Origin of the sequence: Klebsiella sp. CN_Kp106 (assembly GCF_040064575.1) — a bacterium.
GTDB lineage: Bacteria > Pseudomonadota > Gammaproteobacteria > Enterobacterales > Enterobacteriaceae > Klebsiella > Klebsiella michiganensis.
Genome location: NZ_JBEAIG010000004.1, coordinates 57,672 through 114,615 on the forward strand (window position 1 = coordinate 57,672; position 56,944 = coordinate 114,615).

The 56,944-nt window shown below is 56.7% G+C and carries 53 protein-coding genes (2 of these 53 only partly in view); 16 read left to right on the forward strand and 37 right to left on the reverse strand.

What is annotated here, in order from left to right:
* The 9 genes from iscX to trmJ form a co-directional block, all read right to left on the reverse strand.
* Position 1, reverse strand: partial view of a Fe-S cluster assembly protein IscX gene (gene iscX, locus ABLU96_RS04010; protein ID WP_004104502.1) — a 1-nt sliver only. It extends 200 nt beyond the left edge of the window; just 1 of its 201 coding nucleotides falls inside the window; the start codon is cut by the window's left edge — 1 of its three bases falls inside, at position 1; the stop codon falls past the left edge of the window.
* A 1-nt stretch (position 2) separates the two neighbouring features.
* A complete protein-coding gene (gene fdx / locus ABLU96_RS04015) occupies positions 3-338 on the reverse strand; it encodes an ISC system 2Fe-2S type ferredoxin (RefSeq protein ID WP_004104503.1) in 336 nt (111 codons plus the stop codon).
* A 1-nt stretch (position 339) separates the two neighbouring features.
* Entirely contained in the window at positions 340-2,190 is a 1,851-nt protein-coding gene (gene hscA / locus ABLU96_RS04020) for a Fe-S protein assembly chaperone HscA (protein ID WP_025106596.1), read from the reverse strand.
* Positions 2,191-2,205: 15 nt separating this feature from the next.
* Positions 2,206-2,721 (reverse strand): co-chaperone HscB, encoded by a 516-nt coding sequence (hscB, locus tag ABLU96_RS04025; RefSeq protein ID WP_004104505.1) that lies wholly within the window; start codon positions 2,719-2,721, stop codon positions 2,206-2,208.
* 75 nt (positions 2,722-2,796) lie between these two features.
* Positions 2,797-3,120: an iron-sulfur cluster assembly protein IscA gene (iscA, locus tag ABLU96_RS04030; protein ID WP_004104506.1), complete on the reverse strand. Its 324-nt coding sequence runs from the start codon at positions 3,118-3,120 to the stop codon at positions 2,797-2,799.
* A 19-nt stretch (positions 3,121-3,139) separates the two neighbouring features.
* A complete protein-coding gene (gene iscU / locus ABLU96_RS04035; protein WP_002913991.1) occupies positions 3,140-3,526 on the reverse strand; it encodes a Fe-S cluster assembly scaffold IscU in 387 nt (128 codons plus the stop codon).
* Between the two features lie 26 nt (positions 3,527-3,552).
* A complete protein-coding gene (gene iscS / locus ABLU96_RS04040; protein WP_004134936.1) occupies positions 3,553-4,767 on the reverse strand; it encodes a cysteine desulfurase in 1,215 nt (404 codons plus the stop codon).
* Positions 4,768-4,943: 176 nt separating this feature from the next.
* Complete coding sequence (iscR, locus tag ABLU96_RS04045) at positions 4,944-5,435, reverse strand: Fe-S cluster assembly transcriptional regulator IscR (protein WP_004853217.1); 492 nt, start codon at positions 5,433-5,435, stop codon at positions 4,944-4,946.
* 237 nt (positions 5,436-5,672) lie between these two features.
* Complete coding sequence (trmJ, locus tag ABLU96_RS04050; protein ID WP_064404363.1) at positions 5,673-6,413, reverse strand: tRNA (cytosine(32)/uridine(32)-2'-O)-methyltransferase TrmJ; 741 nt, start codon at positions 6,411-6,413, stop codon at positions 5,673-5,675.
* A 120-nt stretch (positions 6,414-6,533) separates the two neighbouring features.
* Here trmJ and suhB point away from each other — a divergent pair, with 120 nt between their 5' ends.
* On the forward strand, positions 6,534-7,337 hold the full coding sequence (gene suhB, locus ABLU96_RS04055; protein WP_004853221.1) for an inositol-1-monophosphatase: 804 nt from the start codon (positions 6,534-6,536) through the stop codon (positions 7,335-7,337).
* 54 nt (positions 7,338-7,391) lie between these two features.
* On the opposite strand, the gene ABLU96_RS04060 is transcribed toward suhB, so the two are convergent.
* Positions 7,392-8,378, reverse strand: coding sequence for a nickel/cobalt transporter (locus ABLU96_RS04060; protein WP_064404361.1), 987 nt, complete (start codon positions 8,376-8,378; stop codon positions 7,392-7,394).
* Positions 8,369-9,007, reverse strand: coding sequence for a DUF1007 family protein (locus ABLU96_RS04065; protein ID WP_025106593.1), 639 nt, complete (start codon positions 9,005-9,007; stop codon positions 8,369-8,371). The genes ABLU96_RS04060 and ABLU96_RS04065 overlap by 10 nt, the downstream gene beginning before the upstream one ends.
* Before the next feature lie 124 nt (positions 9,008-9,131).
* Here ABLU96_RS04065 and csiE point away from each other — a divergent pair, with 124 nt between their 5' ends.
* Complete coding sequence (csiE, locus tag ABLU96_RS04070) at positions 9,132-10,409, forward strand: stationary phase inducible protein CsiE (RefSeq protein ID WP_032750899.1); 1,278 nt, start codon at positions 9,132-9,134, stop codon at positions 10,407-10,409.
* Here the strand turns inward: csiE and ABLU96_RS04075 are convergent.
* The 4 genes from ABLU96_RS04075 to ABLU96_RS04090 all read right to left on the reverse strand — a co-directional run bounded on the left by ABLU96_RS04075 (position 10,406) and on the right by ABLU96_RS04090 (position 17,235).
* The gene (locus tag ABLU96_RS04075) at positions 10,406-11,539 is read right to left on the reverse strand and encodes a 3-phenylpropionate MFS transporter (protein ID WP_004853228.1); all 1,134 of its coding nucleotides are present in this window, start codon (positions 11,537-11,539) and stop codon (positions 10,406-10,408) included. The genes csiE and ABLU96_RS04075 overlap by 4 nt on opposite strands.
* 77 nt (positions 11,540-11,616) lie before the next feature.
* The gene (locus ABLU96_RS04080) at positions 11,617-12,453 is read right to left on the reverse strand and encodes an aldose 1-epimerase (protein WP_064404359.1); all 837 of its coding nucleotides are present in this window, start codon (positions 12,451-12,453) and stop codon (positions 11,617-11,619) included.
* Positions 12,453-13,889: a sugar porter family MFS transporter gene (locus ABLU96_RS04085; RefSeq protein WP_025106590.1), complete on the reverse strand. Its 1,437-nt coding sequence runs from the start codon at positions 13,887-13,889 to the stop codon at positions 12,453-12,455. The genes ABLU96_RS04080 and ABLU96_RS04085 overlap by 1 nt, the downstream gene beginning before the upstream one ends.
* A 70-nt stretch (positions 13,890-13,959) precedes the next feature.
* Positions 13,960-17,235 (reverse strand): DUF5107 domain-containing protein, encoded by a 3,276-nt coding sequence (locus ABLU96_RS04090; protein ID WP_064407123.1) that lies wholly within the window; start codon positions 17,233-17,235, stop codon positions 13,960-13,962.
* A 112-nt stretch (positions 17,236-17,347) separates the two neighbouring features.
* Here ABLU96_RS04090 and ABLU96_RS04095 point away from each other — a divergent pair, with 112 nt between their 5' ends.
* Together ABLU96_RS04095 and ABLU96_RS04100 are read left to right on the forward strand one after the other, a co-directional pair.
* Positions 17,348-18,544, forward strand: coding sequence for an ROK family transcriptional regulator (locus tag ABLU96_RS04095; RefSeq protein WP_009654343.1), 1,197 nt, complete (start codon positions 17,348-17,350; stop codon positions 18,542-18,544).
* A 73-nt stretch (positions 18,545-18,617) separates the two neighbouring features.
* The gene (locus tag ABLU96_RS04100; RefSeq protein WP_025106587.1) at positions 18,618-19,040 is read left to right on the forward strand and encodes a DoxX family protein; all 423 of its coding nucleotides are present in this window, start codon (positions 18,618-18,620) and stop codon (positions 19,038-19,040) included.
* 55 nt (positions 19,041-19,095) lie between these two features.
* On the opposite strand, the gene glyA is transcribed toward ABLU96_RS04100, so the two are convergent.
* Positions 19,096-20,349 (reverse strand): serine hydroxymethyltransferase, encoded by a 1,254-nt coding sequence (gene glyA / locus ABLU96_RS04105; protein ID WP_009654385.1) that lies wholly within the window; start codon positions 20,347-20,349, stop codon positions 19,096-19,098.
* 325 nt (positions 20,350-20,674) lie between these two features.
* Between glyA and hmpA the strand changes: the two genes are divergently transcribed.
* Complete coding sequence (gene hmpA, locus ABLU96_RS04110; RefSeq protein ID WP_057173012.1) at positions 20,675-21,865, forward strand: NO-inducible flavohemoprotein; 1,191 nt, start codon at positions 20,675-20,677, stop codon at positions 21,863-21,865.
* Between the two features lie 58 nt (positions 21,866-21,923).
* On the opposite strand, the gene glnB is transcribed toward hmpA, so the two are convergent.
* From glnB to purL, 5 genes are all read right to left on the reverse strand, one after another.
* Positions 21,924-22,262 carry a nitrogen regulatory protein P-II gene (glnB, locus tag ABLU96_RS04115; protein WP_002914032.1) on the reverse strand — a complete coding sequence of 113 codons (339 nt, stop codon included), beginning with the start codon at positions 22,260-22,262 and terminating at the stop codon, positions 21,924-21,926.
* Between the two features lie 65 nt (positions 22,263-22,327).
* Positions 22,328-23,665, reverse strand: coding sequence for a two-component system response regulator GlrR (gene glrR / locus ABLU96_RS04120; protein WP_014230390.1), 1,338 nt, complete (start codon positions 23,663-23,665; stop codon positions 22,328-22,330).
* On the reverse strand, positions 23,652-24,356 hold the full coding sequence (qseG, locus tag ABLU96_RS04125) for a two-component system QseEF-associated lipoprotein QseG (RefSeq protein ID WP_032750903.1): 705 nt from the start codon (positions 24,354-24,356) through the stop codon (positions 23,652-23,654). Before qseG ends, glrR begins: the two co-directional genes overlap by 14 nt.
* A gap of 13 nt (positions 24,357-24,369) precedes the next feature.
* Positions 24,370-25,806 (reverse strand): HAMP domain-containing sensor histidine kinase, encoded by a 1,437-nt coding sequence (locus ABLU96_RS04130; RefSeq protein ID WP_086074088.1) that lies wholly within the window; start codon positions 25,804-25,806, stop codon positions 24,370-24,372.
* A 562-nt stretch (positions 25,807-26,368) separates the two neighbouring features.
* Positions 26,369-30,256 carry a phosphoribosylformylglycinamidine synthase gene (gene purL, locus ABLU96_RS04135; protein WP_064404355.1) on the reverse strand — a complete coding sequence of 1,296 codons (3,888 nt, stop codon included), beginning with the start codon at positions 30,254-30,256 and terminating at the stop codon, positions 26,369-26,371.
* Positions 30,257-30,429: 173 nt separating this feature from the next.
* Here purL and mltF point away from each other — a divergent pair, with 173 nt between their 5' ends.
* A complete protein-coding gene (gene mltF, locus ABLU96_RS04140) occupies positions 30,430-32,046 on the forward strand; it encodes a membrane-bound lytic murein transglycosylase MltF (protein WP_014839219.1) in 1,617 nt (538 codons plus the stop codon).
* Here the strand turns inward: mltF and tadA are convergent.
* Together tadA and yfhb are read right to left on the reverse strand one after the other, a co-directional pair.
* Positions 32,043-32,549 (reverse strand): tRNA adenosine(34) deaminase TadA, encoded by a 507-nt coding sequence (gene tadA / locus ABLU96_RS04145; protein WP_014230397.1) that lies wholly within the window; start codon positions 32,547-32,549, stop codon positions 32,043-32,045. The two genes, mltF and tadA, sit on opposite strands and share 4 nt — an antisense overlap.
* A gap of 58 nt (positions 32,550-32,607) precedes the next feature.
* Positions 32,608-33,243, reverse strand: a complete 636-nt coding sequence (yfhb, locus tag ABLU96_RS04150) for a phosphatidylglycerophosphatase C (protein ID WP_004853258.1) — start codon at positions 33,241-33,243, stop codon at positions 32,608-32,610.
* A 209-nt stretch (positions 33,244-33,452) separates the two neighbouring features.
* Between yfhb and ABLU96_RS04155 the strand changes: the two genes are divergently transcribed.
* Complete coding sequence (locus tag ABLU96_RS04155) at positions 33,453-34,301, forward strand: MurR/RpiR family transcriptional regulator (RefSeq protein WP_014230398.1); 849 nt, start codon at positions 33,453-33,455, stop codon at positions 34,299-34,301.
* Positions 34,302-34,467: 166 nt separating this feature from the next.
* On the forward strand, positions 34,468-34,728 hold the full coding sequence (locus ABLU96_RS04160) for a YfhL family 4Fe-4S dicluster ferredoxin (RefSeq protein ID WP_004114478.1): 261 nt from the start codon (positions 34,468-34,470) through the stop codon (positions 34,726-34,728).
* Between the two features lie 46 nt (positions 34,729-34,774).
* Here ABLU96_RS04160 and acpS read toward each other — a convergent pair whose 3' ends face one another.
* From acpS to rpoE, 11 genes are all read right to left on the reverse strand, one after another.
* Complete coding sequence (gene acpS / locus ABLU96_RS04165; RefSeq protein WP_014230399.1) at positions 34,775-35,155, reverse strand: holo-ACP synthase; 381 nt, start codon at positions 35,153-35,155, stop codon at positions 34,775-34,777.
* Positions 35,155-35,886 (reverse strand): pyridoxine 5'-phosphate synthase, encoded by a 732-nt coding sequence (gene pdxJ / locus ABLU96_RS04170; protein ID WP_014839220.1) that lies wholly within the window; start codon positions 35,884-35,886, stop codon positions 35,155-35,157. The genes acpS and pdxJ overlap by 1 nt, the downstream gene beginning before the upstream one ends.
* Before the next feature lie 11 nt (positions 35,887-35,897).
* Positions 35,898-36,635 carry a DNA repair protein RecO gene (recO, locus tag ABLU96_RS04175; RefSeq protein WP_004853269.1) on the reverse strand — a complete coding sequence of 246 codons (738 nt, stop codon included), beginning with the start codon at positions 36,633-36,635 and terminating at the stop codon, positions 35,898-35,900.
* A gap of 198 nt (positions 36,636-36,833) precedes the next feature.
* On the reverse strand, positions 36,834-37,739 hold the full coding sequence (gene era / locus ABLU96_RS04180) for a GTPase Era (protein WP_004104571.1): 906 nt from the start codon (positions 37,737-37,739) through the stop codon (positions 36,834-36,836).
* On the reverse strand, positions 37,736-38,416 hold the full coding sequence (gene rnc, locus ABLU96_RS04185) for a ribonuclease III (protein WP_004104573.1): 681 nt from the start codon (positions 38,414-38,416) through the stop codon (positions 37,736-37,738). The genes era and rnc overlap by 4 nt, the downstream gene beginning before the upstream one ends.
* 226 nt (positions 38,417-38,642) lie before the next feature.
* Positions 38,643-39,617: a signal peptidase I gene (gene lepB / locus ABLU96_RS04190; RefSeq protein ID WP_025106581.1), complete on the reverse strand. Its 975-nt coding sequence runs from the start codon at positions 39,615-39,617 to the stop codon at positions 38,643-38,645.
* 15 nt (positions 39,618-39,632) lie between these two features.
* The gene (gene lepA, locus ABLU96_RS04195; RefSeq protein WP_004853275.1) at positions 39,633-41,432 is read right to left on the reverse strand and encodes a translation elongation factor 4; all 1,800 of its coding nucleotides are present in this window, start codon (positions 41,430-41,432) and stop codon (positions 39,633-39,635) included.
* Between the two features lie 185 nt (positions 41,433-41,617).
* Positions 41,618-42,097 (reverse strand): SoxR-reducing system protein RseC, encoded by a 480-nt coding sequence (gene rseC, locus ABLU96_RS04200; RefSeq protein ID WP_049082392.1) that lies wholly within the window; start codon positions 42,095-42,097, stop codon positions 41,618-41,620.
* Entirely contained in the window at positions 42,094-43,050 is a 957-nt protein-coding gene (gene rseB / locus ABLU96_RS04205; protein WP_004853278.1) for a sigma-E factor regulatory protein RseB, read from the reverse strand. Before rseB ends, rseC begins: the two co-directional genes overlap by 4 nt.
* Positions 43,050-43,700: an anti-sigma-E factor RseA gene (rseA, locus tag ABLU96_RS04210; RefSeq protein WP_004853279.1), complete on the reverse strand. Its 651-nt coding sequence runs from the start codon at positions 43,698-43,700 to the stop codon at positions 43,050-43,052. Before rseA ends, rseB begins: the two co-directional genes overlap by 1 nt.
* Before the next feature lie 32 nt (positions 43,701-43,732).
* Positions 43,733-44,308 carry an RNA polymerase sigma factor RpoE gene (gene rpoE / locus ABLU96_RS04215; RefSeq protein WP_004104583.1) on the reverse strand — a complete coding sequence of 192 codons (576 nt, stop codon included), beginning with the start codon at positions 44,306-44,308 and terminating at the stop codon, positions 43,733-43,735.
* A gap of 424 nt (positions 44,309-44,732) precedes the next feature.
* Here rpoE and nadB point away from each other — a divergent pair, with 424 nt between their 5' ends.
* Positions 44,733-46,352 carry an L-aspartate oxidase gene (nadB, locus tag ABLU96_RS04220; RefSeq protein WP_004853280.1) on the forward strand — a complete coding sequence of 540 codons (1,620 nt, stop codon included), beginning with the start codon at positions 44,733-44,735 and terminating at the stop codon, positions 46,350-46,352.
* Here nadB and ABLU96_RS04225 read toward each other — a convergent pair.
* Complete coding sequence (locus tag ABLU96_RS04225) at positions 46,337-47,077, reverse strand: tRNA1(Val) (adenine(37)-N6)-methyltransferase (protein WP_032750910.1); 741 nt, start codon at positions 47,075-47,077, stop codon at positions 46,337-46,339. The two genes, nadB and ABLU96_RS04225, sit on opposite strands and share 16 nt — an antisense overlap.
* A 132-nt stretch (positions 47,078-47,209) precedes the next feature.
* Here ABLU96_RS04225 and srmB point away from each other — a divergent pair, with 132 nt between their 5' ends.
* Complete coding sequence (gene srmB / locus ABLU96_RS04230; protein WP_004853282.1) at positions 47,210-48,541, forward strand: ATP-dependent RNA helicase SrmB; 1,332 nt, start codon at positions 47,210-47,212, stop codon at positions 48,539-48,541.
* A 45-nt stretch (positions 48,542-48,586) separates the two neighbouring features.
* On the opposite strand, the gene grcA is transcribed toward srmB, so the two are convergent.
* Positions 48,587-48,970, reverse strand: a complete 384-nt coding sequence (gene grcA / locus ABLU96_RS04235; protein WP_004104596.1) for an autonomous glycyl radical cofactor GrcA — start codon at positions 48,968-48,970, stop codon at positions 48,587-48,589.
* A gap of 311 nt (positions 48,971-49,281) precedes the next feature.
* On the opposite strand from grcA, the gene ung reads away from it, so the two are divergent.
* Positions 49,282-49,971 carry a uracil-DNA glycosylase gene (gene ung, locus ABLU96_RS04240; RefSeq protein WP_014230405.1) on the forward strand — a complete coding sequence of 230 codons (690 nt, stop codon included), beginning with the start codon at positions 49,282-49,284 and terminating at the stop codon, positions 49,969-49,971.
* Between the two features lie 55 nt (positions 49,972-50,026).
* Here the strand turns inward: ung and ABLU96_RS04245 are convergent, their stop codons facing one another.
* Positions 50,027-51,100, reverse strand: coding sequence for a tRNA/rRNA methyltransferase (locus ABLU96_RS04245; RefSeq protein WP_004123719.1), 1,074 nt, complete (start codon positions 51,098-51,100; stop codon positions 50,027-50,029).
* A 203-nt stretch (positions 51,101-51,303) separates the two neighbouring features.
* On the opposite strand from ABLU96_RS04245, the gene trxC reads away from it, so the two are divergent.
* The 5 genes from trxC to ABLU96_RS04270 form a co-directional block, all read left to right on the forward strand.
* Complete coding sequence (trxC, locus tag ABLU96_RS04250; protein ID WP_064404354.1) at positions 51,304-51,729, forward strand: thioredoxin TrxC; 426 nt, start codon at positions 51,304-51,306, stop codon at positions 51,727-51,729.
* Positions 51,730-51,798: 69 nt separating this feature from the next.
* Positions 51,799-52,497, forward strand: a complete 699-nt coding sequence (locus tag ABLU96_RS04255) for a tRNA-uridine aminocarboxypropyltransferase (protein WP_064404352.1) — start codon at positions 51,799-51,801, stop codon at positions 52,495-52,497.
* Between the two features lie 35 nt (positions 52,498-52,532).
* Positions 52,533-55,211 carry a protein lysine acetyltransferase gene (pat, locus tag ABLU96_RS04260; protein ID WP_064404349.1) on the forward strand — a complete coding sequence of 893 codons (2,679 nt, stop codon included), beginning with the start codon at positions 52,533-52,535 and terminating at the stop codon, positions 55,209-55,211.
* 93 nt (positions 55,212-55,304) lie between these two features.
* Positions 55,305-56,660: a CDP-diacylglycerol--serine O-phosphatidyltransferase gene (pssA, locus tag ABLU96_RS04265; protein WP_014230410.1), complete on the forward strand. Its 1,356-nt coding sequence runs from the start codon at positions 55,305-55,307 to the stop codon at positions 56,658-56,660.
* Between the two features lie 39 nt (positions 56,661-56,699).
* Positions 56,700-56,944 carry the 5' portion of a YfiM family lipoprotein gene (locus ABLU96_RS04270; protein WP_014839230.1) on the forward strand. Its footprint extends 82 nt past the window's final position, so 245 of the gene's 327 nt are visible here — the first part of the coding sequence; its start codon is at positions 56,700-56,702; its stop codon lies beyond the right edge, outside the window.

A 56,944-nucleotide genomic window follows, 5' to 3' on the forward strand; every position in this document is an offset into this window, starting at 1 on the left:
TATTAATGCTCGCGTGCGTGGTTGATGGTGTAACGCGGAATTTCGATGACCAAATCTTCGTCAGTCACCCGCGCCTGGCAGCTCAGACGGCTGTCGGGCTCAAGCCCCCAGGCCTTATCCAGCATGTCGTCTTCATCTTCGGTACTTTCCGCCAGCGAGTCAAAGCCTTCACGCACGATGCAGTGGCAGGTGGTGCAGGCACAGGATTTTTCGCAGGCGTGTTCAATCTCAATACCGCTACGCAGCGCTGCATCAAGAATGGTCTCACCGGTCTCAGCTTCCACAACTACGCCATCCGGACACAGGTCCTGGTGGGGCAGAAAAACAATTTTTGGCATTTTAAACCTCGTCCACGGATTGGCCTTTCAGCGCGATACGGACCGATTGATCCATACGACGTGCGGCAAATTCCTGGGTTTGTGTGTCGATATTTTTAATCGCTTCTTTGATTGCATCGGCATCATCGCCTGCCGCTGCGGCGCGCACTTGCTCCGCGGCGTCATCGATAGCCTGACGCTCTGCGGCGCTTAACAGCGCGGCGTCGGCGGCCAGCGCGCTGACCAGACTTTCCAGTACGCGCGCGGCTTCAACTTTTTGCTCGGCCAGCATACGCGCCTGGACATCCTGTTCGGCGTAGCTCATCGAATCTTTAATCATGCTGGCGATCTCGCCATCGGTCAGACCGTAGGACGGTTTCACCTGGATAGAGGCCTCAACGCCGGTCGATTTCTCCATCGCCGTCACGCTCAGCAGGCCATCGGCATCCACCTGGAAGGTCACGCGAATATGCGCCCCGCCCGCCGGTAATGCCGGAATGCCGCGCAGCGCAAAGCGCGCCAGGGAGCGGCAGTCCTGCACCAGCTCGCGCTCGCCCTGCATAACGTGGATAGACATCGCCGTCTGACCATCTTTGAAGGTAGTGAACTCCTGCGCGCGCGCCACCGGAATGGTGGTGTTACGCGGGATAACCTTTTCCACCAGGCCACCCATGGTTTCCAGCCCCAGAGAGAGCGGAATGACATCAAGCAGCAGCAGCTCGCTGTCCGGCTTATTGCCCACCAGGATATCCGCCTGAATCGCCGCGCCGATGGCGACAACTTTATCCGGGTCGATAGAGGTCAGCGGCGTACGGCCAAAGAATTCGCCGACGCGTTCGCGCACCAGCGGCACGCGGGTCGAGCCGCCCACCATCACCACTTCCAGCACCTCTTGCGCCTCAACGCCGGCGTCTTTCAACGCGCGACGGCAGGCCAGCAAGGTGCGTTTGACCAGCGGCGCGATCAGGGCATTAAACTGGCTACGGGTCACCTCCCCCTGCCAGCCGCCGACGTTCACCTGCGCCGTCTCGGCATCGCTGAGGGCGATTTTCGCCGCGATCGCCGCGTCAAGCAGCTCGCGCTGCAGGCGGTTATCGCTGCGATCGTTCAGGCCAGCCTGCTCGCGCAGATAATCGGCCAGCAGATGATCGAAATCGTCGCCGCCGAGCGCGGAATCGCCGCCGGTGGCCAGGACTTCAAACACGCCGCGGCTCAAGCGCAGCACGGAGATATCAAAAGTACCGCCGCCGAGATCGTAAACCGCGATGACCCCTTCCTGACCGGAGTCCAGGCCGTAGGCTATCGCCGCCGCGGTCGGCTCGTTCAGCAGACGCAGCACGTGCAGGCCCGCCAGACGCGCCGCGTCTTTGGTTCCCTGCCGCTGAGCATCATCGAAGTAGGCCGGCACGGTAATCACCACGCCGTCGAGCTCGCCCGCCAGCGCCTCGGTGGCGCGTTCGGCCAGCGCTTTTAGAATGTCGGCAGATACGCGGATCGGATTGAGCAAACCTCCCGTAGTCTGAATCATCGGCAGGCCGTTTTCGCTGGCCTGCAGCTGATAAGGCAGATGTGGGTAGCGGGCCTCGATATCGGCCAGAGAGCGGCCCATCATGCGTTTGACGGAGCTGATGGTGTTGACCGGATCCAGAGCGGCGTTTTGTCGCGCGTCATAGCCCACCGTCAAACCCGAAGCCTGATAGTTCACCACCGACGGCAGCAAATAGCGCCCCTGATGGTCGGGCAGAGTTTCGGCCTGGCCGCTACGCACGGTAGCCACCAGTGAATTGGTGGTGCCCAGGTCGATACCCGCCGCCAGACGTCGCTGGTGCGGCGCGGCGCTCAGTCCGGGCTCACTAATTTGTAATAAGGCCATAATTGCTTCCGAAAATTAAAAATCGAGCAGTTTTTCTTCGAGTTGTTCCGCACTGCTTCGCAGTTTATCGAGAAAACGCAGCTTGCGCACGGTATCCGCCGCCGCCTCCCACGTCTCGTTATTCAGTTGTTCAACCATCAGCTGATGCCGGGTATCAAATTGCGCTTTGACCCGCTTGATAAAGCTTTCCAGCCGCGCTTCATCTTTCGCCTTGCCTATCTCATCGAGCTCTTCGCGCAGTTCCAGCTGTTCCATCAGGAACGCGGTATCGCGCACGGTATGCTGCTCGCTGGCGAGATCGAAACCGTGAAGTGAAAGGAGATATTCGGCGCGGGTCAGCGGATGACGAAGGGTTTGCCACGCCTGATTAATGGTGGCGGACTGCTGCACCGCGGCGAGCTGTTCGGCCGCGCTGCCGCTGGCGAACTTATCGGGATGATACTGGCGCTGTAGCTCCTGGTACCGGGCAGCCAGGGGTTCTAACGAAAGGGTATAGCTGGCCGGTAACCCGAAGAGGGTAAAATAGTCCATAGCAACCTCAGGGTTAACGAGATAAAGCAAACCCCACTTACGGACGTCCGCAGTGGGGTTTAGATTACATTGCGATTATACGTTAAAGCTTTCGCCGCAGCCGCACTCGTCTTTCACGTTCGGGTTGGTGAACTTAAACCCTTCGTTAAGACCTTCTTTGACGAAGTCCAGCTGCGTACCGTCGAGGAACTGCAAACTTTTGCCGTCGATCACGACCTTCACGCCTTTGTCTTCAAACACGGTGTCTTCTGCCGCCGGCTCGTCAACAAACTCCAGTACATAAGCCATACCCGAGCAGCCGGAAGTTCTGACTCCCAGGCGCAGACCAAACCCTTTACCGCGGTTGGCCAGAAAGGTGTTGACTCGCGCTGCTGCACTGTCGCTTAAAGTAATCGACATAACAAACCTCAACTCTTAATTATTTTGCTTCACGTTTGCTTTTGTAATCCGCAATCGCGGCTTTAATCGCGTCTTCCGCCAGAATAGAGCAGTGAATTTTCACCGGCGGCAGCTCAAGCTCGTCTGCGATATCGGTGTTTTTGATCGCCTGAGCTTCGTCCAGCGATTTCCCTTTCACCCACTCGGTCACCAGGGAGCTGGAAGCAATAGCGGAACCGCAGCCGTAGGTCTTGAAACGCGCGTCTTCAATGATACCTTCATTGTTGACTTTAATCTGCAACTTCATCACGTCGCCGCACGCCGGTGCGCCAACCATGCCGCTGCCGACGTTTTCGTCGCTATTGTCGAAGGAGCCGACGTTGCGCGGATTCTCGTAATGATCGATAACTTTTTCGCTGTAAGCCATGATGAATTCTCCTTATTGGTGCCGAATTAGTGATGTGACCATTCAATGCTGTTCAGATCCACGCCCTGCTTGAACATTTCCCACAGCGGAGAAAGTTCGCGCAGACGACCAATGGAGTTGCGAACCAGATTGATGGTGTAGTCAATCTCTTCTTCGGTAGTAAAACGACCTAAAGAGAAACGAATAGAGCTATGCGCCAGCTCGTCGGTCATCCCCAGCGCGCGCAGCACGTAGGACGGCTCGAGGCTTGCGGAAGTACAGGCGGAACCAGAAGAGACCGCCAGGTCTTTCAGCGCCATAATCAGCGACTCGCCTTCAACATAGTTAAAGCTGACGTTGAGAATGTTCGGCGCGCCCTGCTCGAGATCGCCGTTCAGGTAGACCTCTTCCATATCTTTTACGCCGTCCCACAGACGGTTACGCAGGCCGCGCAGGCGGGCCATTTCGCTTTCCATCTCTTCTTTCGCGATACGGTAAGCTTCACCCATACCGACGATCTGGTGGACAGGCAGCGTCCCGGAGCGCATGCCGCGCTCGTGACCGCCGCCGTGCATCTGCGCTTCGATACGAATACGCGGTTTACGACGCACGTACAGCGCGCCGATGCCTTTCGGGCCATAGATTTTGTGGCCGGAGAAGGACATCAGATCAACTTTCAGCTGGCTCAGGTCGATAGGCAGTTTGCCCACGCTCTGGGTCGCGTCAACGTGGTAAATGATACCGCGGGCGCGGCACATCTCGCCGATGGTAGCGATATCCTGCACCACGCCGATTTCGTTATTCACGTGCATAATGGAAACAAGGATGGTGTCATCACGCATCGCGGCTTCCAGCTCTTTTAAATCGATAATGCCGTTACGCTGCGGGGCGAGGTAGGTCACTTCAAACCCTTCGCGCTCCAGCTGACGGCAGGTGTCCAGCACGGCTTTATGTTCGGTTTTGCTGGTGATGATGTGCTTGCCTTTTTTCTGATAAAAGTTGGCTGCACCTTTAATCGCCAGGTTGTCGGATTCCGTCGCGCCGGAAGTAAAAACGATTTCGCGCGGGTCAGCGCCGACCAGCTCGGCAATCTGATTACGGGCGATATCTACCGCCTCTTCAGCCTGCCAGCCAAAACGGTGTGAACGCGAGGCCGGGTTACCAAAGGTCCCGTCCAGGGTCAGGAACTGCATCATTTTCTCGGCAACACGCGGGTCCACCGGCGTGGTTGCGGAGTAATCGAGATAGATCGGTAATTTCATTGCTCTATAAACTCCGTACATCGCTTCAATGCAAGGAATCAGGCAACCGGCTGGATGTACGACCGAGTACACAGGATGTCGGAACATCCTGGCCTGATTCGAAAATCTTTTTTATCTTTTTTACTCAGCTCGTTTCATCTTGCAGCCGATAGCTGCAAGATGAAACTGAACGAGAACTACGCGCGCAGTTTGACGTCGATGGCGTCCTGAGCGCGGGTGCTACGCTGGGATTCATGGTTGTGCTGACGGCCGGAGACATCAAGGATTTCCTGGTTATTCACCAGTTCGCCCAGCGTGATGTTATTCAGAAAACCGGTCAGTCGCTCGCTCAGATCGCGCCACAGCGCGTGAGTCAGACACTTATCGCCGCCCTGGCAGCCGCCTTTACCCTGACAACGGGTGGCGTCAACGGATTCGTCCACTGCGCTGATAACTTCGCCAACCGCGATGCTACCCGCTTCTTTACCTAACAGATAACCGCCGCCTGGACCACGTACGCTGGAAACCAGGCCATTTTTGCGCAGGCGAGAGAACAGCTGTTCCAGATAGGAAAGCGAAATTCCCTGACGCTCTGAAATATCAGCCAACGGAACCGGACCCGATTCAGAGTTGAGCGCAACGTCAAGCATCGCGGTCACGGCATAACGCCCTTTAGATGTCAGTCTCATGTCTTACTTAACCTCAAACTCGCCCCTGCCCGGGCTTTTTATTAATATGGGTATTGCATAGCAAGGGCAAGTCTGACATTCCCGAGTAAATTGGTCAACTATTTACTTGACTGTTTTAGTCAGGTATTTGGCTTTCCGTGCCGTTTCACTTCAGCGCGGCCTGGTGCCCTCGCCCCGGCCCTCTCCCACAAGGAGAGAGGGAACCCGCAGTACCGCGCCGCCGGGCAACGGCGTGCACTATGACTCTTTATTTTTCTGCTGCTGCTCAATTGACGCCAGCATGCCGCGCAGGATGTTCAGCTCCTGGCTTTCCGGGCGGGCGCGGGTAAACAAACGGCGCAGCTTGTTCATCACCTGGCCCGGGTGGCTGGCGCGGATAAACCCGGTTGCCAGCAGCGTCTGTTCCAGATGATCGTAGAAACGCTCTAAATCATCCACCAGCGGATACGGGGTTTCTTCATGCTCGACGACAGGTTCATTTTGCTCCTGCGCCGCCAGCCAGGCCATACGCACTTCATAGGAGATAACCTGCACCGCCATCGCCAGGTTCAGCGAGCTGTATTCCGGGTTGGCAGCGATTGCCACATGGTAGTGACACTTCTGCAGCTCTTCGTTAGTCAGGCCGACGCGTTCGCGGCCAAAGACCAGCGCGATCGGCGCATGCTGCGCTTCAGCAACGCTTTTCAGGCCGCATTCACGCGGGTCGAGCATCGGCCACGGCAGCGTACGGGAGCGCGCGCTGGTCCCCACGACGAGGCTACAGCCCGCCAGCGCTTCATCAAGGGTATCAACGATGTGTGCATTGCCAATGACGTCGCTGGCCCCCGCCGCCAGAGCGATGGCCTGAGAATCGGGTTTGACCAGAGGATTGACCAGCCACAGGTTGGTTAACCCCATGGTTTTCATTGCGCGGGCGACGGAGCCCATATTGCCGGTGTGTGAGGTTTCTACCAGTACGATTCGAATATTTTGCAGCATTATGGTTCTTCGGCTAAAGATTATTCGTGCATGCTATCATAAAACGAAGACATAAGGAGATTTCACTGTTACTATATGCGCCGTTTTTTCCCGTTCTTTAACATCCAGTGAGAGATACCGATGCATCCGATGCTGAACATCGCCGTGCGCGCAGCGCGCAAGGCGGGTAATTTAATTGCCAAGCACTACGAAACCCCTGACTCCGTAGAAACCAGCCAGAAAGGCAGCAATGATTTTGTGACCAACGTCGATAAAGCCGCCGAGGCGATGATTATCGAAACCATTCGCAAATCTTACCCGCAGCACACCATCATCACCGAAGAAAGCGGTGAGCACGCTGGTGAAGATCAGGATGTTCAATGGGTTATCGATCCACTGGATGGCACCACCAACTTCGTCAAACGTCTGCCGCACTTCTCCGTCTCCATCGCCGTACGCATTAAAGGCCGTACTGAAGTGGCCGTGGTTTACGATCCGATGCGTAACGAACTGTTCACCGCGACCCGCGGTCAGGGCGCGCAGCTGAACGGCTACCGCCTGCGCGGCAGCAGCGCTCGCGACCTGGATGGCACGATCATCGCCACCGGCTTCCCGTTCAAAGCAAAACAGCACGCGACCTCTTACATGAACATCCTCGGCAACATGTTCACCGAATGCGCGGATTTCCGCCGCACCGGTTCCGCTGCCCTGGATCTGGCCTACGTTGCCGCTGGCCGGGTTGACGGCTACTTTGAAATCGCGCTGAAACCGTGGGATTTCGCGGCAGGCGAGCTGATCGCCCGTGAAGCAGGCGCTATCGTCTGCGACTTTACCGGCGGCCATAACTACCTGCTGACCGGCAACATCGTTGCAGGTAACCCGCGCGTCGTTAAAGCGATGCTGGCCAATATGCGCGAGCATCTCAGTGAAGCGCTGAAGCGTTAATATCTCACTGAATGAAAAGCAAAAAGGAAGCCGCGGCTTCCTTTTTTTATCGCATTAAAACGGCCGCAGGCCGCCGCCCGATGGCATCGCGCTACTCCACATCACGATGGCCGCCGCCAGTAAAATCACGCCGCCGGCCAGCGCCAGCGTTGCCCAACCGATCTGCTTCCACAGCGCCGGCGCCCGATTCGCGCTCAGCCTGACCGCCAGCTGGCGGAAACCATGAACCAGCAGCGCCAGCGCGCTAATCGTCAGCGAGGTTCCCGCCGCCATCGCCATCGCGGCCGCCATGCCCCAGCCAAATACGCCGATAACCTTGCTGAATAACAGCACCATAATGGCTCCGGAGCAGGGCCGCATCCCCATTGACAGCACGATAGCCAGCCGCGCCCGCCAGTCATCGCCGCTTTGCAGCTGTTCCGGCGCCGGCAGATGCTGGTGTCCGCAGCCGCAGCCGCAGCTGGCGTGATGAACGTGATGCGCGGTGAAGGCGGTGAATGTCGGCCGGCGCAGCAGCATCCGCAGCTTTTTCAGCGCCCGCCAGCACAGCAAAAGGCCCAGCGCGCCGACCAGCAGATAGCTTCCCTTTTCCAGCCAGAAGCTGCTCAGATGCAGCTGTCTTGCCGGCAGCCGCAGCAGCGTCAGTACCACCACCACTAAGACGATAGCCACCAGTCCCTGCAGCAACGAAGCGGCCAGCGTCAGGCCGATGCTCGATTTCAGCTTCGACGGATGGGTTGCCAGCCAGGTGGTTATGACCACCTTGCCGTGCCCCGGCCCCAGCGCATGCAGAACGCCGTAGACGAAGCTAAACCCCAGCAGCGACAGCCCGGCGGCGGCAGGATTCTCCGCAACCGCCTGCAGAAGCCGACTCAGTTCGACATTCAGCGCGCGCTGCCAGACCGCGCTTTGCAGCAGCACCTGCGGCCAGGCCCGCCATAGCCAGAAGCCAGCTCCGGCTGCCAGCAGCAGAAACAGCGCCAGCGGCCACAGCTGACGCCAGCGCGGCGAACGGCCGGTTTGAGCAAAAATCACTGACATTGCAGCGTCACCTTTTGCGCGAAGTAATTCCCCAGTTCCATATCCTCCGGCGGCGCATCCGCCTTATCCAGCGACTGCGCGTAGGACAACATTTTTTCGTTAGGCTTCGGCGTCATCACTTTTGCCGTGCAGCTTGTCTTCATCGCCGTCGGTAGTGTGAAGTCTGCGTCTTTGTCGTAATACATATCAACATAATAGGTCGGGTCGTAGGTGGAAAAGGTGAAGGTTTGCCCGGCCAGAGGCTGCGGCTTCGCCAGCGGCAGGGTAAAGGTGAGCACCGCCTGATGACCGCTGCGTTCAAGGCCATAACCAGCGGGCCGATTATCAAACTTCACCCGCTGGCCGTTGTGCCATAGCTCGCTGAAATAGTGCTGGCCCAGCACGTTCGCCATCACTTCCGCCGCCAGCTTTTTCCAGATTTCGCTACCGGGTTTAGCGTTGCCCGCATCATAGAGCAGATCGGCGGAGGTGATTTCATCCATCGTCCAGCGCATTTTAAAGCCGGTGAGCAGCCCATTTTCCGCCACGGCCTCCGTTTGCAAACTGATGAAACTGTGCGGATGCGCCGCCGCAGATAGCGATAAAAACATGAAAAACGCTACGCTAACGCATTGTTTCACTCTCTTCATCTGTTCCTCGCGTGAAAAATTCTGTGAACCCCGCCAGCAATCCTGATGTAAAGACCCGGAAATGCCCTGTTCACCCTCAATACATTAACTACTCTTAACGAAAACCCTAACTGGAACTAACCGGATGATGACAGTGATTGAACCACCATCTGTGCTTTCCAGTCCACAGCGCCGTAGCCAGGTGCTCCTGATGTTTTATCTGCCCGGGCAGTCCGTGACGCCCGAATGGCTGGGTAACCTCACCCAGGTTGATGAGGATACCGCCCGGCAGGACATTGCGGAGACGGGACGCGAGATTCAGCGTTATCACCGCTTGACCCTTGCTTCACAAGCGGACGGCAGCTATCGGATGGAAGGCGCCGCGCTCGATCAACGCTTATGCCTGCTGCACGGCCTGCGCCGCGGGCTGCGCCTGTGCCCGCATTTTGTCAGCCACCATTTTACCCCGGCGTTGAAAACGCAGCTTAAACAGCAGGGTATCGCACGCACGCTGTATGACGACACCAATCTTCAGGCATTGGTCAACCGCTGCTCGCGCGCCCTGAACCGGCAGTTTGACTGCCGCGACGTGCATTTTCTGCGTCTTTATTTACAGTATTGTTTGCTGCAGCACCACCTTGGACAGAGCCCCACTTTCACCCACGAGCAGCAGCGCTGGGCGCAAGCCGCCGCCGAGTTTTCCCTCGCCGAGGAGATTGTCCGCCACTGGCAGCGGCGGGTTGCGGCAACGCCCCATGCCGGAGAACAGCTGTTTCTGGCCCTGCTGTTTATGCTGTTGAAAACCCCCGATCCTATCCGCGATGGTCATCAGCACGATCGCCGTCTGCATCTGGCCATTTCCGGGCTGATTCACCGCTTTCAGAACCTGGCGGGCCGTCCGTTTAGCGATGAACAGGGGCTGAGCGATCAGCTCTATATTCACCTTTCGCAGGCGCTACACCGCAGCGTTTTCGCTATCGGTATCGATAACGCGCTGCCGGAGGAGATTGGCCGTCTTTATCCTCGCTTGATGCGCACAACGCAGGCTGCGCTGGCGGAGTTTGAAGCCAGCTGGCAGGTACGCTTTAGCCAGGAGGAAGTCAGTTTAATCGCGGTGATCTTCGGCGCCTGGCTGATGCAAAAAAGCGATCTGCAGGAGAAACAGGTGGTTCTGCTGACCGATGATAACCCGGACCTTGAGCAGTCGCTGGAGCAGCAGCTGCGCGAGTTAACCCTGCTGCCGCTCAATATAAAGTATTTGAGCGTGAGCACCTTTCAGAAAGAGGGCGCGCCGAAGGAAGTGACGCTGATCGTCACTCCCTATGCCACGGCGCTGCCGCTGTTTTCGCCGCCGCTGTTTCACGCCGAAGAGACGTTCAGCGATCATCAGCAGCAGCAGATTTGCAAAATGCTGGAGGCCTAAGCCACCGCTTTTGGCCGCACCACCAGCGCCGGTAAGGCCACCAGCGCCATCACCCAGAAAACGCCCTGGTGCAGATGCTGGTAGAGGAAACCGGCAAAGACCGTCATCACCGCAATGCTGCCGCCCATCGCGACGGCGGAGTAGACCGCCTGCAGGCGGATCACTTCGCTGCCCTGACGCGCTGCAATGTAGCGCATCGCCGCCAGATGGCACACCGTAAAGGTGCCGCAGTGGAGGATCTGCGCGACGATAAGCCAGGGTAGCGCCGTCGTCCAGCCCATCAACGTCCAGCGAATTAGCCCGCACACCGCGGACAGCAGCAGCAGATCGCGGGCGCTAAAGCGGCGGAAGACTTTTTTGCTCAGCGCGAAAATCACCACTTCCGCCACGACGCCAAGCGACCACAGGTAGCCCACGGCGGAGGCGGAATACCCCGCTTCCTGCCAGTAGATAGCGCTAAATCCGTAGTAGGCGGCGTGCGCGCCCTGCAGCAAACAGACGCAGGCGAGGAAGCGCCAGCTTTGCCGCACCAGCGTAAGCCAGGCCGCCAGGCCGGCCGCTTCCTGCTGGCGGGATTCGCCTTGCGGCTGCACCGACGGCTTCAGCAGCATGCCGAGCAGCATGGAGGCAATACCGACGCTGAGCATCACCAGTATCATCCGGTAGTCATACAGGCTGACCAGCTTCCCGGTCAGCGCCGAGCCAATGACGAAAGCTATCGACCCCCACAGGCGCACGCGCCCGTAGTCCATGGTGATCTGCTTTTGCCAGGTATTCGCCAGCGCGTCGGTCAGCGGCACCAGCGGCGAGAAAAAGAGGTTAAAGCCGACGATAATCACCATCAGCCAGGCAACCTGGTGGCCGATCCAAAATGCGAGCGCAAAGAGCAGCGTCAGCAGCGCCAGAATGCGCAGAGAAGAGATAAGACGGGACGGGTCGCTGACCCGCGGCGCAATCAGCAGGCTGCCAAGAAAGCGCGACACCAGCCCGGCGCCGAGCAGCATGCCGATGGTTTCCGGCGTCAGGCCAAGTCCGGAAAGCCAGACGCTCCAGAAAGGCAGGAAGATGCCGTAGCTAAAAAAATAGGTGAAGTAACTTAGCGCCAGCCAGCGCGTGGAGTGTAAGACCATGATTCCCTCCCGAATGGAGGCGACAGTCTGGCGATAAAGCGGGGCGGGCGCAAGATACCCTCGCCCCAGATATGGCGCTATTCGCGCCCCTGTACGTCTATTTTCAGCGAAAAACTCAGCGTATCTCCGGCGCCTAAAACCCGCAGCCCCGGCTGTCCGTCCATGTTATGGGCGTTTACCGGATGACTTTGCGGCTCGAGGCAAAGGAACGGCTCGCCCTGCATTCTGAAAAGCATCAACCACGGAGTTTGCGAAAGAATTGTGATATCCATCACATCACTACTCACCCTCGCCCGCCCGCTCCAGCCGGAATAGCCCACGTTCAGCCAGCGATCCTCACCGTACTGCGCGTGGCTGAAATCGGCGTCGCCGGGCAACTGGCCTTGCCAGCCGAGAGGAAGATGCTGCTCCCCTTCCGGCCAGTAGCCGGCGGCTGCAAACTGCACCGTACTGCGCTTATCAAAAGGAAAAAACGGATGAAAACCGCAGCCATAGGGGATGGGCGTGCTATCGCAGTGGGTAAGCGTCAGCGCAGCCACCAGCTGGTTACGCAGCAGCTGGTAGCGGATCTGCGCCAGGTAATCGAAACCGCAGGCATGCTGCCGATGCAGCTGTAACACGCAATAGTCGCCGCCGCGCGCAATCATATCCCAGCGCTGCAGCCAACCGTCGCCGTGGAGAAAAAAATGCGCGTCGGCGTGGTGGCGAGGCAGAACTATCTCACGTCCCTGAAAAATAAAGCGGTTCCCGGCGACGCGATTGGCCAGCGGCAGCATCGGAAACATGCCGCCGGCGGGGTTTTCATACAGCACCGGCGCCTGATAATGCCGCGAGTATAAACTTTGCACTTTGCCGCCCAGAGAAGCGACGCGCATCCGCAGATGCGCGTTTTCCAGAATCCACTCTTCCGCCATTAGCGCGTCTGCTCCTGCTTCATCGCCTGAGCGCCCGCATGACGTTGCGCCAGCTGCTCTTCCAGGGCTTCGAGAGTGACCCCCTTCGTTTCCGGCACGTTGCGCAGAATATAGAGGTAGCCGGCAGCGCAAATGACGCCATACAGCAGGAAACTGCCCGCCGCGCCCAGTCCGGCATTAAGCAGCGGGAAAGTGTAGGTTAACAAGAAACAGGCAATCCACAGCGCCAGGGTGCCTAAGGACATCGCGAGTCCGCGAACGCGGTTAGGGAAGATTTCCGCCAGCAGTACCCAGGTAACCGGCGCCAGGGTCAAGGCGTAAATAGCAATCGCCGCCAGCACCAGCAGCAGAACGGGCCAGCCCATGATGCCCATGCCATAGGCGGCGGCAATCAGAACATAGATCAGCGTCAACCCTGAGGCACCGAGCAGCATTAATTTACGGCGGCCGATTTTATCCACCAGCGGCAGCGCGGCGAGGGTAAACACCAGGTTGACGATTCCCGTTGCGACGATCGATTTCAGCGTGCTGTTAATATCGAATCCCGCCGAGGCAAAAATCTCCTGCGCGTAGTTAAAGATGACGTTAATTCCGCACCACTGCTGGAAGACGGCGAGGACCATACCAATGATAACGATCGGTTTAACCTGCGGAGCCAGCAGCGCGCCGTAGGATATTTTATGGTTATCTTTTTCCAGCGTGTGCGCGATGTCGCGTAATATCCTGTCGGCATAGTCGGCGGAGCCAATGCGCTCCAGCGCGGCCCGGGCGCGATCCGGCTTACCGGCCTTCATGAGCCAGCGCGGCGACTCAGGAACAAAAAACATCAGCACCAAAAACGCCAGCGCAGGCACCAGTTCCGCGCCGAACATCCAGCGCCAGCCCATCTGCCCGTTCCAGGTCTCCACAATCATCTGCTGCGTCGCCCCCGTCGCTACGGGTTCCGCAATCATCAGGTTGATAAGCTGAGCGGCCAGCACGCCAATCACGATAGTGAGCTGGTTTATCGCAACAAAGCGCCCTCTTTTTTCTGCCGGGCTGACTTCCGCGATGTAAAGCGGGCTGAGCGCGGATGCCAGACCAATGCCCACGCCGCCCACAATGCGGTAAACCACAAACATGTCGAAACTGCTGGCAACCGCCGTCCCCCACGCCGAGGCGCTGAACAGCACGGCGGACAGTATTAAGGGCAGCTTGCGCCCCAGTTTATCGGCGCACCATCCCGAGATTAATGCGCCGAAAACGCAGCCCACCAGCGCTGAGCTCATTGCCCAGCCGGACTGCGCCGGGTCGGTAATGGAAAACCAGGCTTCATAAAACGGCTTTGCGCCGCCAATCACCACCCAGTCATAGCCAAAGAGTAAACCACCGCAGGCGGCGACCAGACAGATAGTCCAGACGTAGCCCATTTTCAGATGTGTCTGCGCGTTATTCATAATGATTCCTCTATAAGGGAAACGCAGGGAACAGTAGGGTTCAGGCGGGCCAGGCCCGCCCGTTTCAGGTTCAGGAAAACATGCCGCTTTGCAGGGCATGACGAATCAGATGCGCCTTATCATGAGCCGGGTTCAGCTGCAGCAGCCGCTGCATCGCCTGCTGGCTGGCGGATAAGTTGCCCAGCCCCAGATGGCCCAGCGCTTCAATAAACAAACAGTGCTGCTGATGCTGCTGCTGCGCTGAAACATCGAGCACCACCAGATCCGGGAGAGAGACGGCAAAAAAGTCGGCTTGCGGAACGTCATCCCGATGCTGCCTGGCCCAGGCGATAAAATTCTGGAAGTGCTGCTCGGCCTGCGCCGGATTACCGCTCTTACGCAGCGCGATGCCCTGCCAGAAAAGGTAATCGGCGGGCTGATCGTTGTAGTAACGCCCGGCGTCCAGCGTTGAGCCCCCTTGCAGGGCAAGCTGGTAATATTCCGCTGCCCGGTGCGCATCCCCAGTCTGTTCCGCGCAATAGCCCAGCAAATACCAGATATCGTTGTCCGTCTGCCCGGGCAGCCGCCCCTCTCCCAGATTATCGGGATAGCGTAACGCTTCATTCAGGCAGCGAGCGGCCTGCGTGAACGCCTTACGTTCGATCAACTGTAAAGCGCGATGGAGCTGATTGAGCAAATACTGGCCGGTAACTTTCCCCTCCCCGCCTTCCCAGGGATGAAATACGCGCGTACCGAGAATAGTGGCGGCATCGGCGTAATGGCCGGCTGCGTTCCACAGGCTTAACAGCTCAGCGGTCAGGTCATCCCGTTTCAGCACCACCGCTTTGCGCACCGCCAGCGTTTCCAGTCGTTCGTTTACCGGCGTACCCAGTGATTTTTTCAGGAAATCAAGCTCAAAGAGGAAGCGCGCGTTTTCGGGTTCAAGCTCTACGGCCCGCTGCAGATAAGCCAGCGCCTGCGCGGCATCCTGTTGTTTGTTCCAGGCGTAGACCCCCAGCAGACGATGCGCGGGCGCATAGTCGGGAGATTTTTCCAGCGTCTCGCGCCAGCAGCTTACCGCCTCTTCATAGCGACGTTTGCTGTACCAGAAGCAACCGAGCAGATAGCGGGCAAAAGCGCTATCGCTCAGGGTTTGCAGCATCTGGACTTCATCGAGCGTATTGGGGAAACGCACTTTTCGCGCATGGCAGCGCTCGGCTTCGGCAATTAACCGTTGCCGTTTATTCGCATCATCGCTTAACGAGGCGCGCCACAGCATCGGCAGCGCCTCCTGGCAATCCAGAACCTCAAGCACCTCCTTCGCCGCCTGCTTCTGACCGATGGAGAGCAGCCAGCCCGCCAGCAGGCTGCCGTTGATCCCTCTGCGCCCCGTTACGCGCAGCAGGCTCGCGCGCGACTCATCGCCCGGCGCAATCATCCAGCGCGCGCAGTGCAGCGGATAGCTCAACGGGTATTGTTCGAGGCAGACGACAATATACGCCTGTGCCTCTTTCGTCCGCCCGCTGTTCGCTAACGCCAGCGCTTTCAGCCCCATAGCCAGATGGTTGCTGGCGTTAAACTGCAGGCTGGTGTTGACCTTTTCCAGCGCGTCGGCGGTATCGCCACGCTTCATCGCCAGCCTTGCCAGCGCCCACCAGGCGGCATCGCGGCAGTTACCGCTCCAGGACGCTTTGTAATAGCAATCCCATGCTCCAGCTTCATCGCCCTGCCTTTCCAGCGCGCTGCCAAGCAGCATGCTGGCTTCGCCATCGCGCGGATTTTTATTCAGACGATGGGCGCGAAGTAGCGCGGCCCGGGCACATTGCTCCGCCAGCCCCCAGTCGGCGCAATTAAACGCCAGCGTCCCGAGGGCAACATTATTGCGGTAATCCTGCGGATCGAGGGCTATCGCCCGGCGATAGTAATCCGCGGCATAGCGGCTTGCATGATTGTATTGTTCAAGATGCTGGCCGATAAAATAGAGCTCATCGCCGTTGTGAATCTCTTCCGGCATCGCCGGCGCGCAGGCAGGTTCGGGCAGGGGCGTCTGCTGAGTAATATGTTCCTGATAATCCAGCAGCGGCTGGTTGTCCGCGGTTTTCACCTTAAGGGTTAAGCGCCGGGCGTCATTTTCCGGCAGCGTATGCTGCCAGCTCTCGCCGGGCTTCAGCGTAAGCTGAGTTTCATACAGCGGCTGCTTTTCCGCGCTGAGTTCAACAACAATATTTTCCAGCGGCGCAATGGCGTAAACGCCGAGCTGCAGCTGCTCCGTCTCACGAACCAGCTTCAGCGCCAGCTGCGTATTGGCATTTTGCACCATCCCCAGCTCGCTATAGGGAAGGAAGTTTTGCACAAACACCTTCTCTTCATAAGGCGCAAGCCAGGTAAAGTCAGGCTGGTTATCGGTGTAGACGCCGGTCATCAGCTCGATATAGGGGCCATTTTCGTCGGTCAGATTGCGGTCCCACGCCTGGCCAAAGTCGCCATAGCCCCAGCTCCACTGTTTTTTGCCCGGCGAGACGTGATGGTCGGCAACATGCAGCAGCCCACCCCGCTCGTCGTGGTGATAAGCGCCGACAAAGTCGTAGTCCGATTTCTCCGCCATATACGAGGTGGGTACCGGAACGTTTTTATACCGGGAGATATCGACGCCCGCAGAATAGTCCACTTTGTAGTAGGTGCCGGTGGCGATGGGAAAAGCGGAAACATCGCGCTTGCCGTGATCGAATACGGCGGTGACGTCGGGTGGAAACACGCTCTGGTGAGCATCGCCGCCTTTGACCGCCGGGTTGGCCCACCACAGGAAATGACGCGGCGTTGCGTTACCATTAAAAACCTTACCGGTGATTTCAATCAGCGCGCGGTCAGGATAGAGAGTAAACCCGGTCATGACCTGTAAACCGCGCATGGGTTCCGCTTCCCCCATCCATACGGTCTGCACGCCGTTTTCCCCGCGCTGGATCGAAAAATCGACCGGCATAAAGGTCGTCGGGCGGTGATGCTGCGGCCAATTGAACTCGATACCGCCGGAGATCCAGGGCCCCAGTAGCCCTACCAGGGCGGGCTTAACGACTTCATTGTAATAGACGAAATCACGCTGTTTGACTTTGTCATACGCCCGGTGAATACGTCCGCCAAGCTCAGGCAGCAGCATGATACGAATGAAATCATTCTCCATCCATACTGCCTGATAATCGCGCATTTCACGCTCGCCGGTCAGGGTATCTATCACGCCATAGGGATAGACGTTGCCGGAGGAACCCTGATAAACGCGCTTTTCCAGAAACATGGGGTTCGGATCCTCCGCACCCGTCGTCCACGTAGGTAATGTAATTGTTTCCTGCCATACCTTAACCGAACCGTACATGACGCCTCCACTAAACGAAATAAAGTAAAACTTGCTATGAGAGGAGTTTATATCGCCATTTAGCTGCTAAAATGCGCAACACTCACGCAATATAGTTAAGGGGGTTAAGTGTATGCAGCGCACCGGTTTGAATAACGCCCGGGTCAGGCAGGCCAACAAATCAATTTTTCTCTCCCATCTCTGGCGGGAGAAACAGCTCAGTAAATCCCAGCTTTCCCAGCTCACCGGGCTCTCTATTCCGGCTGTGAGCAACATTCTTGCCGAACTGCTTAGCGAGGGATTGATCGGCCATTCCACGGAAAAAATGAGCAAGCGCGGCGTGAACAGCGGAAGCTACCAGATCCCCGAACACGGTGCCTGGACGCTATGCATGAACATCACGCCGACCAGCATTGAGTATCAGCTTGCCGATGCCCGACTGCTGGCGGTTGACGGCCACCAGCATTTGCCCATCGATGCCCCCACGCCGCAGGCCCTTCTGGAGGCCATCGTGGAATGCTGGCGACGTATACACCGCCGCTACCCGCAGCACAGCATCAATCTCGCGCTTGGCGTTCATGGGCAGGTTGATCCGGTAACAGGGGTGTCACAAACCATGCCCCAGGCGCGCTGGAAAACGCCGATTGAAATAAAGTATCTGCTGGAGGAACAGCTCGGCGTGCAGGTGCGGGTGGATAATGACTGCGTGATGCTGGCGCTGGCGGAGAAGTGGCAGCATCAGGGTATACAGCCGGATTTTTGCGTGATTAACGTCGATTACGGTATCGGCTCGTCATTTGTGATTAACGATCAGATTTATCGAGGAAGCCTCTACGGCAGCGGGCAGATAGGACACACGATTGTGAATCCTGACGGCAAGGCCTGCGACTGCGGGAGATACGGTTGCCTCGAAACCGTAGCGTCCCTCAGCGCGTTGAAAAAGCAGGCGCGGATGTGGCTCAAAACGCAGCCGGAAGCGCAGCGCTCTCCCGAGCAATTAACCACGGCATCGCTCATTGAAGCCTGGGAACAGGGAGACGTGCATATTCGCGCATGGGTTGATAGCGCGGCCAACGCCATTGGCTTAAGCCTTTATAATTTCTTAAATATTTTGAATATTAATCAAATCTGGCTATACGGACGCAGCTGCGCCTTTGGCGAACAATGGCTGGAAAGTATCGTTAAACAAACCGGCTTTAATCCCTTTGACCACGGCGATACGCCGCGAGCGCACGCCACTCAAATCGGCTTTGGCAAACTGACCCGCGCCCAGCAGCTGATGGGGATCGGTTATCTGTACGTGGAGGAACAGCTGCAAACGCTGCGTTAATCGTCAGCGGACGTGGCGGAGCGCAAATTTGTGTATTACGTTTAAATCACACGTCTCTCATAACGAGCTGATTATGAACACTCTACGCTACTTTGACTTTGGCTCCTCCCGCTCTCTGCTGCTGCTGATTGCGCGTATCGCGGTGGTGGTGCTGTTTATCCTTTTCGGCTATCCCAAGCTGCTCGGCTTTAGCGGCACGGTGCAGTACATGGCCTCCTCCGGCGCGCCGATGCCAACGCTTGCGGCCATCATTGCCATTATTATGGAAGTGCCGGCGGCCATTTTAATTGTGCTGGGCTTTTTCACCCGCCCGCTGGCGGTGATCTTTATTTTTTATACCCTCGGTACAGCGGTGATTGGCCATCACTACTGGGATATGACCGGCGATGCGGTTCTGCCGAACATGATTAACTTCTGGAAAAACATCAGTATTGCCGGTGCCTTCCTGCTGCTGGCGATAACCGGTCCCGGGGCGATTTCGCTCGACCGCCGCTAATCAACAGACGCAAAAAAGGCCGCATCAGCGGCCTTTTTGATGTCAACGCTAACGCTTACGCATAAACCGGGAAGCGTGCGCAGATATCCAGCACTTTACCCTTCACGCGCTCAATGACCGCTTCGTCATTGATGTTGTCCAGCACGTCGCACATCCAGCCGGCCAGCTCTTTCACTTCCGCTTCTTTAAAGCCGCGACGGGTGACCGCCGGAGAACCGATACGGATGCCGGAGGTCACAAACGGGCTCTTCGGATCGTTCGGCACGCTGTTTTTGTTGACGGTGATGTTGGCACGGCCCAGCGCAGCGTCCGCTTCTTTACCGGTCAGGTTTTTATCGACCAGATCCAGCAGGAACAGGTGGTTTTCAGTGCCGCCGGAAACCACTTTGTAGCCGCGGTTCAGGAACACTTCTACCATTGCCTTCGCGTTTTTCGCTACCTGCTGCTGGTAAACTTTGAACTCCGGCTCCATCGCTTCTTTCAGCGCAACGGCTTTCGCCGCGATAACGTGCATCAGCGGGCCGCCCTGGGCGCTCGGGAATACGGCAGAGTTCAGTTTTTTGTACAGCTCTTCGCTGCCGCCTTTCGCCAGGATCAGGCCGCCGCGCGGACCGGCCAGGGTTTTGTGGGTAGTGGTGGTCACGACGTGAGCATGCGGAACCGGGTTCGGGTAAACGCCAGCGGCGATCAGACCGGCAACGTGGGCCATGTCGACGAACAGGTATGCGCCGATGCTGTCAGCGATTTCGCGCATTTTTGCCCAGTCAACCACGCCGGAATAAGCGGAGAAACCACCGATAATCATCTTCGGTTTATGTTCCTGAGCCTGCTTAGCCATGTCTTCATAGTCAATTTTACCGGACTCATCGATGCCGTAAGGAATGATGTTGTACAGTTTGCCGGAGAAGTTGACCGGGGAGCCGTGAGTCAGGTGACCACCCTGTGCCAGGTTCATACCCAGAACGGTATCGCCCGGCTGCAGCAGAGCGGTATAGACCGCGAAGTTCGCCTGGGAGCCGGAGTGCGGCTGCACGTTAGCGTAGTCAGCGCCGAACAGCTCTTTGGCGCGATCGATAGCCAGCTGCTCTACGATATCGACGTATTCACAGCCGCCGTAGTAGCGCTTGCCCGGATATCCTTCAGCGTATTTGTTGGTCAGCTGAGAGCCCTGCGCCTGCATAACGCGCGGGCTGGTGTAGTTTTCGGAGGCGATCAGTTCGATGTGCTCTTCCTGACGTACTTTTTCTTGCTCCATAGCCTGCCACAGTTCGGCATCATAATCGGCAATGTTCATTTCACGCTTTAACATCCGCATCTCCTGACTCAGCTAACAATAAAATTTCGGCCTAAAAAGGCGGTCCACCTGGACAACGGCCCACAGTATAACTGAATCATTCTGCGATAACAGGTCTTGACAAAGGATTTTACGCAAACGATTGGCTCCGCGTTACACAAGGCTTTGAGCAATAAAGCACCTTCGATTATCAACGGATTTCTTTTCAGGTTTGTGATGCAAATAATTCATGTTGTAACTGCCTTACGGCAAAGTGTTAAAGAACCATTTACAAAGCAGGGTTATTTTTATAAGATGTATTTTAAATGCATCATTAAGATAACCTATAAAGGAAGCTGCTATGCTCGACGCGCAAACCATCGCTACGGTGAAAGCCACCATCCCTCTGCTGGTTGAAACCGGTCCGAAACTGACCGCCCATTTTTACGACCGCATGTTTGCTCATAATCCCGAACTCAAAGAAATCTTTAATATGAGTAATCAGCGCAACGGCGACCAGCGCGAGGCGCTGTTCAACGCCATTGCCGCCTATGCCAGCAATCTTGAGAACCTGCCCGCCCTGCTGCCGGCGGTGGAAAAAATCGCCCAGAAGCACACCAGCTTCCAGATCCAGCCCGAGCAGTACAATATTGTCGGCACCCACCTGCTGGCCACCCTTGACGAGATGTTCAGCCCGGGTCAGGAAGTGCTGGATGCCTGGGGCAAGGCCTACGGCGTGCTGGCCAACGTCTTTATTAATCGTGAAGCGCAAATCTACAGCGAAAGCGCCAGTAAAACCGGCGGCTGGGAAGGCACACGCGCGTTCCGCATCGTCAGAAAAACGCCGCGCAGCGCGCTGATTACCAGCTTTGAGTTTGAGCCGGTCGACGGCGGCGCGGTCGCTGAATACCATCCGGGCCAGTACCTGGCGGTCTGGCTGAAGCCGGAAGGCTTTCCGCATCAGGAAATTCGTCAGTACTCTTTGACCCGCAAACCCGACGGCAAAGGCTATCGCATTGCGGTTAAGCGTGAAAACGGCGGCCAGGTTTCAAACTGGCTGCATGATTCTGCGAAAGAAGGCGACGTGATTTACCTGGCCGCGCCGGCCGGCGATTTTTTCCTCAACGTGGCGCCGGAAACGCCGGTCACGCTGCTCTCCGGCGGCGTCGGTCAGACGCCGATGCTGGCGATGCTGGACACGCTGGCAAAAGCACAGCATCCGGCGCAGGTGAACTGGTTCCACGCGGCAGAGAATGGCGACGTGCACGCCTTCGCGGAGGAAGTGAAAGCGCTGGGTGAAACCCTGCCGAAGTTTACTTCTCACGTCTGGTACCGCAGCCCGAGCGAAACGGACCGTGACGCCGGCGCGTTTGACAGCGAAGGTTTGATGGATTTAGCGGCCCTGGCCGACAAGATCGGCGACCCGCAGATGCAGTTCTATCTCTGCGGCCCGGTGGCGTTTATGCAGTTTGCCGCGAAGCAGCTGGTAGATCTGGGCGTGAGCAGCGGCAACATTCATTACGAGTGCTTCGGCCCGCACAAGGTGCTGTAAACAGAGCGATGGATGCAGGCGGCCCGGAAATTATCGGGCCGCCATTCGGTTTGTCAGCTTAAATCGCCGCGTCGTCTTCTTCGCCGGTGCGGATACGAATCACGCGCGCGACATCGAAAACAAAGATCTTACCGTCGCCGATTTTGCCGGTCTGCGCCGTACGGATAATGGTATCCACGCAGGTATCGACGATATCATCGGTGACAACGATTTCGATTTTCACTTTCGGCAGAAAATCGACCATATACTCCGCGCCGCGATACAGCTCGGTATGCCCCTTCTGGCGGCCAAAACCTTTCACTTCCGTTACCGTCATCCCGGTGATGCCGACTTCGGCCAGCGCTTCACGCACGTCATCCAGTTTGAAGGGTTTAATAATCGCATCAATCTTTTTCATGGTGTTCCTGTTTTAGTCGCGTAACCGGTTGCTAACCGTATCATAACTTGCGTCATCACGCGGAGCTACTCTTTAAAGTCGTTAGCGTCGAGCTCGTGGCGCGACAGCAGCTTATAAAATTCGGTGCGGTTGCGCCCCGCCATCCGCGCCGCATGCGTGACGTTGCCTTTAGTGATTTGCAGCAGCTTGCGCAGGTAATTGAGCTCAAACTGATTCCGCGCCTCAACAAAGGTCGGCAGCGCGGTGTTTTCCCCTTCCAGCGCCTGCTCCACCAGGGCGTCGCTAATGACCGGCGAAGAGGTTAGCGCCACGCACTGCTCAATCACGTTCACCAGCTGGCGCACGTTGCCCGGCCATTTTGCGGCCATCAGCCGCTTCATCGCATCGGTGGAGAACGCGCGAACAAAGGGTTTGTGGCGATCGGCGGACTGGCGCAGCAGATGGTTCGCCAGCAGCGGAATATCTTCCGTACGCTCGGCCAGCGGCGGGATTTTCAGATTCACCACGTTGAGACGATAAAACAGATCTTCGCGAAACTCGCCGCGCGCCATGGCCTTCGGCAGGTCGCGATGGGTCGCAGAAATAATCCGCACATCAATGTCGATATCGCGGTTGCTGCCCAGCGGGCGCACTTTACGCTCCTGCAGGACGCGCAGCAGTTTAACCTGCAGCGCCACCGGCATATCGCCGATTTCATCAAGAAACAGGGTCCCGCCTTCTGCGGCCTGGAATAGCCCCTCGCGATTGCTGACCGCGCCGGTAAAAGCGCCGCGGGCGTGGCCAAACAGCTCTGACTCCAGCAGCTGCTCGGGAAGCGCGCCGCAGTTAATGGCGACAAAAGGTTTATCGCGGCGCGGGCTGGCGTTATGAATTGCCTGGGCGACAATCTCCTTGCCGGTACCGCTCTGGCCGTTAATCAGTACGCTGACGTCCGACTGCGCCACCATCCCTGCCTGCTCCAGCAGACGCTCCATCAGCGGGCTGCGGGTCACAATCGCCTGGCGCCAGCGCTCATCGGTGGTGGGCGCGCTCTGCTCCAGCGCGTCATCAATCGCTTTATACAGAGCGTCTTTATCCACCGGCTTGGTGAGAAAGCTAAATACGCCCTGCTGGGTCGCGGCAACGGCGTCCGGAATGGAACCGTGCGCGGTGAGAATGATCACCGGCATTCCCGGCTGAACCTTCTGGATTTCGCTGAACAGCTGGAGGCCGTCCATCTCGTCCATCCGCAGGTCGCTGACTACCAGGTCGACTTTGTCACGGCTCAGGGTGCGCAGGGCCTCTGGCCCGCTCTCGGCGGTCAGTACGCTGTATCCTTCGCTGACAAGACGCATGCCCAGCAGCTTCAGCAGCCCCGGATCGTCGTCCACCAGCAGCAGGCGGGCGGGTTTACGGATCGTCATGAATCACCTCCGGGACCTTCTCGCCGCCGTGCCCGGCGTCCGGGCTGAAGTTCCCGCCGGGTTTACGGCTGGAGAGCTGGCGCTCGATGTCAGTGAGATTCTCCAGCTTGCGGGTCGTCAGTTCGAGCTGACTGCGAAGTTCAATTTCCTGCTGACGCAGCGTCTCCAGCTCCGCATCGCTTGACTGCTGCAATTTGGCGTAGCGGGAGCGTTCCTCAATCAGCTGAAGCTGCCGGCCCTGGGCATCGCGCCAGAGCTGATAAAGCGGGCGAACCTGGGCGGCGATTTGCGGGCTGAAGGCATCCAGACTGGCCACCAGATCGCGACGTTCGTTGGGCGTAATTTTGGCATCGGCCAGTAAAATGCCGCGTTTAAAGGCATCCTGCCAGCTGTTGGCATCGTGCTGCCGGGCTTCAGCCCGCGCCTGTACCGGAGCAAGGCGGTCCGCGCAGTCAATTCCCCGCAGCCAGTAAAGCGGGTTTTTATCACTGGCCTCGCTTTGCAGGCTCCAGATGTCGGCGCACTCCACCGAAAGAAAATCGGCGACCTGATGCTGCGGCAGCGCGGAGAGCGTTTTGCCATCCGCGGCGTGTGGTGATGTAGAGGCGGAACATCCCGCCAGCGCCAGGCAGGACATGCCTGACAGCAGCCATCCCCTGAGGGGACGGACAAGTGCGAAGAAGTGGGACATATTCACCCGATAGTTATACGTTATTTTGTCCAGACTCGGCGACGGGGAGCGTGATACGAAAACAGATTAGCCCTGATTTATCATCAACCAGGCTCAGCTCGCCCTGCATTTGCCGTACGCAGTCGCGGGCAATGCTCAGCCCCAGACCGCTGCCTTTTACCGCCCCTTTACGCTGGTGGCTTCCCTGATAAAAAGGCTCAAAAATCATGTTTCTCTCTGCGAGCGGGATCGGCTCGCCGTCGTTAATGACGTCAATGCGCACCTGCTCGCCGTGCCGATAGCTATGAATGCGAATGTTACCGGATTCAGCACCATAGTGCACCGCATTGGAGTAGAGATTATCCAGGACGCTCACCAGCAGAGCGGGCTCCGCTTCGCATAAACGCTCGCTGAGCAACAGTTCGGTATGCATCATTTTAGCTCTTGCCGGCAGGCTATGGGCAGAAACCACATTTTCCACCAGCTCGGCCAGGTTTACCGTCTCGCGCGCAATCGGGCCATCGGCCTGTTTACGGTTGTAATCCAGCAGCTGCTCGATCAGCTTTTGCAGGTTGCGGCTGCTGTTATCGAGAATTTCAACGATCTCCTGTTGCTCGGGCGTCAGCGGCCCGGCCACCCGGTCGGCAAGCAGCTCCGTCCCTTCGCGCATGCTGGCCAGCGGCGTTTTCAGCTCATGGGAAAGATGGCGCAGGAACTGATGACGCTGGGATTCCAGCCAGGCAAGGCGTTCGCTCAGCCAGATAATGCGTTTACCGACGGAGCGCAGCTCGCGCGGACCGGTAAACAGCGCGGCGTCGTCCAGCGACTTCCCCTCCCCCAGTCGGTTGATCATTCTCTCAATGCCCTTCACCGGGCCGATAATCATGCGGGTGAACAGCAGCACCAGCGCCAGGCTGAGCAGGAACAGCACCAGCGCCTGCCAGCCGAAGAACTGCCCGCGCTCGGCGATTTCCTGCTGCAGCTGCTGCCCGCGCGAATAGACCACCGTTCGGGTTGCCTGCACCATGTCGCTATTGGCCGAGGCAAACGCTTCCAGGCTGGCGGCTGACTTCGCCGCCGGACCGCTATTTTTACACTGTAGCTCGGCCAGATCGTCGAGATCCTGACGCAGCGCCTGCCAGATTTTCTCATCGGGCAGGACGCCCGCGTGAGCATCAAGCATTTCGCTGTAGCGTTGGCGCTGATTCTGGTAGACCCGCGCCAGCGTCGGATCGTCCAGCACGCAGTACTGACGGTAGCTACGTTCCATCTCCAGCGATGCGTTAATCATCGCTTCGCTGCGGCGGGCGTCGATAAGGGTAGTACGGTTGATATGCGCCGCCTGCGCGCTCAGCGCGTTGAGGCTTTGCCACGCCTGCCATGCCAGCACCAGCAGCGGCAGCAGGATCAGCACGAAGGATAGCGTGACCAGCTGGCGCAGCGAACGGGGGAAAAGGGAGAGTCGCTTCACGGATAGGGTCTCAATCATTAGCTCATGACGATGCTAACCGAGGACGCAATAAACATCTACGCCGGAAATAATAAAGCCAGGCTACAGGAGCCTGGCTTTATTAAGAAATGAGGCGGTGCCTTACTCGACGTTTCGCCCGATGACTGATAAAGCAGAGCTGTTATCAGGAGTTGGACGGCAGGCACCTGTTTGTGCGTCATTCGAAGTTTATGTAGCGCGTCCCGAAGGGGCTGACATAAGAAGGTGAATGAGCCACTGGTTATAATTATGCACGAACTATGCCACATCTCAAAACATTTTATTAACACAATGAAATATAATACCTTTTTACTATTCATGGACATGAATGATGATGGTCGGTTTATGCGCAAAGTGTCGCTGATTAGCAACACCGGATGAATGGTTTAGCAATGCTATTATAAATCAATATGTTAAGTGTCACCTTTTGACGACACCGCTATAGCGCGTTTGTCGGCGATCCCCGACACCTGCTGTCGATACGCCTCACCAATAAAAAAGCCCCCTGCGCGGGCAGGAGGCTTAATGCGATTTGTGAGCGGTTTTAGCCCAGCTGTTTACGCGCGTTGCGGAAAATACGCATCCACGGGCTGTCTTCGCCCCAGTTTTCCGGATGCCAGGAGTTCGACACGGTGCGGAACACGCGTTCCGGGTGCGGCATCATGATGGTCGCGCGCCCGCTTTCGCTGGTCACCGCGGTGATACCGTTCGGCGAACCGTTCGGGTTAGCCGGATAGTTTTCCGTCACCTTGCCGACGTTGTCGACGAAGCGCAGCGCCACCAGGCCTTTGCTTTCCAGCTGCGCCAGATGCGCGCCATCGCGGACTTCCACCTGTCCTTCACCGTGAGATACGGCAATCGGCATCATTGACCCCACCATCCCCTGCAGCAGCAGCGACGGGCTCTGGGTCACTTCAACCAGGCTGAAGCGCGCTTCAAAGCGGTCCGACTGGTTACGCACAAAGCGCGGCCACAGCTCGCTGCCCGGGATCAGCTCGCGCAGGTTAGACATCATCTGGCAGCCGTTGCATACGCCCAGCGCCAGGGTTTGCGGACGATGGAAGAAGGTGGCAAATTCGTCGCGAACCCGCTCATTGAACAGGATCGATTTCGCCCAGCCCTCACCCGCGCCTAAAACGTCACCGTAGGAGAAGCCGCCGCAGGCCACCAGCGCCTGGAAGTCAGCAAGACCGGTACGCCCCGCCAGCAGGTCGCTCATGTGCACATCGATGGCATCAAAGCCCGCGCGATGGAACGCCGCGGCCATTTCTACATGGGAGTTCACGCCCTGCTCGCGCAGCACCGCAACCTTCGGACGCGCGCCGGTGGCAATATAAGGCGCAGCGATATCCTCATTGATATCGAAGGAGAGCTTCACGTTAAGGCCCGGATCGGCATCGTTGGCTTTCGCCTCGTGCTCCTGGTCGGCGCACTCCGGGTTATCGCGCAGACGCTGCATTTGCCAGGTGGTTTCTGCCCACCACATGCGCAGCGTTGTGCGGCTTTCGCTGAATACCGGGTGACCGTCGGCCTCGATGATAAAGCGATCGCCCGTCGTGGCCTGGCCAAGATAGTGAACGCAATCCGCCAGACCATGAGCGGCCAGCAGCGCTTCCACCGCCTGGCGGTCGGCGGCACGAACCTGAATCACCCCGCCAAGCTCCTCGTTAAACAGCGCGGCCAGACGATCCTCGCCGAGCGCGGCGATATCAACCTTGACGCCGCAGTGGCCGGTAAAGGCCATCTCGGCCAGCGTGACCAGCAGGCCACCGTCAGACCGATCGTGCCACGCCAGCAGCTTACCTTCGGCCACCAGCGCCTGCATTGCGTCCCAGAAGCCTTTCAGCTGCGCGACATCGCGCACGTCGGCGGTCACATCGCCAAGCTGACGATAAACCTGCGCCAGCGCGGTCGCGCCCAGCGCATTGTTCCCCTTGCCTAAATCAATCAGCAGCAGGGCGTTGTCTTCGGTCACGAGCTGTGGGGTGACGGTACGGCGTACGTCTTCCACGCGGGCAAAGGCGGAAATCACCAGCGACAGCGGAGAAGTCATCTCGCGCTGTTCAGCGCCTTCCTGCCAGCGGGTTTTCATCGACATGGAGTCTTTACCCACCGGAATGGTCAGTCCCAGGGCCGGACAGAGCTCTTCGCCAACCGCTTTTACCGCTTCATATAAACCGGCGTCTTCGCCCGGGTGACCGGCTGCGGCCATCCAGTTTGCCGACAGCTTCACGCGATTGAGCGCGCCAATCTGCGTCGCCGCGATGTTGGTCAGCGCCTCGCCGACCGCCAGACGGGCGGAAGCGGCAAAGTCCAGCAGCGCCACCGGCGCGCGCTCGCCAATAGACATGGCTTCGCCATAGTAGCTGTCGAGACTGGCGGTGGTCACCGCGCAGTTAGCCACCGGGATCTGCCACGGACCCACCATCTGATCGCGCGCCACCATACCGGTGACGGTACGGTCGCCGATGGTGACGAGGAAGGTTTTCTCCGCCACGGTCGGCAGGTGCAGCACGCGATTCACCGCGTCGGCAATAGTGATTCCCTGGCGTTCCAGACTCTGGCCCTGGGCTTTGAGCGTCTGCACGTCGCGGGTCATTTTCGGCGTTTTGCCCAGCAGCACGTCAAGCGGCAGGTCGATCGGGCGATCGTCAAAGTGAGTATCGTCGAGGCTCAGATGCAGCGCTTCGGTCGCTTCGCCAATCACCGCATACGGCGCGCGTTCGCGGCGGCACAGCTCATCAAACAGCGGCAGCTGCTCCGGCGCGACCGCCAGCACATAACGTTCCTGCGATTCGTTACACCAGATCTCCAGCGGGCTCATGCCCGGCTCATCGCTGAGGATATCGCGCAGCTGGAATTTACCGCCGCGTCCGCCGTCGCTGACCAGTTCAGGCATCGCGTTCGACAGACCGCCGGCGCCGACGTCGTGGATAAACAGAATCGGGTTAGCGTCGCCCAGCTGCCAGCAGCGGTCTATAACTTCCTGGCAACGACGTTCCATTTCCGGGTTGTCGCGCTGTACGGAGGCGAAATCGAGATCGGCATCGGACTGGCCGGAAGCCATTGAAGAGGCCGCGCCGCCGCCAAGACCGATGTTCATCGCCGGACCGCCGAGAACAATCAGCTTCGCGCCGACGACGATCTCGCCCTTCTGCACGTGTTCGCCGCGAATGTTGCCGATACCGCCCGCCAGCATAATGGGCTTGTGATAGCCGCGCAGCTCTTCACCGTTGTGGCTGCTCACTTTCTCTTCATAGGTACGGAAGTAACCGTTGAGCGCCGGACGACCAAATTCGTTGTTAAACGCCGCGCCGCCCAGCGGGCCTTCGGTCATGATATCCAGCGCGGTGACGATACGCTCCGGCTTACCGAAATCCTCTTCCCACGGCTGCTCAAACCCCGGAATACGCAGGTTGGAAACCGAGAAGCCCACCAGACCCGCTTTCGGCTTCGCGCCGCGCCCGGTGGCGCCTTCATCGCGAATTTCGCCGCCGGAACCGGTCGCCGCGCCCGGCCACGGAGAGATCGCCGTCGGGTGGTTATGGGTTTCGACCTTCATCAGAATATGCGCGTCTTCCTGGTGGAAGTCGTAGCGGCCGGTTTCGTGGTCGGCGAAGTAGCGCCCCACGGCTGAACCTTCCATTACCGCGGCGTTGTCTTTATAAGCAGACAGCACGTAGTCCGGGGTTTTCTCGAAGGTGTTTTTGATCATTTTAAACAGCGACTTCGGCTGCTTTTCGCCATCAATGACCCAGTCGGCGTTAAAAATCTTGTGTCGGCAGTGCTCGGAGTTAGCCTGCGCGAACATATAGAGTTCGATATCGTTCGGGTTGCGCCCCAGCTTCTGGAAAGCATCCTGCAGATAGTCGATTTCATCATCCGCCAGCGCCAGCCCCAGACGGAGGTTGGCGTCAATCAGCGCCTGACGGCCCAGGCCCAGCAGATCAACGCTGGTGACCGGGGTTGGCTGATGGTGGGCGAAGAGTTTTTCACCCTCTTCCAGCGCGCCAAAGACGCTTTCCATCATGCGGTCATGCAGTTCGGCCGCCACCTGCGACCACTGTTCGTCATTCAGGCTGCTCGCTTCGACGTAATACGCCACGCCGCGCTCCAGGCGCAAAACCTGTGACAGGCCGCAGTTATGGGCGATGTCGGTAGCTTTAGAAGACCAGGGAGAGATGGTGCCGGGACGGGGGGTAACGAGCAGTAGCTTGCCGGTCGGGGTATGGCTGCTTAAGTTCGGGCCATACTTGAGCAATCTTGCCAGGCTCTCGCGATCGTCGCCGCTGAGCGGGGCGCTGAGGTCGGCAAAATGAACGTACTCGGCATAAAGGGTGCTGACCGGAAGGTTGGCCGCCTGGAAACGTGCCAGCAGTTTATTGATACGGAATGCCGACAGTGCAGGTGAACCACGCAAAATTTCCATCATAAGTCTCTCGTCTTCGAAGCTTTCATGGTGAGCCAGGGGGAAACGGGCGCCATTATAGTGAATCCTGCGCCCAGACGAAACCGTTTGCGTAGAAATAAAATGATTGCCGGGGTTTATCAATTAATGTGACTCATCTCGCGAATAAGTTGCCAACTGGCGCATTCTTAAGCAAAATGCCGCTCATTCCAGGACAACCTTTTACTTTTTCTGGTCATAATCTGCTGAGGAACGCGAAGCTGCAGAAGATTAACTATCTGAAAAAATTAAAGATTAATTATCTGCTCATCGGCATTGTGACCCTCCTGCTGGCGGCTGCCCTGTGGCCGTCTCTCCCGTGGATGGGAAAACCAGAAAACCGCGTGGCGGGGATCATGGCGCGCGGAGAACTGCGAATCAGCACCATTAATTCGCCGATGACCTTCGCGACCATCAATGACAAGACCTATGGTTTTGATTATGAGCTGGCGCAGCAGTTTGCCGACTACCTCGGCGTCGAGCTCAAAGTCACCGTCAGGCAGAATATCAGCCAGCTATTCGACGACCTCGATGAAGGCAAAGCCGACATGCTGGCAGCCGGGCTGGTCTACAACTCCGAGCGGGTGAAAAACTATCAGGTCGGGCCGACCTACTATTCCGTTTCGCAACAGCTGGTGTATCGCAAAGGCAACCTGCGTCCGCGCACCCTGGCAAACATCACCGCCGCGCAGCTGGCCATCGCTCCCGGACACGTGGCGATTAACGATCTCCAGGCATTGAAAAAGCAAAAATATCCCGACCTTGAGTGGCACGTGGACGATAAGCGCGGCACGACGGCGCTGATGCAGGCGGTTATCGATGGCAAACTCGACTATACCGTCGCTGATTCGGTCGCCGTCAGTCTGTTCCAGCGCGTCCACCCGGAGCTGGCCGTCGCCCTCGATATCAGCGACGAACAGCCGGTCACCTGGTTTAGCGAAAAAGGTGAGGATAATTCCCTGCCGGCGGCAATGCTCGATTTCTTCAATAACATTAACGAAGATGGCACCCTGGCGAGGCTGGAGGAGAAATACCTCGGCCACGGCAACGATTTTGACTACGTTGACACCCGCACCTTCCTGCGCGCCGTGGAGAGCGTCCTCCCTGACCTGCAGCCGATGTTTGAAAAATACGCCCGACAGATAGACTGGCGGCTGCTGGCGGCTATCTCATGGCAGGAATCGCACTGGGATCCGCAGGCCACCTCTCCGACGGGCGTTCGCGGGATAATGATGCTGACCCGCAATACGGCGCAAAGCCTGGGCCTGACCGATCGTACCGACGCCGAGCAAAGCCTCGACGGCGGCATGCGTTATTTACAGGACATGATGAATAAAGTGCCGGAGTCGGTCCCACAGGACGAGCGCATCTGGTTTGCGCTGGCGGCTTATAATATGGGCTACGCGCACATGCTTGACGCGATGGCGCTGACCAAAAAGCAGAAAGGCAACCCGAATAGCTGGGCGGATGTGAAGCAGCGTCTGCCGCTGCTAAGCCAGAAAAACTACTACAGCCGACTGAAGTACGGATTTGCACGCGGGCACGAAGCCTACGCCTACGTCGAAAATATCCGCAAATATCATATCAGCCTCGTGGGCTATCTCTCTGAAAAAGAGAAAAAAGACGCGCAGATGGCGGCCTTAGGTGAACACTATCCGGCGGTCATGCCGGATGAGCTGGATAAAGAAGAGCAGTACACCAGGTCCTTTTTTAACTTTCGCGCCGAAACGCTGGTCGATAACGCAAAATTAAAAATCCCCGGAATGGGGCATTAATCTTGCGCCTGTTGGCCAGCTCGCTTTAGCGCTTTTTTCTCTTCCCGCCGCCAGCGGAAGAAATCGCTCAGCATGCCGGAACAGGCCTCCGCCATAACACCTTCCGCTATTTCTACCCGATGGTTCATGCCCGGATGATGCAGCACATCAATCAGCGACCCGGCGGCGCCGGTTTTCGCATCCCTGGCGCCAAACACCAGCCGGGAAATACGGCTATGCACCATTGCGCCGGCGCACATCACGCAGGGCTCGAGAGTAACGTACAGCGTTGCGTCAATCAGGCGATAGTTTTGCAACACCAGCCCGCCCTGACGCAGCGCCATAATCTCGGCGTGCGCGGTGGGATCGTGGCGGCCGATGGGCCGGTTCCAGCCCTCGCCGATGACCTGATGATTATGCACCAGCACGGCGCCGACCGGCACCTCGCCCTCTTCCCAGGCGCGTTTGGCCAGCGTCAGGGCGTGACGCATCCAGTATTCATCATTTAATTCATGGTCAGACAAAGCGGGCACTCCTGCAGAAAAGCGGGGCGCATTATACATGGGCGCTATGTATTACACACTATTCTAACTGCTGAAGATCGCCCTGCGGCGTCACCCGCCAGCGGTGCTGGCAAAAAGAGAGCAGCGGGTTGTCCTGCTCGCTGTCGCTGTAGCCGCTATACAAGCGCAGCGGTGCGCCGATCTTTTGTTCCAGCTGCGTCACTTTTTCATTACCGAGACAGCGCAGGGTTAACCCCCAGCCGCCGTAGCGTCGCTCCATTCGGCTGGCGATCAGATTCACCCGCGGCAGCCAGGCGGTATCAAAATAGACCTGTTCAACCAGCGACTGCGGCGAACCGGTGATCAGCCAGACGTCAGCGTCCGTGCTGGTCAGATAATGTTTAAGCCGCGCCTGAACAACCGGGAATGCCGTGACGTGCTGGCGAAACCAGCGAACAAAATTGGCCTCCAGGCGTTTAAGCTGCTGCTCGCTGCGTCCGAAGGTTGATGCCCAGAGCAGCAGGCTCATCGGCCAGCGCGCGGCGCGACCGTATAACATCAGTCCGGCCGCGATAACCGGCAATAAAGGAAGCAGCAGCAGCGCGTTCAGCGGCTGATGGCGCAGGGCATAGCGCAAAAAGCTGCCGAACATATCCTGCTGATGCAAGGTTCCATCCAGATCAAAGAAAACCACTCTCCGCGTGCTGCTATTCAAAACCCACTCCCCTGAACGATCGCATGATAACCAATAGCTTAACAGCCTTACGTCGCCAACAGCGAAAACATACGCTGCTGTTGAATCCGTATTAAGAAAACGTCTTTGCCGAGAAATCTTAGGCACAGAATTTTTAATTCGCGATAATCCTCTTATAATCGAATACAAAATTCTTTCAGCCGAGGGTGAAGCTGTCCTCCGGAGCCGCTATGAACTGTTTGACCCGTATTCGCCAGCGCTATCCGACGTTGGCCGCAAGCGATAAAAAACTGGCCGATTTCATTCTGGCTCAACCGGATCAAACCCGCCACCTCAGCTCGCAGCAGCTGGCGGGCGAAGCCGGCGTCAGCCAGTCAAGCGTAGTGAAATTTGCGCAGAAGATGGGGTTCAAAGGCTTCCCGGCGTTAAAGCTGGCGTTGAGCGAAGCCCTGGCAAGCGCGCCGACTCCGCAATCCGTACCGGTGCATAACCAGATTCGCGGCGACGATCCCCTGCGCCTGGTTGGCGAAAAGCTGATTAAGGATAACGTCGCGGCCATGCACGCCTCGCTGGACGTCAACACCGAAGAGAAGCTGCTGGAAGCCGTCACGCTGTTGCGCCACGCCCGTCGGGTCATCATTACCGGCATCGGCGCGTCGGGCCTGGTGGCGAGAAACTTTAGCTGGAAGCTGATGAAAATCGGTATTAACGCGGTATCAGAACAGGATATGCACGCCCTGCTGGCGACGGTACAGGCGATGTCTCCGGACGATCTGCTGCTGGCCATCTCCTATTCCGGTGAACGACGCGAGATCAATATGGCGGCCGGTGAAGCGCTGCGGGTAGGAAGCCAGATCCTGGCGATCACCGGCTTTAACCCCAACGCGCTTCAGCAGCAGGCGACGCTGTGCCTGTACACCATTGCGGAAGAGCAGGCCACGCGTAGCGCCGCGATCTCCTCCACCAGCGCGCAAATGATGTTGACCGATCTTCTGTTTATGGGGCTGGTGCAGCAGGATCTTGAGCACGCTCCGGAGCGGATTCGCCATAGCGAAGCGCTGGTGAAAAAGCTGGTGTAACCCCGAGTGCCCTGCCCGCTGTCAAAAGCACACACTCTCTTATTGGCTCAGGCCGGGCAAAATTTCTCCGCTGCGGATGGTCGCACCGCGGTTGAAAAGAGCTGGCCCGGGCGAAAAATGGGCGTATAATGCCCGCCCTGTTTGTGTTGTTTCTGAGAATTTCCTGATGGCGCTGTTAATCACCAAAAAATGCATCAACTGCGATATGTGCGAGCCGGAGTGCCCGAATGAGGCGATATCCATGGGTGATAGCATTTATGAAATTAACAGCGATCGCTGCACCGAATGCGTTGGCCACTATGATACGCCGACCTGCCAGAAGGTGTGCCCGATCCCAAATACCATTCTGAAAGATCCGGCCCATAACGAAAATGAAGAGCAGCTGTGGGATAAGTTTGTCCTGCTGCACCACGCGGACAAACTGTGATATTGCCGGATGGCGGCGTTAACCGACCTCTCCGGCCTGTAACACTCTAGCTTTCGATAATCACCGTGGCGCAGGCATAGTGACGCTCGTCGGCCAGCGTCACGTGAATGCTGCTTACGCCCATGCGCTCGGCCAGACTCTTCGCTTCGCCCCACAATCGCAGCTTTGGCTTACCCAGCTCGTCGTTGTAAACCTCAAACTGATTAAACGCCAGCCCATTGCGGATGCCGGTACCAAGCGCCTTGGCCGCCGCTTCTTTAACGGCAAAACGCTTGGCCAGAAAACGGACCGGCTGCTGATGCTGTTCCCATATCGCCCACTCGCTATCGCTCAGGACGCGACGCGCCAGACGATCGCCGCTGCGGGCAATTACCGCTTCAATACGGGCAATTTCTACAATATCAGTACCCAGTCCGAGAATGGCCATCAGGCGCGCGCTTCCTGCATCAAGCGCTTCATTTCCGCCACCGCCTCTTTCAGGCCGCTCATCACCGCACGGCCAATAATCGCGTGGCCGATGTTCAGCTCGTGCATTTCCGGCAGCGCGGCAATGGCCTTCACGTTATGGTAGGTCAAACCGTGACCGGCATTAACCTTCAGCCCCAGGCTGGCGGCATAGGTCGCCGCTTTGGCAATACGCTCCAGCTCTTTTGCCTGCTCAGCGTCGGTTTGCGCATCAGCGTAGCATCCGGTGTGAATTTCGATATAAGGCGCGCCAACGTCCGCTGCCGCCTTAATTTGCGCGTTGTCCGCGTCAATAAACAGCGAAACCAGGATACCGGCATCGGCAAGGCGTTTACAGGCGTCGCGCATTTTGTCGATCTGGCCCGCCACGTCCAGTCCACCTTCGGTGGTCACTTCCTGACGTTTTTCCGGTACCAGGCAGCAAAAATGGGGCTGAGTCTCACAGGCAATCTTCAGCATCTCTTCCGTCACCGCCATCTCAAGGTTCATGCGGGTATCCAGCGTCTGGCGCAAAATACGGACATCGCGATCGGTAATATGGCGACGATCTTCGCGCAGATGGACGGTAATACCGTCAGCGCCGGCCTGCTCGGCGATAAAGGCCGCCTGTACCGGATCCGGATAAGCGGTACCGCGAGCGTTGCGTAATGTCGCAATGTGGTCAATATTGACCCCCAACAGTAATTCAGCCATGACAATCCTCGTTAATCGTTATTTGTTTTATCGGCTCGCGCTGCCCGCGCGGGCAAAAACTGACGAAAAAGCTCGCGACTTTTTAGCGGCTTCCCGCCCAGATAGGGCTTCAGGGCGATACGGGTGAAACGCTTTGCCGCGCGCAGCGCATCGCTGTCCGGAAATTCACGGCTCGCCAGCGCCTTAAGATGGTGCCCGGTAAAGGTGTTGTTATCAATAACCACGCTGGCGATAAAGCCTTTTTCTTCACGGTAGCGATAGGTCATTGCGTCGTCAACCGCTTCTCCGCTGCCGGCGCAGTGCAGGAAATCCACGCCATATCCCAGATGCCCCAGCAGCGCCAGTTCAAAACGCCGTAGCGCCGGTTCCGGCGAGCCGCTTGCGCCAGCCAGAGACTGGATACAGTGCAAATAATCGAAGAAGAGTTCGGAAAAGCGCGTTTCATGCTCAAGCACGCGAGAGAGAAGTTCGTTGACGTAAAGGCCGCTGTAGAGCGTGATACCGCTGAGAGGGAGCGCCAGCGAGACGGCTTCCGCGCTGCGCAGCGTTTTGACTTCGCCGCGCCCGCCAAAGCGAAGCAGTAAGGGAGTAAAAGGCTGAAGCGCGCCTTTGAGGTTCGAACGTTTGGAACGTGCGCCTTTAGCCACAAGGCGCACGCGGCCGGACTCTTCCGTGAAGACGTCCAGCATCAGGCTGGTTTCGCTCCAGGGACGGCTATGCAGTACGAAAGCGCGTTGCCAGCCTTCCATCATACTCGTCGTCTTTCAAGCCGCAGGTGCGTTGGCTGCGCCCACTCACCCCAGTCACTTACTGAAGTAAGCTTCCGGGGACTCGCGGTCTTGCCGCGTGACTCAGCCTCTGGCCTCGCTCCTTCGCAGCCAGCGCAAGCGCTGTTCAAAACACTTTGTGTTTTGTCCTGCACCTCGAAAGCCATAGAGTATCCAAACTTAGAGATCGTCGCCGTAACCGAGACTGCGCAGCGCGCGTTCGTCATCAGCCCAGCCGGACTTCACTTTCACCCACAGCTCGAGGTGAACCGGCGCTTCAAACATATCCTGCATGTCTTTACGCGCTTCGATACCGATGGTTTTGATTTTGGCCCCTTTGTTGCCAATCACCATCTTCTTCTGCCCTTCACGCTCAACCAGAATCAGACCGTTGATATCGTAGCCGCCGCGCTCGTTGGTTACAAAACGTTCGATTTCCACGGTAACGGAATACGGCAGTTCAGCGCCGAGGAAACGCATCAGCTTTTCACGAATGATCTCGGAAGCCATAAAGCGCTGAGAGCGGTCGGTGATGTAATCTTCCGGGAAGTGATGAATCGCTTCCGGCAGATGCTTACGCACGATACCGGCGATGGTATCAACGTTCAGCCCCGTTTCCGCGGAAATCGGCACGATATCAAGGAAGTTCATCTGGCTGCCAAGGAACTGCAGGTGCGGCAGAAGATCGGCTTTTTCCTGTACGTTATCGACTTTGTTGACCGCCAGAATCACCGGCGCTTTACCATCGCGCAGCTTGTTGAGCACCATCTCGTCGTCCGGCGTCCAGCGGGTACCTTCAACGACGAAAATAACCAGCTCTACGTCGCCAATGGAGCTGCTTGCCGCTTTGTTCATCAGGCGGTTAATCGCGCGTTTTTCTTCCATATGCAGGCCCGGGGTATCGACGTAGATCGCCTGATACGGGCCTTCAGTATGAATACCAACGATGCGGTGACGCGTCGTCTGCGCTTTTCGGGAAGTAATCGAGATCTTCTGCCCGAGCAGCTTGTTCAGCAATGTGGATTTGCCCACGTTTGGACGACCAACGATGGCAATAAATCCGCAGTAGTTCTTTTCTTCGCTCATTCCAGCTCCAGCTTTTTCAGCGCCTGTTCGGCGGCAGCCTGCTCCGCCTTGCGACGGCTAGAACCCGTGCCAACCACCGGTTCACTCAGGCCGCTAACCTGGCAGTGGATAGTAAATTCCTGATCGTGCGCTTCACCGCGAACCTGTACCACCAGGTAAGACGGCAGCGGCAGATGGCGCCCCTGCAGATACTCCTGCAAGCGCGTCTTCGGATCTTTTTGCTTGTCACCCGGGCTGATTTCATCCAGACGACTCTGGTACCAGGAGAGAATAAGGCGCTCAACGTTCTGAATATCGCTGTCGAGGAAAATCCCGCCGATTAACGCTTCAACGGTGTCCGCCAGTATAGATTCACGGCGAAAGCCCCCGCTTTTCAGTTCACCCGGCCCAAGACGCAGACATTCACCTAATTCGAACTCGCGGGCAATTTCTGCCAGCGTGTTGCCTCGTACCAGGGTCGCGCGCATGCGGCTCATATCGCCTTCGTCTACCCGAGGGAAACGATGATAGAGCGCGTTCGCGATCACAAAGCTCAATATTGAGTCGCCTAAAAATTCCAGGCGCTCATTATGTTTGCTGCTGGCACTGCGGTGAGTTAATGCCTGTTGCAACAGCTCCTGATGATGAAAAGTGTAGCCCAGCTTCCGTTGAAGCCGATTAATTACGATGGGGTTCATGCGTTACCAATAGATGAATGCGTCAAAAATGCAGCACACGAAACCGACCTGAGTAAAAACCAACGCGGTTTCGTGTGCTGTGTCAATCTTACGAGAGACAACCTAAAACTTCGGGGGGATATTCTATACGCAACGACAAGGGATGTCGTTAGTTTGAATAGATTTAAATTTTAAATAATTCACGCTGCCGTTATTGCGTCGGCAGCGTGAATAAAGCAGGAAAAATTTACTGGATACCACCGATACGCGATAAACGTACGCCGGTAGGCCATTCGCCTTCCTGTTTTTCGAAACTCATCCAGATTGCGGTTGCTTTACCCACCAGATTCGCTTCCGGCACAAAGCCCCAATAACGGCTATCGGCGCTGTTATCGCGGTTGTCACCCATCATAAAATACTGCCCCGGCGGGACAATCCAGGTCGCCAGCGGCAGACCGGACTGATGGTAATACATCCCCACCTGGTCCTGAGCAATCGGTACGGTCAATATACGGTGGGTCACTTCGCCCAGCGTCTCTTTACGTTCGGTCAGACGGATGCCATCGGCTTTCGTCTCGCCTTTCGGCAGTTGCCAGAAACCGCTGGTCGCTTCGCCGCCGTTGCTGCGGGAGAAGGTCTGTACGAAATCGCTCGGCTCAACGTTGGAGTAAGTGACCGGCAGCGCGTTGCCGCAGGCCTGGCCAGAACTACAGCCCGGCTGGATAGTGACCTGCTTGGCAATCGGATCGTAAGTCACTTTATCACCCGGTAAACCGACCGCACGCTTGATATAATCCAGGCGCGGATCTTGCGGATATTTAAAGACGACAATATCGCCGCGCTTCGGATGTCCGGTTTCGATCAGCGTTTTCTGGTAAATCGGATCTTTAATGCCGTAGGCAAACTTCTCAACCAGAATAAAATCGCCGATCAGCAGCGTCGGCATCATCGAGCCGGAGGGGATCTGGAAGGGCTCATAAATGAATGAGCGAACCACCAGCACAATCGCCAGTACCGGGAAGATTGACGCGCCGGTTTCCAGCCAGCCCGGTTTCGGGCCGACCTTTTTCAGCGTTTTCTTGTCCAACTGGTCGCCGGTCGCCGCCTGCGCAGCGGCCTGACTTTCGCGACGTTTTGGCGCAAAGATAAACTTATCCAGGCACCACAACAGACCCGTCACCACAGTAGCGATGACCAGGATCAGGGCAAACATGTTCGCCATGCCAACTCCTTAGGGTTATTTGCCGTCTTTACCAACGTGCAGAATGGCGAGGAACGCTTCCTGCGGAAGCTCAACGTTACCGACCTGCTTCATGCGTTTCTTACCGTCTTTCTGCTTCTGCAGCAGCTTTTTCTTACGGCTGACGTCGCCGCCATAGCATTTCGCCAGAACGTTTTTACGCAGCTGTTTGACGGTAGAGCGGGCAATAATATGGTTGCCGATGGCAGCCTGGATAGCGATATCGAACTGCTGACGCGGGATCAGCTCTTTCATCTTCTCTACCAGTTCGCGGCCACGGTACGGCGCATTATCGTTATGCGTGATCAGCGCCAGCGCATCCACACGCTCGCCATTAATCAACACATCCACACGCACCATGTTGGAAGCCTGGAAGCGCTTGAAGTTGTAGTCCAGCGACGCATAGCCGCGGGAGGTAGACTTCAGTCGGTCGAAGAAGTCGAGCACCACTTCCGCCATCGGGATTTCATAGGTCAGCGCAACCTGATTGCCGTGGTAGACCATGTTGGTCTGTACGCCGCGTTTTTCGATACACAGGGTGATGACGTTGCCCAAAAACTCCTGCGGCAGCAGCATGTGACACTCCGCGATTGGCTCGCGCAGCTCCTGAATATTGTTCAGCGGCGGCAGCTTCGACGGGCTGTCGACGTAGATAACCTCTTTCGAGGTGGTTTCGACTTCATAGACTACCGTCGGCGCCGTGGTGATCAGATCCAGATCGTATTCACGCTCCAGGCGCTCCTGGATGATCTCCATATGCAGAAGACCCAGGAAGCCGCAGCGGAAACCGAAGCCCAGCGCCGTAGAGCTTTCCGGCTCATAGAACAGAGAAGCATCGTTGAGGCTCAGTTTGCCCAGCGCGTCGCGGAAGTTTTCATAATCATCGGAGCTGACCGGGAACAGGCCGGCATAGACCTGCGGTTTCACCTTTTTAAAGCCGGGCAGCGCTTTATCTGCCGGGTTGCGCGCAAGCGTCAGCGTATCGCCGACCGGCGCGCCGAGGATGTCTTTAATGGCGCAAACCAGCCAGCCTACCTCGCCGCATTTCAGCTCGGTACGGTCCACCTGCTTCGGCGTGAAGATGCCCAGGCGATCGGCGTTATACACCTGCCCGGTACTCATCACCTTAATTTTATCGCCTTTGCGCATGGTACCGTTTTTGATACGCACCAGAGAAACGACGCCGAGGTAGTTATCAAACCAGGAGTCGATAATCAGAGCCTGCAGCGGCGCTTCCGGATCGCCTTCCGGCGGCGGAATATCGCGCACCAGGCGCTCCAGCACGTCCGGTACGCCAACGCCGGTCTTCGCTGAACAGCGCACCGCATCGGTGGCATCAATACCAACGATGTCTTCAATCTCTTCCGCTACGCGTTCCGGATCGGCTGCGGGCAGGTCAATTTTGTTCAGGACCGGTACGACTTCAAGGTCCATTTCCATCGCCGTATAGCAGTTAGCCAGCGTCTGGGCTTCGACGCCCTGGCCGGCATCAACCACCAGCAAAGCGCCTTCACAGGCGGCAAGCGAACGAGAAACTTCATAAGAGAAGTCGACGTGGCCGGGGGTGTCGATAAAGTTCAGCTGATAGGTTTCGCCATCAGTTGCTTTGTAATCCAGGGTGACGCTCTGCGCCTTGATAGTGATACCGCGCTCACGTTCAAGATCCATGGAGTCCAGAACCTGGGCTGCCATTTCACGATCGGAAAGGCCACCGCAAATCTGGATAATACGGTCAGACAATGTCGACTTACCGTGGTCGATGTGAGCGATGATTGAAAAGTTACGTATATTCTTCATATTTAGAGTTAATTATGCCTTACGCGAATCATGAGGCCGCTGTTCTGTGCCTGACGTTTTTTAATCCGAAAACGCCGCATTCTACACTACATCCACGAAACCAGGAAATGCTCTTACCGCTAGCATAACCGGAGTAAATGATGAGTTCCTGCGGGAGTTGTAAATAAAGATAAGGGCCAGTGAAATCACTGACCCAGCTGGGAGGAAGGCGTCTCGATGCGGACTAAATCTGGCGGTAAACCGACGCTGATAATAACCGGCTGCCACGACTGCCGGGAGGCTAAGCCAGGCGAAAAACCGCGAGCGACCAGAAACCCGCCAACGCCGCCCAAAATTGCCCCGCAAAGCGAGGCAAAGTCGTTGGCAAACAGCACCTGGAATATCGATGCCATCACGAACAAACCGACTAACGGCGCCATATAAACCAATACCGCCGACCCGAGCAGGCTGCTTTCGGCAATGCCCAGTTCGACTTTTTGCCCGGCCGACAGCGGCTGTTCGCAGGGGACGCTAAGGGTATGGCTGGTTTGCGGCCCAAGCTTATTCAGCACCCGGCTTCCGCAACCGGCGCGAGAAGCACAGCTGCTGCAGGAGGCTTTCACATCGCAGTGCACCAGCGCAACGCCATTTTGCCAGGAAACGACCGTCGCCCACTCTTTAATCATTGTACTGCCCTGAATTTAATACTATCGGAAATACGCTTCGCCGTTTGCGGCGGCAGCTCGCCAACGATGGTTATCTCTGCGTTATCACGCACGGTAGTCGCCACGGTACGACGGCCGGTACGCAGCAGCTGATCGCTGCTATTTGCCGTGGCGCGATTGATATTGACAGAGAAACTAAACAGCCCGTCGGAATACAAACGGGACTCTACCGGGCCATCGAAAGTGGGCAGACGACGCTGGCTGCTGGAGACTTCGGCCACGCCCTGCGGCAGCCAGGTTGGCGCCCAGTTAAAGTTGGCCTTATTGCCCCCTTCCGGCACCGACAGCTGCGGAGGCAGGTTAGCCTTAGACAGGGTTTCCATACTGGCGCTAACGTTATCGCCAACGTTGAACGAGACGACGCGGAACTGCTCAAGCGTTTCGCCGTCGCGATCAAGCAGATCAACGCGCAGAGGCAGCTTAGTTTCAGCATCTAACCATGCGATATAGCTATAGCGGGTGCCATCGCGAGCCACGACGCGCACAACATCGCATAAACGATCGGCAATACGCGTCCGCCCCACGGAAATGAAGTCGTAATAGGATGACAGACGTTTAAAGTCGGAGTAGACCAATGAAGGCAGCGAATCAACGATATAGTCGCCGTTCAGGGTGAAAGGATCGAGTCCGGGCTCAAAATAGCTGATTTCCGTTCCGCGCAGCACCACTTCCCGACGCGGCCCGTCAAGCTGGAGCAGCTGTGCCAGGGTGCGATTGTTTAGTTTAGCGTGTCGATAACGCAGCGACTCAACACCCTGCTTGTTGATGCTGACGAAAGAGAGCTCGTAATTAAGGGACTGGCTGGCCAGGTTCATCTGCTGCAACAACGCCCCGGACGATGTATCAGCCGAGGCGTTGACGGAGAAGAACAGGCTGCCTGCCATGAGCGACATGGCACACCAAAGTTGCTTCATTACTGCGATTGTGTTCCTAAAGTTTGATAGCCCGGCACCTGAACAGCGGCTTGCTGAGTCTGGGCCTGGCCAAACTGAAGCTGTTCCGCATGCAGGCGACGCTGCAATTCATAGTCCTGCAGCATAGCATTAATTCTGCGGCGCTGTTCCTGCACCTGAGCCTGCTGACCGCTACCTGCCGAAGCATCCGCCGGCACGCCCAGGCTGACCGGGCTGGCCTTACCCATCATCGGCATGGTGTTAAACACCGGCGCCTCTGGCTGCTGGGATGAATCAGACTGGCCATTATACTGCTGAACGCCGACAATCACAGCAAGGGATACGCACGCGGCAACGCCCATCTGGGTAAGCGAGCTGGCCCACGGGCGTACTTTTTGCCAGAAAGGCATCTGACGCCACTGGTGCGGTGCGGGCTGAGATTCAGGAATTAGAGGAACCGTCTGACGAACGGGCTCGTTTTCAATGGCGGCCATGACGCGAGCTGAGATATCAAAATGGAGCACCTCACTCGTATCGCCTCGCAGCGTATCGCGGATGAGATGGTAGCTCTCCCAGGTTTTTTGCATTTCAGATGAACGCTCCAGCTCGTTGAGCAGTTCGTTATCCAGCGTTTCACCATCCATTAAGGCCGAAAGTTTTTCTTTCTGCATGCCTGATACCCTTTTCCAGTATTCCGCTATCGTCAACGCCTGATTAGCGGTTGAACTTTATTATCAATAGCTTCTCGCGCCCGGAAGATACGCGAACGCACTGTGCCCACCGGACAATCCATGATGGCGGCTATTTCTTCATAGCTCATGCCATCCAGCTCCCGCAAGGTAATTGCCATGCGTAAATCTTCCGGAAGCGATTCAATGGTACGAAAAACTATTTGTCTCAGCTCTTCTGACAACATTAAGTTCTCAGGGTTCGAAATTTCTTTCAATGCCCCGCCACTTTCGAAGTTTTCAGCATCATTCGCATCAACATCGCTGGATGGCGGACGGCGTCCCTGAGCAACCAGATAATTCTTCGCCGTGTTTACGGCGATGCGATATAACCAGGTGTAAAAAGCGCTATCCCCCCGGAAAGAATCCAGCGCACGCCATGCTTTAACGAACGATTCCTGAACAACGTCAGCGATATCGCCCGGCGGCACGTAGCGGGAGACCAGACTTGCAACCTTATGCTGATAGCGCACCACCAGCAGGTTAAATGCTTTCTGATCTCCTTTCTGGACCCGTTCAACGAGGACCTGATCCGTTAACTGCTCGCTCATCCGAGGTAATGTCTCCCCAAACCCAATTCCCATGCGTATTCAAAAACACCACCCAATTACTGCATCAAGTGAGCAAGCAGAGGGTTGGAGTGTCTGAAAACAATAAAGTTCCGTTACGCCTTTGTTTTTCGTCCGGCACCGGCTGACGGATTGTTATCTCTCATTATATGTCCCGGTTGCTAAACGATATGTAAGATAATAAGAAAAAGCGCAAGACCCGCCAGAAGGGTAACGTAACCCGGCTTTTATTTCACTATAAAATCTGAAGCTCACGAGCCGCTTCGCAAAACCTTTTTTCCATTTACAGCCCGCCTCATTACGCCGCTATGTTTAGTCCTCACAACGCTGAGTAAAAAAAATGTACGATTTCTCGCTGGCTGGTGCTATTGTTCGCTTATTGTGTTTAGTAAATTAAACAAAGGCCATGAAAACAACTTCCGATTCCTCCTGTGATGTGCTGATTATTGGCAGCGGCGCTGCCGGATTATCCCTTGCCTTACGCCTGGCGGAACGCTGCGCGGTCACGGTTCTCAGCAAAGGCCCTATCAGTGAAGGTTCTACTTTCTACGCTCAGGGCGGTATTGCCGCCGTATTTGATGAAACCGATAGCGTTGAATCGCACATCGAGGATACGTTGATAGCCGGAGCGGGTCTTTGCGATCGCCATGCGGTCTCATTCGTGGCGAGCAACGCTAAACCCTGCGTTCAGTGGCTAATCGATCAGGGCGTGCTGTTTGATACTCAGGTTCAGGCGAACGGCGAAGAGAGCTACCATCTGACCCGCGAGGGAGGTCACAGCCACCGCAGAATTCTCCACGCCGCCGATGCGACCGGTAAAGCCGTTGAGACTACCCTGGTGAGCCAGGCGCTGGCCCACCCTAATATCCGCATACTGGAACGCAGTAACGCCGTTGACCTTATTATCTCCGATAAAATCGGCCTGCCCGGCACGCGCCGGGTGGTGGGCGCGTGGATCTGGAATCGTAATAAAGAAGCGGTTGAAACCTGTAGCGCAAAGGCCGTGGTGCTGGCTACCGGCGGCGCGGCTAAAGTTTATCAATATACGACGAATCCTGACGTCTCTTCCGGCGATGGTATCGCGATGGCCTGGCGTGCCGGCTGCCGGGTCGCCAACCTCGAATTTAATCAGTTCCACCCAACCGCGCTGTACCATCCGCAAGCGCGCAACTTCCTGCTGACGGAAGCGCTGCGCGGCGAGGGCGCGCTGTTGAAACGCCCTGATGGCACGCGGTTTATGCCGGACTTTGACGAGCGCGGCGAGCTGGCTCCGCGCGATATCGTCGCCAGAGCCATCGATCATGAGATGAAGCGCCTTGGCGCTGACTGCATGTATCTGGATATCAGCCATAAACCGGCAGAATTTATTCGCCACCACTTCCCGATGATCTACGAGAAGCTGCTGGGGCTGGGCATCGATCTGACAAAAGAAGCGGTGCCCGTGGTTCCTGCCGCGCACTACACCTGCGGCGGCGTCATGGTTGACGATCACGGGCGCACCGACGTCGACGGGCTGTATGCCATCGGTGAAGTAAGCTATACCGGATTACACGGCGCTAACCGGATGGCATCAAACTCGTTGCTTGAGTGCCTCGTCTACGGGTGGTCCGCCGCCGAAGATATCGTTAAGCGTCTGCCGTTCGCGCAGGCAGTCAATGAACTGCCATCATGGGACGAAAGCCAGGTTGAAATACCTGATGAACTGGTCGTGATTCAGCACAACTGGCATGAGCTGCGCTTGCTGATGTGGGATTATGTCGGCATCGTGCGCACCACCCGCCGTCTTGAGCGCGCCCTGCGCCGCATTACTATGCTGCAGCAGGAACTGGACGAATACTACGCCCGCTTCCGCGTCTCCAATAATTTACTGGAGCTGCGAAACCTGGTGCAGGTTGCCGAGCTGATTGTGCGCTGCGCCATGCTGCGTAAAGAGAGCCGCGGGCTTCACTATACGCTGGACTATCCTGACCAGTTGCCGGAGAGCGGGCCGTCGGTGCTCTCGCCGCTGGCTCACATAAAAAGATAAAAGTCCTGGGTCAGAGCGGTAAATCCTTCGGAATACTGCTGCTCTGGCCCACGGATGATCAATCTGTCGCTAAAGCACTCCTCCCCCGCCGTCGGCGAAAAAGCCAACAGAACCCGATGCGGCGGGCGCACTTCCGTTTCCGCCACGTCGGTACGCAGACGCAGATGCCAGCCCATATTCTGCGCCCGCTGCACAAAGGCGTTACCAATGTCGACCGGAAGCACGACACAGAAAAAACCCTCCTCCGTAATAAGCTCGGCGGCGCAGGTTAATAATGTTGCGTGATCGAGGGAGGAGGTATAGCGAGCCTGCTCGCGCTGCGAGGTGGCGCAAGGTACGCCTTCAGCGAAAAAAGGCGGATTGCTGACAATCAGCTCATAGCGCCGGGTTTGCTGCGGCTGCCATTGCTGAATATCCGCCTGATGAATCTGCAGACGCTCGGCCCAGGGAGAATCCGCGGCGTTTTCTCGCGCTTGTTCTGCCGCCTCTTCATCCAGCTCCACGGCATCCACAATCACCGTCTCGCCGGTTCGCTGCGCGAGCATCAGCGCTAACAGACCGCTGCCCGCGCCGATATCCAGCACGCGCTTAACCTGAGCGATGGGGGCCCATGCGCCGAGTAAAATGCCGTCGGTACCCACTTTCATCGCACAGCGATCGTGGGCGACAAAAAACTGCTTAAACGTAAAACCATTGCGCGGCAGCGCGAACTTCGACTGGGACATCCTCGATAACCTTGCGGGCAAAAAACTCCTGAGCTTAAGGCTATGCACAATACCGGAGAACAGATAGCCTTACAAACAGATGAACATTGCGTCCGTAACGTCTATAATCGGCGGTCCACTCAGAGGTAGATCATGACTGTAACGACTTTTTCCGAACTTGAACTCGACGAAAACCTGCTGGACGCCCTCCAGGATAAAGGTTTCACACGCCCGACAGCCATTCAGGCCGCCGCTATTCCGCCTGCGCTTGATGGCCGTGATATTCTCGGTTCAGCCCCGACCGGCACCGGTAAAACGGCGGCGTATCTCCTGCCAGCGTTGCAGCATCTGCTCGATTTTCCGCGCAAGAAGTCTGGTCCGCCGCGCATTCTTATCCTGACCCCCACGCGCGAACTGGCGATGCAGGTTGCCGACCATGCGCGTGAGCTGGCAAAACATACTCATCTGGATATCGCCACGATCACCGGCGGTGTCGCCTATATGAACCATGCCGAAGTGTTCAGCGAGAACCAAGACATCGTGGTCGCCACGACCGGTCGCCTGCTGCAATATATTAAAGAAGAAAACTTTGATTGCCGCGCCGTTGAAACGCTGATCCTTGATGAAGCGGACCGCATGCTGGACATGGGCTTCGCGCAGGATATCGAACACATTGCCGGTGAAACCCGCTGGCGTAAGCAGACCATGCTGTTCTCCGCCACCCTCGAAGGTGACGCCATTAAAGATTTTGCTGAGCGTCTGCTGGAAGAACCGGTGGAAGTCTCTGCGACTCCCTCCACCCGCGAGCGTAAAAAGATTCACCAGTGGTATTACCGCGCCGATGACGTCAAGCATAAGACCGCTCTGCTGGTCCATCTGCTAAAGCAGCCGGAAGCGACGCGTTCTATCGTCTTCGTCCGTAAGCGCGAGCGCGTGCATGAGCTGGCGGGCTGGCTGCGTGAAGCGGGTATCAACACCTGCTGGCTGGAAGGTGAGATGGTACAGGCAAAACGTAATGAAGCGATTAGCCGCCTGACCGATGGCCGTATTAACGTGTTAATCGCCACCGACGTTGCCGCGCGCGGGATCGACATCGCGGACGTCAGTCACGTTTTCAACTTCGACTTGCCGCGCACGGCCGACATCTATCTGCACCGTATCGGTCGTACCGGACGCGCGGGTAAAAAGGGAACGGCCATCTCTCTGGTCGAAGCCCACGACCATCTGCTGCTGGGTAAAATTGGCCGCTATATTGAAGAGCCGTTAAAAGCCCGCGTCATCGATGAACTGCGCCCGACCACTCGCGCACCCAGCGAGAAGCAAACCGGTAAACCTTCCAAGAAGGTTTTAGCCAAGCGTGCAGAGAAGAAAGAGAAAGAAAAAGAGAAACCGCGCGTGAAAAAACGCCATCGCGATACCAAAAACATTGGTAAGCGTCGTAAACCAAGCGCAGCGGATGCTCCGCAGAAGTCAAACGAAGAGTAAAAAAAACGCCGGGATATCCCGGCGTTTTCACATTAAAACGGAATCTTACAGGCTTTCAGTAAAAGTACGGGCGATAACGTCGCGCTGCTGTTCCGGAGTCAGAGAGTTAAAGCGTACCGCATAGCCAGACACGCGAATGGTCAGCTGCGGGTATTTTTCCGGATGTTCAACCGCGTCCAGCAGAGTTTCGCGACGCAGCACGTTAACGTTCAGGTGCTGACCGCCTTCAACGCGGACTTCAGGCTTCACGTCTACCGGGATTTCACGGTATTCGATTTCACCCAGATTGCTCACTGCAACCACGTCATCTTCAGCAAAACCGGCTTTCGCGCACAGGCAGCGGGCTTCGCCTTTTTCGCTATCCAGCAGCCAGAAAGAGTTCAGCAGGTCGTCGTTTGCAGCTTTAGTAATTTGGATACCAGTAATCATTTTATGCCTCCCAGGCAGGGTTTGTTCGATTATTGGCCTTCGCGGCCAATTGGTAAAACCATTGTTCTATGAGTGTATATATATCAGCCGTACACCCGGCATTCTTTGATTTAAATCAACAAAAACCACATCACAAAAGTGGTCATAGGCGGATATTATTGTTTTACATCAAGTTACGCCATGCCGCCTACCAAATAAATTTGTAAGTTTTCAATTTTTTTTGCATAAAGAGCGTCAATCGCGTAGGGCAAATTTTGTGATGTTGAAAGATGCAGTTAAGCTATGGCAATGACACTTTGCAGGAGAGCAAAATGACCGCCCCATTAACCTGGCATGACGTGCTGGCAGAAGAGAAGCAGCAACCCTATTTTGTTAATACCCTGAAAACCGTTGCTGACGAGCGGCAATCGGGAATCACCATCTATCCCCCGCAAAAAGATGTCTTTAACGCGTTTCGTTATACTGAGCTAAGCGACGTTAAAGTGGTGATTCTCGGCCAGGATCCTTACCACGGACCAGGGCAGGCGCACGGCCTCGCCTTCTCGGTTCTACCGGGCATTCAGATCCCGCCATCGCTGCTGAATATGTACAAGGAACTGGAAGGGACGATACCAGGCTTTCAGCGCCCGACTCACGGTTATCTCGAAAGCTGGGCGCGCCAGGGCGTGTTGCTGCTCAATACCGTATTAACGGTACGTGCCGGACAAGCGCACTCTCACGCCAGCCTCGGTTGGGAAACTTTTACCGATAAAGTCATTTCGCTGATTAACCAGCATCGGGAAGGCGTCGTCTTTCTGCTGTGGGGTTCGCATGCGCAGAAGAAAGGCGCGATAATCGATCGCCAGCGCCACTGCGTGCTCAAAGCGCCGCACCCGTCGCCCCTCTCCGCCCACCGCGGGTTCTTTGGCAGTAATCATTTCGTGCAGGCGAATCAGTGGCTGACCGAACGCGGCGAAGCGCCCATTGACTGGCTGCCCAGGCTACCGGCTGAAAGCGAATAGCTCTGAAAATGAAAATGCCAGCATTACGCTGGCATTTTGACTCTGAGACAAGGTGTTACGCCTTGTTCTGCCGCCACCATTCAGCCAGCAGCACGCCGGTTGCTACGGACACGTTCAGGCTTTCAACGTTGCCGGTGCCTTCAATCGCGATGTTCAGATCGGCGCTGGAGATAGCGGCGTCAGAAAGACCGTCACTCTCCTGCCCTAACACCAGCACCATTTTCTTCGGCAGCTCGGCTTTGAACAGCGGAGTCCCGTTATGGCTGGAAGTAGAAACAATCGCGTAGCCCGCTTTACGGAAGCGCTCGAGCGTATCGATGAAGCTGTCGCCCGTAATCGGCTCAACGTGCTCCGCGCCGCCTTCCGCAGTACGAATCGCGGCGCCGGACTCCATAACGCCGGCATCCTGCACAATCACGCCTTTGACGCCAAAGTGCGCGCAGCTGCGCATAATCGCGCCGAGGTTGTGCGGGTTGCCGACATCTTCCAGCGCCAGAACACAATCTTCAGCGTCGGCTTTAGCCACCCACTGCTCAACGGAAGTGCCGTGGCGCTTTTTAATCAGGAAGCAAACCCCGCCGTGGTGTTCAGTGCCGGACGCTTTCGCCAGCTCTGCTTCATCGACCACGTGATAGGCTTTACGATTCGCCGCCATCCAGCGCAGAGCTTCTTTGAAGCGCGGGGTCACGCTCTGGATAAACCAGGCGCGAACGATGGCGTCCGGACGGCTCTGGAACAGCGCCTGGCAGGCGTTTTCACCATAAACGCGGGTTTCTTCCGCGCGCTGGCGGCGCAGCACTTCAGGATCGATAAAGCTTTTTCCGCTGATCCCGCCGTGATCCGCTTTTACCGGCGCCTCATCGCCCGGCGCGCGGGATACGGTACGCCACGGAGAGGAGCCCTCGCCGCCAAAGCCTTCACGCTTGCGATCGTCACGTTTACGATCGCCACCGCGGCTCTCTTTTTCATCGCGCGCGGGGCGGTTACGACCGTCAACACGAGACTTTCCTGGACGTCCCCCGCCCTTCCCGGTACGCGGGTTATGGGTACGTCGGTCAGAATCATCATCACTGCGGACATACATCACTTTGACCTTGCCGCTTTTATTTTTCAGTTCGTCGTCGCTCATTCATTTTCTCCACCTGCGCTGCGCGAAGCGCGCAGATTACCCGATGTGCCATCACTTAGCCATTATTTCATTTAAAAGCCTGAGTCTATCGTATTCATTGAATAAAACTCATTGTCCTTTATTCGCAGTGCATCGATAATATGTAACATTACAGAAACAAATCGGCCACGTGCCGCGCTGCAACCCATAACCAGAGGTTAGTTATGAATACCGTTTGTGCCAGTTGTCAGGCTCTGAACCGCATCCCCGACGATCGTAGCGCCGATGGCGCGAAATGCGGGCGCTGCGGTTACGATCTTTTTGATGGCGATGTGATCAACGCGACCGGGGCAACGCTGGATAAACTGCTGAAGGACGATCTGCCCGTGGTTGTTGATTTCTGGGCGCCGTGGTGTGGCCCCTGCCGTAACTTTGCGCCAATCTTTGAAGATGTGGCTGAAGAACGCAGCGGCGAAATGCGTTTCGTGAAAGTGAATACCGAGATGGAGCGTGAACTGAGCGCTCGCTTCCGCATTCGCAGCATCCCGACCATTATGATGTTTAAAAATGGCGAAGTTATCGACATGCTCAATGGTGCCGTACCTAAAGCACCTTTCGATAGCTGGCTAAACGAAGCAGGCCAGCAGTAAACCTCACGGGGCACCGCTTGTGCCCCGTTTTCTCCTCTGCGACAATGGCGTTTTTTCTTAGCGATCCCCATGACTGATAACGCCGTCCTTCGCCTTCGCGCCGAACGCCTCGCGCGCGCCACCCGGCCTTTTCTTGCTCGCGGCAACCGTATCCACCGCTGCCAGCGTTGCTTGCTGCCGTTGAAGCAGTGCCTTTGCGCCACCCTCAAGCCGGCTGCCGCCGCCAGCCGTTTTTGCCTGGTGATGTTCGATACCGAGCCAATGAAGCCCAGCAATACCGGTCGCCTGATTGCCGATATACTGCCGGATACGGAGGCCTTTCAGTGGTCACGAACCGAACCGCCGCAGGCGCTTCTCGATCTCGTCGCCGACGCGCAATATCAGCCGATGGTGGTTTTTCCTGCCTCTTACGCTGGCCCAGAGCGTCAGGTACTTGATTCACCACCCCCGGGTAAACCACCGCTGTTTATTATGCTCGACGGCACCTGGCCCGAAGCGCGAAAAATGTTCCGTAAAAGCCCCTGGCTTGACGCGCTGCCGATGATTTCCGTCGATCTGTCGCGTATCTCCGCTTATCACCTGCGGGAAGCTCACGCAGAAGGCCAATACTGTACTGCCGAAGTCGCGATTGCGCTGCTGGATCTCGCGGGGGATGAAAGCGCAGCCACGGCCCTAGGCGATCACTTCAGCTTATTCAGAGCGCGCTACCTGGCAGGAAAAACTCAGCATAAGGGCAGTATCACAGCACAACTGACAGAAAACGTTTAAAATCATTCGGTCACTGGGGATCAAAGGAGACCGGTATGAGCCAACGAGGCCTGGAAGCATTGCTGCGGCCAAAGTCGATCGCCGTTATTGGCGCATCAATGAAACCACAGCGCGCCGGTTATCTGATGATGCGCAACCTACTGGCGGGCGGATTTAGCGGCCCCGTTCTCCCCGTAACGCCAGCGTGGAAAGCGGTTCAGGGCGTACTGGCCTGGCCTGACGTCGACAGTCTGCCCTTCACGCCCGATCTCGCCGTGCTTTGTACTAACGCCCGCCGAAATCTTGAGCTGCTGGAAGCGCTGGGGCAAAAAGGGTGCAAAACCTGCATCATTCTCTCCTCCATCCCCGAACAGTATCCCGCGCTGCTTGAATGCGCCGCCCGCTACCAGATGCGTCTGCTCGGCCCTAACAGCCTTGGCCTGCTTGCGCCGTGGCAGGGCCTCAACGCCAGCTTTTCGCCGGTGCCTATTCATCGCGGCAAACTGGCGTTTATTTCGCAATCGGCGGCGGTCTCCAATACCATCCTCGACTGGGCCCAGCAGCGCGAGATGGGTTTTTCTTACTTTATTGCGCTGGGGGATAGTCTGGACATCGACGTTGATGACCTGCTTGATTTCCTCGCTCGCGATAGTAAAACCAGCGCCATTTTGCTTTATCTCGAACACCTCAGCGATGCCCGTCGTTTTGTCTCAGCGGCCCGTAGCGCATCGCGTAATAAGCCGATTCTGGTGATTAAAAGCGGACGCAGTCCGGCTGCGCAGAAGCTTCTGCACGTCAACTCTGGCATGGATCCGGCCTGGGACGCCGCTATTCAGCGCGCAGGTTTATTGCGCGTACAGGACACGCACGAGCTGTTCTCAGCGGTCGAAACCCTCAGCCACATGCGCCCGCTGCGCGGCGAGAAACTGATGATAATCAGCAACGGCGCCGCTCCGGCTGCGCTGGCGCTGGATGAGCTCTGGCTGCGTAACGGCAAGCTCGCCGCGCTCAGCGAAGAGACCAGCAGCGCTCTCCGTCAGGCATTACCTGAAACCATCGATATTGCCAACCCGCTGGATCTCCGAGATGACGCCAGCAGCGAGCATTACCTCAAAGCGTTGAACGCACTGCTGGATAGCCATGACTACGATGCGCTGCTGGTGATCCACTCTCCCAGCGCTGCCGCACCGGGAACAGAGAGCGCGCTGGCGCTGATTGACGCTCTGAAGCGCCACCCGCGCGGCAAATACGTTACGGTTCTTACCAACTGGTGCGGTGAGTTCTCTTCACAAGAAGCCCGGCGCCTGTTTAGCGATGCGGGGCTGCCGACCTATCGAACGCCTGAAGGAACCATTACCGCTTTTATGCACATGGTGGAGTACCGGCGTAACCAGAAACAGCTCAGGGAAACCCCGGTCCTGTCAGATTCGTTAACCACTAACGCTGCCGAAGCGCACAACCTGCTGCAACGGGCAATGAATGAAGGCGCAACGTCGCTGGATACCCATGAAGTGAGCCCCGTTCTGCACGCTTACGGTATTCATACCCTGCCGACGTGGATTGCCGCCGATAGTGCCGAGGCTGTACATATTGCCGAGCAGATTGGCTACCCCGTCGCTCTGAAGCTGCGCTCGCCTGATATTCCGCACAAGTCGGAAGTTCAGGGGGTTATGCTTTATCTGCGCACGGCTACCGAGGTACAGCAGGCCGCGGACGCGATTATCGATCGCGTCAAAATGACCTGGCCTCAGGCGCGTATTCACGGGCTGCTGGTGCAAAGCATGGCTAATCGCGCCGGGGCGCAGGAGCTGCGGGTTGTCGTTGAGCACGATCCGGTTTTTGGGCCGCTGATCATGCTGGGGGAAGGCGGCGTCGAATGGCGGGCTGAGGATCAGGCCGCCGTCGCGCTCCCGCCGCTGAATATGAACCTTGCGCGCTATCTGGTTATCCAGGCCATCAAAAGTAAAAAAGTGCGCGGCCGCAGCGCGCTGCGCCCTCTCGATATTCCTGGCCTGAGCCAGCTTCTGGTACAGGTATCGAATTTGATCGTCGACTGTCCGGAAATACAGCGCCTGGATATTCACCCTCTTCTGGCTTCCGGCCACGAGTTTACCGCGCTTGATGTCACGTTAACTCTCGCACCGTTTACCGGCGATAGTGAAAGTCGCCTGGCCATACGCCCTTATCCTCAGCAGCAGGAGGAGTGGGTGGTGATGAAGAATGGCGAACGCTGTCTTTTCCGTCCCATACTCCCGGAAGATGAGCCGCAGCTTATGGCCTTTATCGCTCAGGTCACGAAAGAAGATCTGTATTATCGTTACTTCAGCGAAATCAACGAATTTACTCATGATGATTTAGCCAATATGACGCAGATCGACTACGATCGAGAAATGGCCTTTGTTGCTGTGCGCACCACCGCCGAGGGGAACGAGATCCTCGGCGTAACGCGAGCGATCTCCGATCCGGATAATATCGATGCCGAGTTTGCTGTACTGGTGCGCTCCGACCTGAAGGGTATGGGGTTAGGCCGCAAGCTCCTGGAAAAGCTGATTGCCTACACGCAAAACCACGGCCTGCAGCGTTTGAATGGCATTACCATGCCGAATAATAAAGGCATGATCGGACTCGCCAGAAAGCTAGGATTCTCGGTTGATATTCAGCTTGAAGATGGAATTGTCAGTTTGTCTCTACAGCTTGTACCTGAGCAATTACAAACGGCTGGCCGCAATTGTTGACCACTTTAACGGGTAGTAATGGTATTATTGCCCGCTTACGTCGTCTGCATGGTACAGAAGACCCTTCAATAAACAGAGAAGAAACGCACTGTGATGTTGTCAAAATTTAAACGCAATAAACATCAACAACACCTTGCCCAACTCCCTAAGCTTTCTCAGTCAGTTGATGATATCGAGTTCTTTTACGCTCCGGCAGATTTTCGGCAAGCGTTACTGGCCAGGATAGCTCAAGCCACCCAGCGTATTTGTATCATTGCGCTTTATCTGGAACAGGATGATGGCGGCAAAGGAATTTTGCAGGCGCTCTATGACGCTAAGCGTCAGCGTCCCGAATTAGATGTTCAGGTGTTGGTCGACTGGCATCGCGCCCAGCGCGGGCGTATTGGCGTCGCGGCGTCAAACACCAATGCCGACTGGTACTGCCGCATGGCGCAGGAAAATCCCGGTGTCGATATCCCGGTTTATGGCGTTCCGGTCAATACCCGGGAAGCGCTCGGCGTCCTCCACTTCAAAGGTTTTATCATTGATGACAGCGTTCTCTACAGCGGCGCCAGTCTGAATGATGTTTACCTGCATCAACACGATAAGTATCGCTACGACCGCTACCAGTGCATTCGCAACGGTAAAATGGCTGATGTGATGTTCGACTGGGTTGAGAATAACCTGGTGCAAGGGCGTGGCGTTAACCGCCTTGACAGGGCCGATCGGCCAAAAAGTCCGGAAATCAAAAATGACATCCGCCAGTATCGCCAGGAGCTCCGCGATAGCAGCTATCATTTTATCGGCAATGCTGACGATGACCAGCTGTCGGTCACTCCGTTAGTGGGCCTCGGGAAGACGAGTCTGCTGAATAAAACCATTTTTCATCTGATGCCCTGCGCTGAGCATAAGCTGACTATCTGCACCCCCTATTTCAACCTGCCCGCTCTGCTGGTACGTAATATCATCCAGCTGCTGCGTAGCGGGAAGAAAGTCGAAATTATCGTTGGTGATAAAACCGCTAATGATTTCTATATTCCGGAAGATCAGCCGTTTAAAATTATCGGCGCGCTGCCCTATCTTTACGAAATCAATCTGCGACGCTTCCTGAGCCGACTGCAGTATTATGTCAATACCGATCAGCTGATTGTCCGTTTATGGAAGGACGACGATAACAGCTACCACCTGAAAGGCATGTGGGTTGATGACGAATGGATGCTGCTGACCGGCAATAACCTGAACCCGCGCGCATGGCGGCTGGATTTGGAAAACGCGATACTTATCCACGATCCAAAACACCAGCTCGGCGCAATGCGTGAAAAAGAGCTCAATCTCATCCGCAAACATACTACGATCGTTCAGCACTATCGCGATTTGCAAAGTATTGCCGATTACCCGATAAAGGTACGCAAACTGATCAGGCGTCTGCGACGTATCCGAATCGACCGCCTTATCAGCCGTATTCTCTGAATTCACGCCCCGCCCAGCGGGGCTTTTTCTGGAATTAGTATGCGCGTCATCATGCTTATTGCCCCACTATTATTACTGACTGGCTGCAGCCATATGGCTAATGATTCATGGAGCGGCCAGGATAAAGCCCAACACTTCCTCGCCTCAGCCATGCTTTCCGCCGCAGGCAACGAATATGCCCAGCATCAGGGCTATAGCCGCGACCGGAGTGCCGCTATAGGCTTTATGTTTTCCGTGAGCTTAGGGGCATCGAAGGAGCTATGGGACAGCCGCCCGTCAGGGAG

What these genes read in the sequence shown, in the direction of transcription:
- fdx (WP_004104503.1), bottom strand. Translation starts at nt 338, where the DNA reads ATGCCAAAAATTGTTTTTCTGCCCCACCAGGACCTGTGTCCGGATGGC.
- hscA (WP_025106596.1), bottom strand. Translation starts at nt 2,190, where the DNA reads ATGGCCTTATTACAAATTAGTGAGCCCGGACTGAGCGCCGCGCCGCAC.
- hscB (WP_004104505.1), bottom strand. Translation starts at nt 2,721, where the DNA reads ATGGACTATTTTACCCTCTTCGGGTTACCGGCCAGCTATACCCTTTCG.
- iscA (WP_004104506.1), bottom strand. Translation starts at nt 3,120, where the DNA reads ATGTCGATTACTTTAAGCGACAGTGCAGCAGCGCGAGTCAACACCTTT.
- iscU (WP_002913991.1), bottom strand. Translation starts at nt 3,526, where the DNA reads ATGGCTTACAGCGAAAAAGTTATCGATCATTACGAGAATCCGCGCAAC.
- iscS (WP_004134936.1), bottom strand. Translation starts at nt 4,767, where the DNA reads ATGAAATTACCGATCTATCTCGATTACTCCGCAACCACGCCGGTGGAC.
- iscR (WP_004853217.1), bottom strand. Translation starts at nt 5,435, where the DNA reads ATGAGACTGACATCTAAAGGGCGTTATGCCGTGACCGCGATGCTTGAC.
- trmJ (WP_064404363.1), bottom strand. Translation starts at nt 6,413, where the DNA reads ATGCTGCAAAATATTCGAATCGTACTGGTAGAAACCTCACACACCGGC.
- suhB (WP_004853221.1), top strand. Translation starts at nt 6,534, where the DNA reads ATGCATCCGATGCTGAACATCGCCGTGCGCGCAGCGCGCAAGGCGGGT.
- ABLU96_RS04060 (WP_064404361.1), bottom strand. Translation starts at nt 8,378, where the DNA reads ATGTCAGTGATTTTTGCTCAAACCGGCCGTTCGCCGCGCTGGCGTCAG.
- ABLU96_RS04065 (WP_025106593.1), bottom strand. Translation starts at nt 9,007, where the DNA reads ATGAAGAGAGTGAAACAATGCGTTAGCGTAGCGTTTTTCATGTTTTTA.
- csiE (WP_032750899.1), top strand. Translation starts at nt 9,132, where the DNA reads ATGATGACAGTGATTGAACCACCATCTGTGCTTTCCAGTCCACAGCGC.
- ABLU96_RS04075 (WP_004853228.1), bottom strand. Translation starts at nt 11,539, where the DNA reads ATGGTCTTACACTCCACGCGCTGGCTGGCGCTAAGTTACTTCACCTAT.
- ABLU96_RS04080 (WP_064404359.1), bottom strand. Translation starts at nt 12,453, where the DNA reads ATGGCGGAAGAGTGGATTCTGGAAAACGCGCATCTGCGGATGCGCGTC.
- ABLU96_RS04085 (WP_025106590.1), bottom strand. Translation starts at nt 13,889, where the DNA reads ATGAATAACGCGCAGACACATCTGAAAATGGGCTACGTCTGGACTATC.
- ABLU96_RS04090 (WP_064407123.1), bottom strand. Translation starts at nt 17,235, where the DNA reads ATGTACGGTTCGGTTAAGGTATGGCAGGAAACAATTACATTACCTACG.
- ABLU96_RS04095 (WP_009654343.1), top strand. Translation starts at nt 17,348, where the DNA reads ATGCAGCGCACCGGTTTGAATAACGCCCGGGTCAGGCAGGCCAACAAA.
- ABLU96_RS04100 (WP_025106587.1), top strand. Translation starts at nt 18,618, where the DNA reads ATGAACACTCTACGCTACTTTGACTTTGGCTCCTCCCGCTCTCTGCTG.
- glyA (WP_009654385.1), bottom strand. Translation starts at nt 20,349, where the DNA reads ATGTTAAAGCGTGAAATGAACATTGCCGATTATGATGCCGAACTGTGG.
- hmpA (WP_057173012.1), top strand. Translation starts at nt 20,675, where the DNA reads ATGCTCGACGCGCAAACCATCGCTACGGTGAAAGCCACCATCCCTCTG.
- glnB (WP_002914032.1), bottom strand. Translation starts at nt 22,262, where the DNA reads ATGAAAAAGATTGATGCGATTATTAAACCCTTCAAACTGGATGACGTG.
- glrR (WP_014230390.1), bottom strand. Translation starts at nt 23,665, where the DNA reads ATGACGATCCGTAAACCCGCCCGCCTGCTGCTGGTGGACGACGATCCG.
- qseG (WP_032750903.1), bottom strand. Translation starts at nt 24,356, where the DNA reads ATGTCCCACTTCTTCGCACTTGTCCGTCCCCTCAGGGGATGGCTGCTG.
- purL (WP_064404355.1), bottom strand. Translation starts at nt 30,256, where the DNA reads ATGATGGAAATTTTGCGTGGTTCACCTGCACTGTCGGCATTCCGTATC.
- mltF (WP_014839219.1), top strand. Translation starts at nt 30,430, where the DNA reads ATGCCGCTCATTCCAGGACAACCTTTTACTTTTTCTGGTCATAATCTG.
- ABLU96_RS04155 (WP_014230398.1), top strand. Translation starts at nt 33,453, where the DNA reads ATGAACTGTTTGACCCGTATTCGCCAGCGCTATCCGACGTTGGCCGCA.
- ABLU96_RS04160 (WP_004114478.1), top strand. Translation starts at nt 34,468, where the DNA reads ATGGCGCTGTTAATCACCAAAAAATGCATCAACTGCGATATGTGCGAG.
- acpS (WP_014230399.1), bottom strand. Translation starts at nt 35,155, where the DNA reads ATGGCCATTCTCGGACTGGGTACTGATATTGTAGAAATTGCCCGTATT.
- pdxJ (WP_014839220.1), bottom strand. Translation starts at nt 35,886, where the DNA reads ATGGCTGAATTACTGTTGGGGGTCAATATTGACCACATTGCGACATTA.
- recO (WP_004853269.1), bottom strand. Translation starts at nt 36,635, where the DNA reads ATGGAAGGCTGGCAACGCGCTTTCGTACTGCATAGCCGTCCCTGGAGC.
- era (WP_004104571.1), bottom strand. Translation starts at nt 37,739, where the DNA reads ATGAGCGAAGAAAAGAACTACTGCGGATTTATTGCCATCGTTGGTCGT.
- rnc (WP_004104573.1), bottom strand. Translation starts at nt 38,416, where the DNA reads ATGAACCCCATCGTAATTAATCGGCTTCAACGGAAGCTGGGCTACACT.
- lepB (WP_025106581.1), bottom strand. Translation starts at nt 39,617, where the DNA reads ATGGCGAACATGTTTGCCCTGATCCTGGTCATCGCTACTGTGGTGACG.
- lepA (WP_004853275.1), bottom strand. Translation starts at nt 41,432, where the DNA reads ATGAAGAATATACGTAACTTTTCAATCATCGCTCACATCGACCACGGT.
- rseC (WP_049082392.1), bottom strand. Translation starts at nt 42,097, where the DNA reads ATGATTAAAGAGTGGGCGACGGTCGTTTCCTGGCAAAATGGCGTTGCG.
- rseB (WP_004853278.1), bottom strand. Translation starts at nt 43,050, where the DNA reads ATGAAGCAACTTTGGTGTGCCATGTCGCTCATGGCAGGCAGCCTGTTC.
- rseA (WP_004853279.1), bottom strand. Translation starts at nt 43,700, where the DNA reads ATGCAGAAAGAAAAACTTTCGGCCTTAATGGATGGTGAAACGCTGGAT.
- rpoE (WP_004104583.1), bottom strand. Translation starts at nt 44,308, where the DNA reads ATGAGCGAGCAGTTAACGGATCAGGTCCTCGTTGAACGGGTCCAGAAA.
- nadB (WP_004853280.1), top strand. Translation starts at nt 44,733, where the DNA reads ATGAAAACAACTTCCGATTCCTCCTGTGATGTGCTGATTATTGGCAGC.
- ABLU96_RS04225 (WP_032750910.1), bottom strand. Translation starts at nt 47,077, where the DNA reads ATGTCCCAGTCGAAGTTCGCGCTGCCGCGCAATGGTTTTACGTTTAAG.
- srmB (WP_004853282.1), top strand. Translation starts at nt 47,210, where the DNA reads ATGACTGTAACGACTTTTTCCGAACTTGAACTCGACGAAAACCTGCTG.
- grcA (WP_004104596.1), bottom strand. Translation starts at nt 48,970, where the DNA reads ATGATTACTGGTATCCAAATTACTAAAGCTGCAAACGACGACCTGCTG.
- ung (WP_014230405.1), top strand. Translation starts at nt 49,282, where the DNA reads ATGACCGCCCCATTAACCTGGCATGACGTGCTGGCAGAAGAGAAGCAG.
- ABLU96_RS04245 (WP_004123719.1), bottom strand. Translation starts at nt 51,100, where the DNA reads ATGAGCGACGACGAACTGAAAAATAAAAGCGGCAAGGTCAAAGTGATG.
- trxC (WP_064404354.1), top strand. Translation starts at nt 51,304, where the DNA reads ATGAATACCGTTTGTGCCAGTTGTCAGGCTCTGAACCGCATCCCCGAC.
- ABLU96_RS04255 (WP_064404352.1), top strand. Translation starts at nt 51,799, where the DNA reads ATGACTGATAACGCCGTCCTTCGCCTTCGCGCCGAACGCCTCGCGCGC.
- pat (WP_064404349.1), top strand. Translation starts at nt 52,533, where the DNA reads ATGAGCCAACGAGGCCTGGAAGCATTGCTGCGGCCAAAGTCGATCGCC.
- pssA (WP_014230410.1), top strand. Translation starts at nt 55,305, where the DNA reads ATGTTGTCAAAATTTAAACGCAATAAACATCAACAACACCTTGCCCAA.